A 57,671-nucleotide genomic window follows, 5' to 3' on the forward strand; every position below is an offset into this window, starting at 1 on the left:
GTGCTTTCCAGTTGTTTACCACCGCGTGTACATCATCATCTGACGCAAACGCACCGTGAACACGGATCGTATGGCTAGAACCTGGCGGTAAATAAAGCATATCACCCATACCAAGCAGCGATTCTGCGCCACCTTGGTCAAGAATGGTTCGAGAGTCGGTCTTAGTTGATACCGTAAAGGCAACACGTGTCGGAATGTTGGCTTTAATCAGGCCTGTAATAACGTCAACTGATGGACGCTGAGTTGCAAGAATCAAGTGAACACCAGCTGCACGCGCTTTTTGTGCCAAGCGTGCAATCAGTTCTTCAACCTTCTTACCTACCACCATGATTAAGTCGGCAAATTCATCGACGATAACCACAATGTATGGCAGCTTCTCTAGCAATGGCGCTTCTTGGTCCATGCTATCGCCCGGTTTCCACAATGGATCGTGGATTGGGTGACCTGCATCGGCAGCCATCTTAAGCTTGTCGTTGTAGCCTTTGATATTACGAACACCGAGTGCTGACATCAGCTTGTAACGACGTTCCATTTCGCCAACACACCAACGAAGTGCATTCGACGCATCTTTCATGTCGGTAACGACTTCAGATAGTAGATGAGGAATGCCCTCATATACTGAAAGCTCTAGCATTTTCGGGTCGATCATAATGAAACGAACGTCCTCAGGCGATGCTTTATACAGCATACTCAAGATCATTACGTTCACACCAACCGACTTACCAGAACCCGTAGTACCCGCAACGAGAACGTGTGGCATCTTAGCTAGGTCAGCAATCACAGCTTCACCTGCAATATCTTGTCCTAACACCACCGTTGTTGGTGATTTCGCTTCTTGGAACTGCTCGCTGCCCACTACGTCTGAGAAGAATACGGTTTGACGGCTCATGTTTGGCAACTCCAAACCAACATAAGGTTTGCCCGGAATTACTTCAACAACACGTACCGCCAACGCAGACAATGAGCGAGCCAAGTCCATAGATAGGCCAGAAATACGGCTTACTTTCACACCAGGTGCCAAATCCAACTCAAATCGAGTGATAACTGGACCAGGGAAAATATCAACAACGTCCGCTTTAATCTTGTAGTCCGCTAGCTTGGATTCAACCAGACGAGCGATCGCTTCTAGTGCATCACGGTCGATAAATGTTTCACGTTTCTCAGGGTGGAACAAAAGCTCAAGTGTCGGTAGTGGCTCCGCCGGTTTCGGCAAATTAACTTCCTGCTGAACCAAGAATGGGTTTTGTGCAGCTGCCATATTCGCTTGAGCTTCAGAAACAATATTCTGGAAGGCCGCAACGTCTTTATCCTGATTCAGGTCTTCATCTTCCGAAACCTCTTCCCAAGGCAGATCAATCGCAGGCTCTTCATCCACAACGGCAGGTTGTGCAGCTTGCTCTTGCTGATATGAGAATGGTTCGGGTTGTTCTTCGATATCACTCTCTACTGTTTCAGAATCAAACTCAGAAGGCTGCTCGTAGCCTTGCTCTTCAGGCGCATCAAATGGTGCACTGTGCGCTGAGAAATCATCTTGAGTATCTGCATCTAGCTCGCCCATAGGTGAGGCATACAAAGATTCAGGCTGAACGTCATCAGCATCAAACTCTGTAGACTCGTGAGCTTCACTATCAACCTCTGGTTGTGCATATTGAGCATCAAGAGCTGTTTCTGTAGTCGCATCCACAATAGGTTCAGTAGGACGAACTGGCTCCTGTTCTTGCTGCATGTATTGCTGATAAGCAGCTTGAGATTCATGTGCATCTGTCTGATCTTGCTCAGCAAGATCATCTTCATACATTGCAGCACTTTCTAGCTGCTCTATCGTCGCATTCAACTGCTTAGAACGCTCAATGCCCTCTTCCAATGGCTCTTGTGGCGCTTGATAAACCGGAGCGACAGCAATTGGCTGCTCTGGTTGAGGAGCAACAGGCGGTTGAGTCACTCGAGAAACTGGATCTTGAGAAGCAGGCGCTTGCTGCTTAACCGGCGCTTCTGTTGGCATATGAATATTGTAATGACGCTTCTCTGCAACACCCTTAGATGTGTTTGTTGCAATACCAGAAGGCTCATTGGTCGCTGAGAAGCTCATTGCAGGATCGAGAGCTTCTTCTTGCTCAGCATATTGCTCTTTCACTTCGTCATCGCGGTATGTTGGCTGTTGACGTAGCTCTTGCTGTGGATCTCGGTCTGCTGACTCTTTCAGTTCTGGCTCAAGCAATTCTTGGTCTTGACCACGAGCTTTGTTAACCGTTGAAGTAAAGAGTTTGATTGCGCCTTCACCCAACCATTCAACAATTCTTAACCAAGAAATACCAGTGAGAAGCGTAAAACCTGCCCCCCAAAGGAAAAGAAGCACAAGCGTACTGCCCAAAATATTCAACGTTGGAAGTGCAAGGCTCGTTAACACGTCACCAACCACACCACCTGACGAGAAGTACCAAATATCATCAAAGTTAATGTCTGCCAAACCACAGCTGGTCAGAATGAGCACCGTCAAACCAAGTAAACGGGTACCCCACAACATAAAGTCGATCTGCTCATCTTCATTACGCTTGCGGAATAAGACCCATGCGGCAACGGTCACTAAGATCGGCAGTGGATAAGCCAGAGAGCCAAACACAAAGAAAAGCGTATCTGCTAGCCATGCTCCTAGATAGCCACCCGCGTTTTGAATGTCACCACCCCACGCCGTTTGCGACCATGATGGATCGGCTGGGCTAAAGGTTAATAACGCAACGGCAAGTAGAATAGAGAAAAGAACACCCAGTATCAGGCTGCACTCTTTAAGGCGTTGAGAACCATTTAAACGAGAAGACTGGGGCTCTTCACTCGTTTTAATGATTGTTTCTACTTTATTACTGCTCTGCTTGAACATAAACCAACTTAATAATTAAACGAGATAAAAACATAGCGAGCGGCACAGGCCGCCCGTTTCAATGAAACTACTGTTGATTTAACCATATCAAACCAAAAAACCCAATTCCAGAAAGCAAGAAAGCGGAACAAATGTCCGCTTTCTTTCATTTCACCAATTATGACTAACGAGTTTTAATCACAAGTTGGTTGGTTTGTTTCACTTCTTCCATTACCACGTAAGTTCGAGTGTCGTTTACGCCCGGTAGACGCAGTAACGTATCACCCAGTAGCTTACGGTAAGCACCCATATCAGATACACGTGTTTTTAGAAGATAGTCAAAGTCACCCGACACTAAATGACACTCTTGGATGTCATCCAGTTTCTGCACAGCGGTGTTGAATTGTTCGAACACATCTGGCGCACCACGGTTCAACGTAATTTCAACAAACACCAAAAGTGAAGCATCAAGGTACTGTGGGTTCAGCAGCGCTGTGTACCCAGTAATGTAACCTTGACGTTCTAAACGACGAACACGCTCAAGACACGGAGTCGGAGAAAGTCCTACTCGTTTTGAGAGTTCAACGTTCGAGATACGACCGTCTTTTTGCAACTCATTAAGAATGTTGCGGTCAATACGATCTAGTTCCTTGGACGGCTTCTTATAATTGTCTGCCATTTTTTATTCCACCTTATTACTTCCTTGCAAAAAAATATACTACAACTTTTTAATATTCAGTATCAAATTTTATCTGAACATATCTATACTAGATATTAATTCGACAGAATTACCCTACACATAGATAAAACAACCAAAATAAAATGAGGAGTCAGGATGATCATTGGCGTACCTAAGGAAATCAAAAACCACGAATACCGCGTTGGTATGACCCCAGCTAGCGTGAGAGAACTAATCTCACACGGCCACCAAGTTTTTGTTGAAACCAATGCCGGTACTGGTATCGGTTTTTCAGACGATGATTACATCGCTGTAGGCGCATCCATTCTTCCTACTGCTGCTGACGTTTTCGCGAAAGCAGAGATGATTGTAAAGGTTAAAGAACCTCAAGCTGTCGAGCGAGCTATGCTTCGCGAAGGGCAAATATTATTTACTTATTTACACCTTGCACCAGATTTTCCACAAACTGAAGAGCTTATCAAGAGCAAAGCTGTCTGCGTAGCCTATGAGACTGTAACAGATAATATGGGTCGCTTGCCACTATTAGCACCAATGTCTGAAGTAGCTGGTCGCATGTCTATTCAAGCAGGTGCACAAACATTAGAGAAATCTAACGGTGGTTGTGGTCTTCTTCTAGGCGGCGTTCCTGGTGTTGAACCAGCGAAAGTTGTTGTTGTTGGCGGCGGTGTTGTAGGTGCTAACGCAGCACGTATGGCTGTTGGCCTTCGCGCTGATGTAACGATTCTTGACCGTAACGTGGACACGCTTCGTCGCCTTGATGAAGAGTTCCAAGGTCGCGCAAAAGTGGTTTATTCTACTGAAGACGCTATCGAGAAGCATGTTCTAGAAGCAGACCTAGTGATTGGTGCAGTACTGATCCCTGGTGCAGCAGCACCTAAACTGGTTACAAAAGAGCACATCGCTAAGATGAAACCAGGTTCAGCGGTTGTTGACGTTGCTATCGACCAAGGCGGTTGTTTCGAAACTTCGCACGCGACGACACACGCAGATCCAACTTACATCGTTGACGACGTAGTTCACTACTGTGTTGCAAACATGCCTGGTGCTGTTGCTCGCACTTCAACTTACGCACTAAACAATGCAACACTTCCTTACATTGTTAAGCTAGCGAACAAAGGTTACCGCGAAGCACTTCTATCAGACAAAGGCTTCCTAGAAGGTCTTAACGTGATTCACGGTAAAGTAACTTGTAAAGAAGTTGCAGAGAGCTTTGACCTAGAATACGTAGATCCAGCTGAAGCTATCGCGATGTTCAACTAATGATGTAATGAGTCACTGAGCGTCAAATTTTCTCGTTGAGGTGCTCAGTTGAATCATACGCATGAAAAAAGCCAGTCCGATTATGTCGAACTGGCTTTTTTGTCTCTGTAACACTAACGTTCGAAAGCTGTAAGGAGCATGCTTTCTACTAGACTCATCGTCTATCGGTCGTTCTTAACACCATGAATCAACAGGTTTCTGGGTGTGATACTACGTCCACAAAACTCTTCGATGCTCGCCTCATAGCCTTGCTCTTGTAGGTAAATCGCTTTATCTAAAGCTAGCCATATCTCCAATGGTCGTCTGAAAACTTGTTGAACCAAACTCAGCTTCTCCATTTCCCAGAAAAGTTTCTCGCCTTGAGCAAAATAGGATTCAAAATCGATATCCGAACCAAGTGTTATCTCTTTCACTTCAGAAGCCCACTGACAAAACGATTCAAACCCTTCAGATAATTCTGACTTTTTGATGCTCGGTACTGGGATGTATTCATCAATCCCCATTTCAGTCTTAAGTAACCGGCTGAAGCCTAGGCGATAACTCATCTCCAATTGACGATGACGTTTAACCCTCTCGCCACCGGTGACGGTTTCTTGCAGTGGGATTCGTAAATCACTCTTGCTCAATGTTAAAGCAGAGGCTTTTGCCACTGATGACATTGTCTGGTAGTTGTCGTCTCGAATAAGGTGGTAACAACAAGGGGATATAGTCACCGCAGGAAGCCCATGCGATACGGACTTTTTAACTAACTCAACATGTAGATCGCCACAAGCATGCAGTGCTACCGCATGTTGATTTGGATTAAATACCTCATCTGCCCTTTCAGAAAACGCATCACCTTGCACAAAGGTCATTTCTAGACGTTGTGCATCCGCAATTTTTTGGCCACTTTCACACAATGATTGTTGCCATTCAAAACTGGTCACCTTTTGGCTCGATTGCTGAGACAAAATTCGTCCTAGGAATCCTTTACCAGAACACCACTCCAACCACTCTTCACCGTGATGATGTTCAAGCGCGGCCTCCCCCATAGATACGATTTGCTGTAGCTTTCTTCCTGGGATACCGTCTTCAGTTCCTCTAGGAAGCTGCAAGCCTTTGAGATTTGTATTCGTAAATTGAGTGCTTTGGTGAGCGTCCGCAAGCTGAGGCATAAAATAGCTGAGTTCAGTAAGCAGCAGATCAGGCAGTTCTTTCAGCGTCTGAATATTTTCAATCGTTAAGCTATTTAACCAGTCCACAAGGGGTGGGTTAACTTCTTTCCATGGCTGCTGTTGTGTTTGGCATAGGTGAAAAGGCTCAGAGCGCCAATAAACTTGGTGCTCAAGCAAAAATGAGTCGAGTGTTTTAAATCGTGAATGCATGCTTCCCCCTATGGTGCGTGGATTGTAGGGGTAACCGGCTTAAATGAAAAGGTTCGAGGTAAAGGGAACAAAGGTGAACGCTAAACGCCAAAAAGGAAACCGGCCTGTAGATACAGGCCGAAGTAAGAATCTAGCTTTGTATGTTATGATTAACGAACAGGCAGTTCGATATCTTTAAACATCTCTTCAATCTCTTCATTCGATTTCAAAGAGATAGCTTGCTCTACCACTGGGCGAGTTAAGTGAGGTGCAAAACGTTCCATGAAATCAAACATGTAAGAACGCAGGAACGTACCTTTTCTAAAGCCAATGCTGGTTGTGCTCGCACCAAATAGATGGCTCGCATCAATAGCAACCAAGTCGGTATCTTGTTCATGGTCAATCGCCATACTCGCAATCACACCAACACCGATGCCCATACGAACGTAAGTTTTGATTACATCGGCATCCGTAGCAGTAAACACAACACGTGGTGTTAGGCCCACTTTGTTAAATGCGGTATCCAGCTCAGATCGACCAGTAAAGCCAAAGACGTAAGTCACCAGAGAATAAGCAGCCAGATCTTCGATGGTGATATTTTGCTTTTGAGCCAGCGGGTGATCTTTTGTTACCACGATAGAACGGTTCCAGTGGTAACAAGGCAGCATTATCGCATCTTGGTAAAGGTGAAGTGCTTCTGTCGCAATCGCGAAGTTTGCTGTGCCCTTAGCTACTGCCTCAGACATTTGGCTCGGTGTACCTTGGTGCATGTGAAGCGACACTTTAGGGTAACGCGCGGTAAAGCCTTTGATGACATCTGGCAATGCGTAACGAGCTTGCGTGTGAGTCGTTGAAATATTCAATGTACCCATCTCAGGGTGAGTATGTTCGCCAGCGACCGCTTTAATGCTTTCAACACGAGCAAGGATCTCTTGAGAGATACGAATAATGTCTTCACCAGCTTGAGTAACTTGAGTCAAATGCTTGCCGCTTCGCTCAAAGATCTGAATACCCAATTCATCTTCAAGCAGTCTAACCTGTTTACTGATGCCTGGCTGAGATGTGTATAAACTCTCTGCTGTTGCAGAAACATTTAGGTTATGGTTTACAACCTCAACAATGTACTTCAGTTGCTGTAACTTCATATCTAACCTCGTAATCCTTTACTCATTTCTGTGCTAACTTATTTGCAAAGAGAGCATTCTAGTCTCGTGTAATATAATTATTAGTTATAACGCTTCAAGCGCTAAAAAGACAGAAAAATTGAGTTTTTCTCGATGAACAAATAAAAATGCCACGATGGCTTTGCAAGCTAGCCCTCATTCCCATAAATTAGTTGATAGTTTTGATTGCTGATTACGCTCAACAAGAGATAATCAGAAATTGCATTTTACGAGTGCCGATACACAATGGAATCGTGTATCCTCTCTAGTTAGCTCAAGAAAACATAAGCAGACATAAATATATGAATAACCCTGGTTTAATTATTGCCTTAGTTGCGATTCTTTTGGTGTTGGTATTAGGTTACAACATCATGCTTCAGTACAAAGTTAAGGTAGAAACAGCGAAGAAACAGGAAGCTTCTCGTTATTTGACCATTATTGATGGAACCGAAGAGCTTATTGGCAACGCGCACCACATGCCGTTTAGCCAAGATCTTCTTGTATGCTTAAATAATCGAATTCTTGATGCATTAGAAAACATGTATCAGCTCGACCCCAAAAATAAGCAACTTGCCCAGCGCATTGAAAGCGTAAAACAGCAAATCACCCAGCTTAAAGAGAACTACCAAGGTGGCGAAAGCACGGCCTTTAGAGTTCCAAGCAGCGATAAACAAGCAATCATGATGCTCAAACTGGTTAAGCGCCTACGCGATACGGTACGTAACGAACACAATAAAGGCCGTTTTGAAACCCAAGCTTATGTGGTAGAAAACGCACGTTTAGAGACTATTCAGATTCGAATCAACATTGAGAACGTGATTAAACGTGCTAACGATTCAATTTCACGCGGCCAACCAGGTACCGCTATTCAATTGCTTCGTAAAGGTATTGATGCACTGGCAACCAAGAATGACGCATACTCAATGAGAGCAAAAGAAAAGCTTCAACAGATGCTGAACGAGCTTGACCAAAAACGCCAAGACAAAAACGCGCAAGATTTACAGCAAATGGAATCTAAAGAACGCGATGACGATATGGATGCCCTATTCGGTCAGAAAAAGAAGTGGTAACCACTTAATCAAGTCATCGAGAAGGCCACCTCAGTTCGCTAAAGTGGCCTTTTTTGTCACTAATGAATTTCCTTCCTCCGTATAGGGAGATCTCATTAGCTGTGATAAAATCCCGCATTATCAACAAACCTGCTCCGACCATGTATCAAGAATTACTCGCTCCAATCCACTCTTTTCTTAAAGCTGAAACGCCAGATTCATGGATCGATGAAGCCAAAAAGCCAGAAAACCTCCACATCATTTTGCGCGACCACATGTTGTGTGAACTCAAGGCTGCTCAAAGTGCTTTATTCCTTATCCGTAAATACGCGGTAGATAAAGAAAGTGCCAAGCAATTAAACGAATGGATCTTGCCATACGAGCAATTTGCTTACCGTCGCATTGGTGATTTAGAGTCACTTCGTGGCAAGAGCAACGTTTCAAAACAGATCACAGCAAAAGAAGGCTGTAATTACGGCGCTGACCTTATCGATAAGATGGTGCTGTTGATTAAAGAGGAACTCCACCACTTCTATCAAGTAATGGAATTAATGGAGAAGAAAGGCGTGACTTACCAACCGATCGAAGCCGGTCGTTACGCGAAAGGATTGATCAAACAAGTAAAGACATACGAGCCTGATGCTCTGGTCGACAAACTGATCATCGGCGCCTTTATTGAAGCACGCTCTTGTGAACGTTTTGCGAAACTGGCCCCTTTCTTAGAAGAAGACATGGAGAAGTTTTACGTATCCCTACTTCGTTCAGAAGCTCGTCACTACCAAGATTACCTCGAATTAGCAGAGCAAATCGCAGGTAAAGATATCTCGGAACGTATCGCCCACTTCGCTCAAGTAGAAGCAGATCTGATCACCTCAGACGACAGCGACTTTAAATTCCATAGTGGCGCACCAGTATAATCCCGCTAAGAAAGCACGCTCCAATCCAAACAAAGAAGGCCAGCTAACTGCTGGCCTTCTTATTTGTTTCACGCTAGCTATAAGAGAAAGTTAAGCTAGTGTGCCGTTGATTTCAGCAAGCACAGCTGCAGGGTCTACAGCCTGAGTAATTGGACGACCAATAACCAAGTAGTCAGAACCAGATTCAATCGCTTTAGAAGGCGTCATGATACGCTTTTGGTCACCAACATCGGCACCTACAGGACGAATACCCGGAGTCACCAGTTTGAACTCTTGGCCAAGCGCACCTTTCAATAAAGAAGCTTCTTGCGCTGAACACACCACACCATCAAGACCAGAGTTTTTTGTAAGAGAAGCTAAACGCATCACTTGTTGCTGTGGTTCTAGATCCAACCCGATACCCGCTAGATCCGATTGCTCCATGCTCGTCAGTACTGTTACGCCAATCAGCAATGGACGATCTTTACCATAAGGCTCCAATATTTCGCGAGAAGCCGTCATCATGCGCTCACCGCCACTTGCGTGTACGTTTACCATCCATACGCCTAGTTCAGCGGCTGCACGAACGGCTTTTGAACATGTGTTCGGGATATCGTGGAACTTAAGGTCCAAGAATACTGAAAAACCACGCTTGTGTAATTCACGAACAAACTCAGGACCAAATAGGGTGAACATCTCTTTACCCACCTTAAGGCGGCAAGATGCTGGGTCAATACGGTCAACAAAGGCTAACGCATCCGCTTGGTTGTCATAATCCAAAGCTACAATGATTTTTTGGTCGTTCATTTCATCTCCTAACGCAGTTAACTTTCTTAAAAAATATCTATCTACCCTTGCAGGCGATATATAACAGTCATAAAAATGCAGCCCGAAAGCTGCAATTAATAATTTGGTCTTGTAATGACCACAAATCTATTCACCATCCAACCCACGAATAGGCTTGATCGTTCCCCACCCCTTACATGAAGGGCAGTGCCAATACATTGAATGTGTTGAGAATCCACACTGACGGCAACGGTAATGAGGCTTAACCTTAAGCTGTTCACCAACCATAGATTGAAGCGTGGTTAAGCTTTCTTTTGCTCGGCCTTCTTCAGCTTCTGCTAGGTGATAATCGATCAGTCGATAAAAACCTTTCATGGTTGGGTTTTTAACAAGTTGCTTGGTCAGGAGCTCTTGCGCAGAGCCAACATCTTCATGGTGAGCAACCAGCTGAGCCAGCATCAATTCTGCAGACACACCAGCCTTCTTCTGGATACATGCTTTAAGGAACTCAACCAACTGTGCTTCGTGCCCGAGCTTGTGATAACACTCAGCAAGAGTTGGTAACACTTCACTGATAAAATCGATATCTTGCTCAAGAACACCCTCAAGGCAGTCGATCGTCTTCTGGTAATCTTCGTTCGCTAAGTGGAATTTACCCAAAGCGATACTGGCACGCACACATTTAGGGTCTTCAGATAACGCTTTCTTAAAATGCGCTAATGCTTTTGAACGATTACCATCAGCTTGTTCTTGCATAGCGAGCTCACACCAAAAATGCGCGACCGTAGCACGCATCTTCATCTTCTTCTTGCCAAGCTTTACTAGAATATTGCCGTAATGAATCGCCTTGTTCCATTCTCGAGTCTGCTGATAAATTGCAACTAACTGCTGCAGAGCACCCTCTTTGTGGTCAGGTTCATCAACCAGCTGTTCAAAGATTTTTTCAGCGCGATCAAGAAAGCCAGAGACCATATAGTCTTTCGCTAGTTGTTGCAGTGCGAGGTTTTTCTGATCGAGAGTCAGCCCAGAACGGGAGATAAGATTTTGGTGAATGCGAATAGCGCGGTCGACTTCGCCTCTTGAGCGGAATAGGTTACCCAAGGCCAAGTGAGTATCGATGGTTTCATTGTCTACTTGAAGCAGCTCAATGAAGTGATCAACCGCTTTGTCAGATTGGTCTGACAGTAATAGGTTCAAACCCGTCACGTATTGACGGGAGATCTGGTGTGATTGCTTTTGTTTTTCTTGCTGAGCATTACGATTACCCATATACCAACCATAAGCGGCTGCAATCGGCAAAAGTAAGAACAGTAACTCTAACATCAAATATAGCCTTTAAGCTTTAGTATCAGCAGCTACCTGCTTTGATTGCTTATTGAGTTGCTTCTTCAAGCGATGAATTTTCAGCTGAGATCGCATATGCATGTTACCAAAGACTAACCAAGCAAGAGCAAAGCCTGAAATGAAGACAATACCTAATAGGCTTGAAAGGTGGAAATCACCTTGTGCTAGCAGGTAATTAAAATTCACGATAGTTTGGTTTTGAGAGCCTAAAGCCAGTGCAATTAGGAAAAGTGCGATAACGGCGACTATTTTTATAATTTTCATAGTTCATCACTCATTGGTTGGTTAGCTGTACGATTATGCAGGAAAATTACTAATCAGACCACCATATTATGGTCATAAAAAAGCGGCATACATTATAGTATGCCGCTTTTCATAATTCCGATAAGTAGACTACATTCCTGTATTTACTCGTTCACGTAGCTCTTTACCTGGTTTGAAGTGAGGAACGTATTTACCTTCTAACTCTACCTTGTCACCAGTCTTTGGGTTACGTCCAACACGAGGCTCACGATAATGCAGAGAAAAGCTGCCAAAACCGCGAATTTCGATTCGATCACCACTTTCTAGTGTTGAAGCCATATGCTCTAAAATGTCTTTTACAGCGTCTTCAATTTCTTTTGCAGAAAGATGCGTTTGCTCAGCGCACAGTCTTTCAATCAATTCAGACTTAGTCATAGTTACCCTCGTTGGTTTTCTTTTTAGAAATTATAGACCTATCGGAAAAATAAGCAAAAAAAAAGGAGCCTTACGGCTCCTTTCTTGGCTATATAGCTATATTTCTCTTAATGAGAAGCTATTATTCGCCTTTAGCAGCTTTGAATGCGTCTGCCATTGCGTTACCGAACGCGCCTTCTTCAGACTTGTTCAGTGAAGCCATTGCTTCTTGCTCATCAGCTTCATCTTTAGCTTTGATAGATAGGTTGATTACGCGGTTCTTACGGTCTACACCTGTGAACTTAGCTTCAACGCTGTCACCAACGCTTAGGATTAGAGATGCATCTTCGATACGATCGCGAGATACTTCAGAAGCGCGGATGTAACCTTCAACGCCTTCGATTAGCTCGATAGTAGCGCCTTTCGCGTCAACTGCAGTAACAGTACCGTTTACAAGAACACCTTTCTTGTTGTCAGCAACGTATGCGTTGAACGGGTCGTTTTCCATTTGCTTAACGCCAAGAGAAATACGCTCACGCTCTGCATCTACTGCTAGAACAACTGCTGAGATTTCGTCGCCTTTCTTGTACTCACGTACAGCGTCTTCGCCAGCAACATTCCAAGAAATGTCAGATAGGTGTACTAGACCGTCGATACCGCCTTCTAGACCGATGAAGATACCAAAGTCAGTGATAGACTTGATCTTACCAGTAACTTTGTCGCCCTTAGCTTGCATTTCTGCAAATGACTGCCATGGGTTAGCTTTACACTGTTTCAGACCTAGAGAGATACGACGACGTTCTTCGTCGATATCAAGAACCATAACCTCAACTTCGTCGCCAACATTAACAACTTTAGAAGGGTGGATGTTCTTGTTAGTCCAATCCATTTCAGAAACGTGTACTAGACCTTCAACGCCTTCTTCGATTTCAACGAAGCAGCCGTAGTCAGTTAGGTTAGTAACACGACCAGAAAGCTTGTGACCTTCTGGGTAACGCTTAGCGATTGCTACCCATGGATCTTCGCCTAGTTGCTTAAGACCTAGTGAAACACGAGTGCGCTCACGGTCGAACTTAAGAACTTTAACTAGGATTTCGTCACCAACGTTAACGATCTCTGATGGGTGCTTAACGCGCTTCCAAGCCATATCTGTGATATGTAGAAGACCGTCAACACCGCCAAGGTCAACGAATGCACCGTAGTCAGTAAGGTTCTTAACGATACCTTTAACTTCAGTACCTTCTTGTAGAGTTTCAAGAAGTTCGTCACGCTCAACACTGTTTTCAGATTCGATAACAGCACGACGAGAAACAACAACGTTGTTACGCTTCTGGTCTAGCTTGATTACTTTGAACTCTAGCTCTTTGTTTTCTAGGTGAGCAGTGTCACGGATAGGACGTACGTCTACTAGAGAACCTGGAAGGAAAGCACGGATACCGTTTAGTTCAACAGTGAAACCGCCTTTAACTTTACCGTTGATGATACCAACAACAGTTTCAGCTTCTTCGCAAGCTTTCTCAAGAACGATCCAAGCTTCGTGACGCTTAGCTTTCTCACGAGAAAGTTGAGTCTCACCGAAACCATCTTCAACAGCGTCTAGAGCTACGTCTACTTCAGCGCCAACTTCAACTTCAAGTTCGCCAGCAGCGTTCTTGAACTGTTCAGCAGGGATAGCAGATTCAGACTTAAGACCAGCGTCAACAAGAACGAAACCGTTCTCGATAGCTACTACAGTACCTTTAACGATGCTGCCTTGTTGGAATTCTGTTTCGTTTAGAAACTCTTCAAAGAGTTGAGCAAAAGATTCAGTCATTATTTAATCTTCAATAATTAAACGTCCATGGGTATCCTACCGCATGGGGTTGATAAATTCGCCGGTCATCATCCTTGCGACCAACGTTCTTGCCAGCCGGGCAGAATTACCCAGCTAGTTTCGATTCAATATAGTGTAGTGCTTTTTCTACTACCTGCTCAATATTCATTGAGGTGGAATCAAGCACTAGAGCATCCTCTGCAGGGCGAAGTGGCGCCACTGGGCGATTACGATCTCGGTCGTCTCGCTCTTGGATCTCGCTCAAAAGGTCGTCAAATTTAACATCTAACCCCTTCTGTTGCAACTGTTTAAGGCGGCGAGTCGCACGCTCTTCTGCACTTGCATCTAAAAATATTTTTGCTTCTGCTTCAGGGAAGACAACGGTTCCCATATCGCGGCCATCAGCCACCAAACCTGGCGCGGCGCTGAATGCGCGCTGACGACGAAGTAATGCTTCACGTACGCGAGGTAATGCAGCAACTTTTGAAGCCGCCATGCCGGTCTCTTCTTTACGAAGCTCACCCGACACATCTTCACCTTCTAGGATAACCTTAACTAGATCGCCCTCAGCAATAAACTGAACGTCTAAGTGAGTTGCAAGAGGAACTAAAGCGTCTTCCGATTCAGTATCTACACCGTGATGAATTGCTGCTAAAGCCAGTACGCGATAGATCGCACCTGAGTCTAGAAGATGAAAGCCTAGCTTATCTGCTAGTAACATACACAGGGTACCTTTACCTGCACCACTTGGTCCATCAACCGTAATCACTGGGCTTTGAGAAGGCATCTTTTACTCCACGTTTAGTCGTAAGTTTTATTCTGTACTAGCGAGTCGCCACTACTTTATAGGCGGCATATTATAGAGAAAAATTGGAAGTCGAGCGAGGTAAATCTCAGATAATTCAATCTTGATGATGCATTCGATAATGCAACAGGCCTAATATCAATCACCTGATGCTAATAAGGCTTTCTATTGGCAGTAAATCGGCATGAAAAAGCCCCGCATGAGCGAGGCTAAATATATTTGTTGCTTCAAGCAAGTCTAACCGATGATGGCGCGTACCGCTTCCAAGTCTTCTGGAGTATCAACACCCGCAGCCGGCGCTTCAACAGCAACATCTACATGAATCTTTTCACCATACCAAAGTACGCGAAGTTGCTCTAAGCACTCGATGCGCTCTAGGGTACTTGGTTCCCAGTTGATGTAGGTATTGATGAAACCAGCTCGGTAAGCGTAAATACCAATATGACGAAGCAACGGAGATTCTGCAGCAGTACCGTTATTAGCATAAGCATCACGATCCCAAGGAATCGTCGCACGGCTAAAATACAGCGCATAGCCGTCTTTATCCGTCACTACTTTTACAGCATTAGGGTTAAAAACTTCATCAACGTGAGAGATTTCAACACCAAGTGTTGCCATTGGCGCAGTGCTGTTTGCTAAGTTGTTCGCCACCTGATTAATAATCGCCGGTGGAATAAGTGGCTCATCCCCTTGTACGTTGACAATAATGTGGTCGTCAGGGATGTTCATGACATCAATCACTTCTGCTAGGCGTTCAGTACCTGACTCGTGATTCGGTGACGTCATACACACAGTCGCACCAAATGCTTTCGCAGCCTTCTCAACGCGAGCATCATCGGTAGCAATAATTACGTTATCAGCCCCTGCTTTCATTGACTGTTCGTATACCCATTGAATCATCGGCTTGCCGCCAATGTCAGCCAGAGGCTTACCTGGCAAACGGCTCGATTGGTATCTTGCTGGTATAACTACCGTGTAAGACATTACTTGCCCTCGTCCATTGAAAGAGTACGAGCTTCAGGTTCAAGAAGAACAGGAATACCCTCTTTAATTGGGTAAGCTAGGCGATCGATTTTACAAACAAGCTCTTGCTTATCCTTGTCAAAAGTTAGTTTACCTTTACATACAGGGCAAGCAACGATCTCAAGCAGACGGTGATCCATAGTATTCCATAACCTCTTTTATTCTTTTTAAAATTTGCTGTTGCGCTTCTTCTTCGAACTGCGCAGAAACTGGAAGATACCACCAGTTATCTTGAGCATATTCTTCGCATTTTACAGCGTCTTTTTCTGTCATAATCATATTCATACCTTTCTTTGCTAAGGCATGAAGTTCATCTTTATCAAAATCCTGATGATCGGCGAAGCCTTGTGTGTAAACCACATCACCATCAAGATCATCTAATGTTTTAAAAAAGCGTGGCGGGTGCCCTATTCCAGCAAAAGCCACCAGCTTTGGTAATTCTGCAACTGGCTTTTTCTGACCTGTCTTTAGGTTAACCGCTTCACTTGGTGCCAAAGACATTGAGAACTCTCGCCCTTGTGCCTCTCCACCATTGTTAATCAAGAAATCTACGTCAGCTAAACGCGATACAGGCTCTCGCAATGGGCCTAGTGGAATCAGACTCTCGTTACCAAAACGCCTTACACCGTCGATAACTGAAAACTCAATGTCGCGTTCAAGTGCATAATGCTGCAGGCCGTCATCAGTGATAATGACATCCACGCCTTGATTCAATAAAGCCTTTACCGCATTCGCTCTTACTGGGTCAACCGCTACCGGCGCGCCCGTTCGCTTTCGAATCAAGCGGGGTTCATCACCCGAGTGCTCAGCGGGCGTGCTCTCTTCTAAAACCAGTGGATAACTCGGCGCTTTCGCACCGTAACCACGAGAAACCACACCTGGTTTAAAGCCGTTGGCTTGAAGCATTTCAACCAACCAAATCACAACAGGGGTTTTACCGTTGCCACCAGCGGTAATGTTACCAACAACGATTACAGGCAGAGGTGGTCGATAGGTTTCTTTCTTTCCAGAGAGATAAGCATTACGACGTTGCCCACTGATCACTTTGAACAGCAGGCTCAATGGCCACAATAGTGGCCAAAGAAGATATTTTAACGGGTGATTGTTAAACCAAATCTTTTCGATCACAACAAAGACCTAATCTTATCCGCTGAACTGAATTCGATGCAGTTGAGCATAGGCACCATCATGAGCAATCAGCTCTGCGTGTGGGCCTCGCTCTACAATCTGACCATCATCAACAACCAAAATTTCATCAGCTTGTTCAATCGTCGATAGCCTGTGAGCAATCACCAACACAGTTTTATCTTTTTGTAACTCTTCTAGTGCTGATTGAATCGCTCTTTCTGACTCTGTATCTAGTGCAGACGTCGCCTCATCAAGAATCAGAACTGGCGCGTCTCTCAATAGTGCTCGTGCGATCGCAATACGTTGTCTTTGACCGCCAGACAAGCTCGCACCGTTTTCACCCACGACAGTATCAATACCATTTTCCATACCCTCAATAAACTCAGTCGCATGAGCAAGTTTAGCGGCATGTTCGATCTGTTCGCGTGAATACTGTTCTTCTGCTGCGTAAGCGATGTTGTTAGCCACCGTATCGTTAAACAGATGCACATTTTGAGAAACCAGAGCAAAGTGCTCACGCAGATTTCTCAATTCGTAATCACGAATATCGTGACCATCCAGTTCAATAGAGCCAGAGTCTACGTCATAGAAACGAGTAAATAGGTTGGCAATGGTACTCTTACCTGAGCCCGATCGCCCAACAAGCGCAACCGTCTTACCTTTCGGTATATTAAAACTCACATTATCCAATGCTGGCTTCTCGGCACCTTCGTAAGTAAAGGTCACATCTTTTACCGCAACATCACCACTTACCGTTTCAGGTTTCAAGGTACCTGTGTTCTGCTCTGTGTCTAAGTCCATCAAGCCGAACAGTGTCGTACTTGCAGCCATACCACGCTGGAATTCAGAGGTTACGTTAGTTAATGCTTTTAGTGGACGCATTAGGCCAAACATTGCTGAGAACACTACCGTAAACGTACCCGGAGTTAGCTCAGCCTTAATTGAATCAACGCTCGCCAATACCAGTACAACCACAATAGCAACCGATGCAATCATCTGAATGATTGGGTTAGCGGCCGCTTGTGCTGTTACTAGCTTCATGCTCTGTTGACGCATCTGGTTACTTACTTTATCAAAGCGATGTTTTTCTAAATCCTGACCGCCATAAGTAAGCACCACTTTGTGCCCTTTCAGCATTTGTTCTGCTGACGAAGCAACGTGACCCATGCTGGTTTGCATGTTTTTAGAAATCTTTCTGAATCGCTTCGATACTATGCTGATTGCCCAAGCTACCAGTGGAGCAACCGCGAATAGAACCAAAGACAACTGCCAGCTGTTCCAGAACATCAAGGTTAACAAGCCAATGATGCTTGCGCCTTCACGAACAATACTCACCAACGCTTTACTGGTTGCCGCAGAAACTTGCTCCGAATCGTAGGTAATACGAGACAGCAGCGCACCCGTCTGCTCTTTATCAAAGAAAGAGACTGGCATGTGCATAAAGTGACTGAATATTTTACGGCGGATTTCCATCACCACATTGCCAGAAACCCAGCTCAAACAATAGGTGGATACGAAACCACTGACGCCACGAATGAACATCATGGCAAAGATAATAAGAGGAAGTGTGCGTAGGAAATCTGATTCCGCACTACCAAAGCCTTCATCTAGCAACGGCTTTAGCAAAGAAATCATGTAAGTATCAGAGACGGCATTAATAATAAGCGCAATAACCGCAACACCAAGGCCAGCCTTATATAGTCGAATATAAGTCCAAAGTCGTTTAAATGTGACCCAGGTAGTTTCATCTGTTTGTGTTGACATAAAATCGCTTAATTTTCTCACAATAATCTATCTATTCTACTCCCTTACGAAGCATCTGCCTATACCACTGCCGACCTTGTTCCTCTCTAATCGTATGATAATGCCAACCTTCTTGGTTGGTGGTGATGGTTATTTGTCCACTTTCACCTGTATCAAGCCAGGCACTTCCACTTTGTAAGTAACGTTGAACGACTGATTCACTTGGCATCCCCCATTGATTTCCCTTTGCCAACGAAGCAATCGCTAACTTTGGTGAAACCGCTTCTATGAAAGGGGCGATAGATGAGCTGTCACTACCATGATGAGGTACTAGCATGGCGTCGCTTTGAAGCTGTTCAACTTCCCGAGCAAGTAACCACTCACTTACGAGTTCAATATCACCCGTGAGCAACATCGAAAAGCCCGATTCTGGTTCAATTATCCGTATGACACAAGAATGTGGGTTATACGCCCTATTCACTAGTTGTGGCGGCCACAACACCTCGAACTGCACATTCTGCCATTCCCACGCCTCACCTAACGTACATGCTTGAACAACTGAGCTCATTTGATGATTCAAACTTTGGCTAGCTCTTATCCATTCAGGCTGATAGTTCTCAAGCAATGCAGGGTAACCACCAGCGTGATCAGAATCGAAATGGCTAATGATCACTCCTTGAATTTCATCTATACCTCTTTGAGATAAAGTAGGAATCAATAGTGACTCGACCATCGACCCTCCCGGCCACGCGTTACCTAAATCGTACACCACCACGTGATTGTTCTTTTCAAAGATGAGAGACAAGCCATGCCCTACGTCCAAGACATCAATAGTTAACCTGTCCTGTTTCACTTTGCCAAATTCCCACCACAACAGGAATACAGAAATGATGACAGCGGCTACTCCATGTTTAAGGTATCGACCAATAAAACCGAAGAATAAGATAAGAAAAACGAGTAACACGGTCACGTGATTATCTACCTGAATCCAAAACTGTTCAGAGAAAGGCAAGCTAAACACCAACGGTTCAAGTGACAAATCAACCAATTTCCATAACTCAGCAGAAAAACGAGCCATTGAGTCACTTCCCCAAAATAAAGACTCAGTGACCAAACTTAGAAACATCGACAAAAACAGCAAAGGTATCGTCACCATTGCCACCCAAGGCAATAGCAACAAATTGTAGACGACCGAGATCAAGCTAACGCCTTTGAAAAACAACATCGAAAAGGGAGCAATTAACAAGGTCAGCATGACCTGTATTTTGATGAGCTTTAGTACTCGTTCAATAAAGGTAGAATTTGAAGAAGAAGCATCACTATTGAACGCAATGTAGAGAACCGCACCCAATGTACCAAAAGATAACCAGAAGCTACTGGATAACGCAGAAAAAGGCCAAATAACGAGAACGATACACAAGCTGACTAGAACATAGCGAACCACACCGATACTTTGTCCACGCCACAGAAAGTAACTCGCCACAACACACATCACTAGCGCTCTTAGGGTCGGTAGGGTGAACCCAGCAAACCAGCTATAGAAATAAGCGAAACCTAAACCAAATAGTGTCGGAAGCCATAACAACTGAGGAGACAACAAACGCGCCAACTTCCCCAGCTGATAACCGATACCAAAGGCAATACCAATGTGAAGCCCAGAAATAGCCATCAAATGAATCAAGCCACTGCTCTTTAGTAAATCCCAACGCAAAGAAGGAATGAGATCTCGATAACCGAAACTCAAAGCGACTATTAAATCGTTATTTTTTAGCTGGCTAAGATTATCAAGACTGCGCTCGAACCACCGAGCACGTAGACGGTTGCTAGAATGGATTCTATATTTAGTATTCGTTCGGTAATTCGCATTTGCCGTAACCCCAGTGCTAAACAGATGCTTTTCCAAATCAAAGCCTGCTTCATTAAGCTTCCCAAAAACAGGCTTGATACTGACCGACAAATGAACTTCATCACCCAAAGTGAGCTTGAAAGGCGTAAACAATCGCAATTTTATCAATTGAGGAAAGACTAATTTTTCACCGTCAATTGATCTAACTACTACTACGCTTTCAAAACCATGGCTATTTTCACTAAAAAGACTAACTACTGAGGCATTTATGGTAGTATTCTGCCCTGATTGAAATAAGCGACTTGTTTGGATTTCAATCGTATTCCCTAGGCATGCAACGAGTGTCAACGCAGTAGCTAGACCTCTTGTACGTCGGAAAACGCTATACTTTATTGATGCGATTAGTAATAACAGCATCAATGGTGCCAAGACCCAATGTGGCATCACAGGCCAGAAGCTGGCAGACACAACTGTCGCAGCAAATGAAATCAAGAACCAAGTGTTAAACAAGAGAGTAGCTTCCTCCTATGCCAAGAAAGTTTATCAAACGATTTATGCCTGACCATGAGCTCATCAAGCGTCAGAAAGCATTAAAAGTTTTTGGCAATGTTTTGTACAACCCCAACTTATGGTGCCTTAATCGTCGCTCCGCGGCCGGCGCGTTCGCTGTTGGGTTATTCATGGCGTTTGTCCCTCTACCAAGCCAAATGATTATGTCTGCAGGCCTAGCCGTTGTATGTGGTGTTAACTTACCGCTGGCTGTCGCTCTCGTTTGGATCAGTAACCCCGTAACCATGCCAGTCTTGTTCTACTTTGCCTATAAAGTAGGTGCATTCGTTATGCATGTTCCGCCGCAAGCCTTTCACTTCGAACTGTCTTGGGACTTTATCTTGGCGCAAATGAGCACCATCGGGCCTCCATTCCTGCTGGGCTGTATGATTTGTGGTGTGATTTCAGCAATGATTGGTTATTTCGGTATTCGTGGCTTATGGCGCTACTCAGTAGTAAGAAGCTGGAAAAAACGACAAGCAAGATAGTGAATCTATACTGACGCGCTCTCCACTTTTAAGAGATAGCGATCAAAATCAGACGAGTTATAAGCCATTAGATGATAGGCATGTAATGAAAGTCTTAGATAATACAGTTTGAATTCAATAAAAAAGGATCCCACATGGGATCCTTTTTTGTATCTGTCGAAACAGGAGATTTGTTATTTGGAGCTCAACACAGAAGCTGGATTTAACTTCGCAGCTCGAGATGCTGGGTACCATGTCGCCAGCAAACTTAAAGCGATTGCAGTACCTGATACCACAACGACATCCATCATATTCAGCTGTGATGGCAAGAAGTCGACAAAGTAGATATCACCTGACAGAAATTGGTGATCGATCAGCTTCTCAAGCCCTTTAATAAGAGTGGTCAGATTGAGTGCAACCAAAACACCTATCGCACTACCGACTAAGCTACCTAATACGCCAGAGAACACGCCCTGCCAAACAAAGATACGCTTCACTAAGCCATCTGAAGCACCCATGGTTCTTAGGATTGCGATCTCCGAAGCTCTGTCTTTTACCGCCATCATCAATGTCGAAACAATATTGAAACACGCAACACCAATCACCAGCACCATGACTAAATACATAATGGTGCGAACCAATTGAATATCTCGATATAGGAAGCCGAACTTCTGTTGCCAACTGCGCAGGTACACATACACATCAAGCTGATTGCCAACCTCACGTACAATCTCGTTCGCGTTCAGTACATCGGTCACTTTCAAAGAGACACCTGTCACAGCCTCCCCCAAGTTCGCATAAACCTGAGCATCACCAATCGGAATGAGCGCTAAGCTATGGTCAATTTGTCCATTAAGCGTCAGTAAGCCGGCAACTTTTACTCGTACCCGCTTTGGCGCCTGAACCTTAACCGAGCCGTTCACTGTTGGGATCATCAAAGTCAAGTAATCACCCACTTGCGCGCCAAGCACATTGGCGACACCAGAGCCTAAGATGATCTGCTGCTGCCCTGCTTTGAAATCGCTCCACACTTGCTTATCAATAAAGCTTGATAAACTCGATACCTGTTGCTCAAGCTGTGGGTCAACACCACGCACTTCAATCGCTTTAAGTTCTTTGCCCTTTTCAGCGAGCGCTGTGATTTTCACATAAGGCGCAGCGGCAACGACTTTGTCATTTTTTTCGGACTGCTCTACCACATGCTCCCATCGAGTTACAGGTTCATTGACCCCTTCAAACTCACCATGTGGAATCACAGACAGCACGCGAGATTCTAGCTCACGCTCAAAACCATTCATGGCTGACAGACCGATAATGATCACCGCCACACCAACCGCAATACCGATCGTCGAAGACAAGGAGATAAAAGACACCATCTTGTCTCGCTGCTTAGCACGGCTAAAGCGACCGCCTATCAATAGGGATAAAGAAGAAAACACTTAGCTCTCCTCTTTTTCTACGTTAACCAGCAAGCCATCTTGCATGTGCAGTTGACGATCCATTTTGCCAGCGAGTTCGCCATCATGGGTCACCACTAAAAAAGCGGTATCGTATTCGCGATTCAACTCTCGCATTAAGTCATAAATGGAAACTGCAGTATTATGGTCTAGGTTACCCGTCGGCTCATCCGCTAGCACAAGAGCAGGCTTGTTTACTAATGCACGAGCGATCGCCACACGTTGCCTTTCACCACCAGAAAGCTCAGAAGGACGGTGATCAACTCGATGACTTAGTCCCACTTTATCAAGTAACAACTGTGCTTCTTGTTTGGCTTTCGCAGGCTTTTCACCACCTATCAGCAGCGGCATAGCGACGTTTTCTAATGCTGAAAAGTCAGACAGTAGATGGTGGAATTGATAAACAAAACCAAGGTGCTGGTTGCGAAGCTTAGCCTGCTTGTTCGAGCTCAGTTTAGCTAAGTCTTGACCAAGAAAGCTCACGCTCCCCGCAGAAGCATCATCAAGCGCTCCTAAAATATGCAGTAACGTACTCTTACCTGAACCAGAAGTACCTATGATAGAAACCAATTCACCTTTTTCGATCTCAAAGCTCACCCCTTTAAGGACCTCAGTATCCAACGAGCCTTCACGGTACGTTTTACGGATATCATTACATTGAAGAAAATTACTCATAACGAAGGGCCTCAGCAGGTTTCACAGAAGATGCACGGTAAGAAGGGAAAATAGTAGCAATCAAGCTAAGTGCAATAGCAAGCACCACCACAACGGCGATTTGAATTGGGTTAATCAAAATAGGTAACTGACCACCAAACGAGAATAGAGCAACACCCATCGCTTCTAAAATCGGGTTAAGGTTCATTGCCAGAACAACGCCTAATGCGCCGCCGGATAGTGCGCCAATAACGCCACTACTTGCACCTTGAACCATAAAGATGCCCATCACTTGACCATCGGTCATGCCTTGGGTTTTAAGTATCGCGACCTCAGATTGCTTCTCCATCACCACCATAATCAGCGCAGAGATAATATTAAATGCGGCAACCCCGATGATCAGCCCAAGCATTAGGCCCATCATGTTTTTCTCCATACGAACTGCTTGGAACAGCTCGCCACGTTGGTCACGCCAATCGCTCCATAACCATCCATCTGGTAAGGGTTGACTCGATAGCTCTGCGACTTCAAATGGGTCTTCAAAAAACAGTCGCCAACCTGAAATAGTGTCCGACTTGTAGCGCATCAAACGCCCTGCATCTTGGATATCCGTCACCATAAGTTGAGCATCAATGTCCGAGCCCGTATTAAAGATACCGGCTACGGTGAAATTACGTTGGCTAGGAATACGGCCAAGTGGTGTGTATTGGCTTGCGCTAGTCACCATTAGACGAACCTTGTCGCCCATCGATACCTTTAGGTTTCTCGCCAGTGTATGACCAAGGAACAGCTGATATTGCCCAGCTTTTAGTGAAGACAGTCTACCCGCAATGAGGTGGTCTTGAAGTGGATCATCAGAATTGGGTTGGATGCCAATTAAAAGGCCAGCAGACAGCTGAGCTGGGCTCTGAATCACCGCCTCACTGCGAACAATCGGTTCAACATGACCATTAAGCGAAATTTGCTTAGCAAAATCCGGAGCCTGTTCAGAGAGTAGCGTCTTACCACCTTGCTCATAAACCACTGCCTGAGGAAGAACGCCGAGAATTCGGTCTTTTAATTGCGCTTCGAATCCATTCATTACCGACAAAACAGTAATCAAAGACAGCACACCAATGGTGATACCCGCTGTCGACATATAAGAAACAAAACGGCTAAAGCGATCACCTGAACGGCCTTTCAAATAACGCAGGCCAACAAACATTGAAATAGGATGAAACATACTTTGAACCATCAAAAAGGGATGCGGGTTAATGTAACGGGTATTGCTGTTACTTTGTAGGGGTTAATTGAAAATATAGAGTGAATTAACTCAATTAGTTAGGCCTGAAAAACAGAACCCTGTCAAAACACCAAATTTCAAACAACTATTTGATACTTTCAATTAACTGACCTTGATTACTGACGCCACATAGCGATAATCAATAGATCACTTCAAGGAACTAACGCATGACAGAACAAGAGTTTTTCACTGTTCACCACAGTCTTACCGCTAATATAGAACCGATGGAAAGTAACTTCACTTTACCCTCTCAAATTCAGTTCGAATCCGAGATCCCTGCCCCTTTTGTTGTGGCGAGTGAATTTAGTCAGTTGGACCTTTTAGCCGACAGTGCTCGCGCTGAACTGAAAAACAGCGACTTGAAGAATGTCACCAGTTTATTGGATGCACAGAACTCTAAATTAAACCTGCTGTTGAGCTTTATGTTATCGCAGCAAGATGATGAGAAGTTTCGAACTCACACTTACTCCTTCGGTGCGAGCCAATTTTCCTGCTTTTCGAAGACAGACATCGAACCGGGTCGCTTAGTAAAAGCTAAGCTATTCTTGGAACACCCTGCCGCAGCGATTTACTGCTACGCGGAAGTGTTTGCAAGCCAACCTAAAGATTCAGGTTTCGAAATTAACTTCAAATACGCTCATCTTCGCGATACTGACCAAGACCTGCTGATCAAAGCGGCACTTCATCAACAACAGAAACTTTTGCGTCAACGCTCTCTAGACCGAGATAACAAGTAAATTAACATGACCAAACAATCTATTTTTACCCTACCTACCCTCAAAGGAGCTGGTGACAAAAAGCACATTGGTAACCTAGTGGGTTCGTCTCTCGCTCTGGCCATTGCTAAACTCGCAGAGCAACACAGCAGTCATACTGTACTTGCTGTGCCAGATCCACAAATCGCACTCAAGCTGCAATCTGAAATTGAACAGTTTACGGCGAGCGAAGTAGCGCTATTCCCAGACTGGGAAACCCTGCCTTACGACAGTTTCTCACCACACCAAGAGATCATATCAGATCGTATCGCGCGTCTTTATGCCTTGCCGACATTAAAAGACGGCATCACGATCGTACCGATTAGCACCCTACTTCAGCGCCAATCACCGCGTGACTTCTTGCTACAGCACACTCTAATGGTGAAAACTGGTGATCTTTACTCACTAGAGAAACTGCGTTTGCAGCTTGAAAAGTCTGGCTATCGTTACGTTGATCAAGTATTTGGCCCAGGTGAGTACGCGAGCCGTGGCTCTATTCTTGACCTGTTCCCGATGGGCAGCAAAGACCCTTACCGTATCGACTTCTTCGATGATGAGATCGACACCATCCGAACCTTCGATCCAGAGAACCAACGTTCTATTGAAGACATCTCTGAAATTCGACTCTTACCAGCTCACGAGTTTCCAACCTCGGAAACAGCGATCGAAGATTTCCGTATTCGTTGGCGCCAACAGTTTGATGCCCGCCGTGAACCAGAATCGGTTTACATGCAGGTATCTAAAGGGACATGGCCCGCTGGTATTGAGTACTGGCAACCTCTATTCTTCGATCATACAGAAACACTGTTTGACTATGTTGCCGATGAAACGCAACTCTTGGTTCTTGGTGATGTAGAAACCGCTGTTGATTCTTTCCTTGCTGATGTCGCTCATCGATACGACCAACGTGGGGTCGATCCATTACGTCCTCTATTAGCGCCAGAACAGCTTTGGCTGAAAAAAGACGAACTGTTCGCACACTTCAAGCAAAAGTCACAAGTCAACCTGAGCTTAGAACCTATTGAAGAGAAAGCTGGACGCATCAACCTTCCGGTTACGTCACTGCCTGATCTCAGCGTTCAGCACCAAAACAAAGAGCCTTTGGCTAACCTGAGAAAATTCACTGAAGCCTTCGATGGCAAAGTTGTTTTTTCGGTTGAGTCAGAGGGTCGCCGTGAAGCATTGAGCGAACTACTTCGCGGTATAAAAGTACGACCAAACGAAGTTGAAAACCTCAATGCAGCCGTTAAGGCCAAAGACAAGTTCAGCCTGATCCTAGGTTCAGCTGAGCACGGTTTTGTTCACGAAGAGAAGAACATCGCGCTTATCTGTGAAAGCGACTTGCTTGGCGACCGCGTTGTTCAACGTCGTAAGAAAGATAAGAAAAGCGTTAATAGCGACACCGTTATCCGCCACCTTGCGGAGCTAAAACCAGGTCAACCTGTTGTGCACATTGACCACGGTATTGGTCGCTACATCGGCTTGCAAACCCTCGAAGCCGGTGGAATGAAAACCGAATACGTGACGCTTGAGTACCAAAACGACGCCAAGCTGTACGTACCCGTTGCGTCTTTGAACCTTATTGGACGTTACTCTGGCGGTGCTGAGGAGTCTGCACCGCTACACAAACTAGGTGGTGAGGCGTGGCAAAAAGCGCGTAAGCGTGCCGCTGAAAAAGTACGTGACGTTGCTGCAGAGCTGCTGGATGTTTACGCCAAGCGCGAACTTAAACCTGGCTATAAATTTGTTTTAGATCGCGGGCAATACGCAACCTTCAAATCTGGCTTCCCATTTGAAGAAACTGATGACCAAGCGATGGCAATCAATGCGGTGATGTCTGACATGTGCCAAGCAAAAGCCATGGACCGCTTAGTGTGTGGTGATGTTGGTTTTGGTAAAACAGAAGTCGCAATGCGCGCGGCATTCGTGTGTACGGATAACAGCAAACAAGTGGCGGTGTTAGTTCCTACTACCCTACTTGCTCAGCAACACTTCGAAAACTTTCGAGACCGTTTCGCGAATTTACCGATTCGTGTTGAAGTACTGTCTCGATTCAAGTCCGCGAAAGAGCAAAAAGCGATCATGCAAGATGTCGCGGACGGTAAGGTGGATATCCTAGTCGGTACTCACAAACTGCTCTCTAGTGATATCAAATTCAAAGACCTTGGCTTACTGATCGTCGATGAAGAACATCGCTTTGGTGTCCGCCAGAAAGAGAAAGTAAAAGCGATGCGTGCCGATGTCGACATCCTAACGCTGACTGCAACGCCAATCCCAAGAACGCTCAACATGGCGATGAGTGGGATGCGTGATCTATCGATCATTGCAACGCCACCAGCACGACGCTTGGCTATCAAAACCTTTGTTCGTCAAAGTGACGATGCCGTAGTGAGAGAAGCAGTACTTCGTGAAATCATGCGTGGTGGTCAGGTTTACTTCCTGCACAATCAAGTCGATACGATTGAGAAAACCGCAGAATCATTGCAAAAGCTGATTCCAGAAGCGCGTGTAACCGTCGCTCACGGTCAAATGCGAGAGCGCGAACTAGAACGCATCATGAACGACTTCTACCACCAACGCTTTAACTTATTGGTGTGTACAACCATCATCGAAACCGGTATCGATGTTCCGACAGCCAATACCATCTTGATGGACCGAGCCGACAACCTTGGTCTAGCGCAGCTTCACCAACTGCGTGGTCGTGTGGGTCGTTCTCACCACCAAGCTTATGCGTACCTGCTGACACCACATCCGAAGGCGATGACCAAAGACGCAATTAAACGCTTAGACGCGATTGCCTCTCTGGAAGACTTGGGCGCAGGCTTCACTCTCGCAACACATGATTTAGAGATTCGTGGTGCCGGTGAGCTATTGGGTGATGAACAGAGTGGTCAAATCCAATCTGTCGGCTTCACGCTATACATGGAGATGCTAGAGCAAGCGGTTGAGGCCTTGAAAGAAGGTCGAGAGCCGTCACTTGATGATCTGCTACGTGAGCAAACTGAGATTGAGATGCGCATCCCAGCACTATTACCAGATGACTACATTCCAGACATCAACACGCGCTTATCAACATACAAACGTATTGCGAGTGTGAGTGACACCGAGGAACTTGCGGAGCTGAAAGTAGAGCTTATCGACCGCTTCGGTATTCTTCCTGATGCAACCAAGAACTTATTATCGGTTTCCGATCTTAAGTTAGCAGCTGCATCTATCAAAGCGAAGAAAATTGAAGCGCACGATAAAGGCGGATTTATCGAATTCTACCCGGATGCTGACATAAACCCGAACTACCTTGTTAAACTGTTGCAATCTCAACCGCAAAAGTTTTCAATGGAAGGACCAACTAAGTTCAAGTTTACGATACCATTGGTCGACAGACGGAAACGAATTCAATTTGTTAGTGATTTATTGGGCGAATTCAGACAGAACTTGCTGCCTTCAGCTTAAAGCCCAACCCACTTGCACATATAATTTATCCCGCCGGTAGTGCGGCTGGAAAACGGAGTAAAAATGAAAAGACTGATCCCACTGCTACTATTGTTCGTCTCACTGCCAAGTTTGGCGCAGAGACAATTTGATATAGAAGTGATCATTTTCAAACGCGCAGTTGATGCAGAGAAGGTGAACGAGTCTTGGCCTAACACCCAGCCAAAGATTTCACTTGAGCGCGTTGGCTCATTTCAGGACACCCAATACCGAGCAAGCAAAGGTGTGAAAATGCTTCCTTACTCGGAATACAAATTAACACCTCAGAAAGATAAGCTACGTAAACATGCAGGCTTTGAAGTTCTGATGCACACGGCTTGGCGTCAAGGCGATCAAGGCAAGAGCTCAGCACCTGTTTTCCACATTCAAGCAGGTAAAGACTTCTCTAAACAGTTCAATGCTGACGGCTCTGAAAAAGGCGCGGTTACCGCAAGTGCTGATGGCTTCCAAGAAGAGACCATCGACAAACCGCTTTATGAACTAGACGGTAAGCTACAAATCTATGTTCAGCACTACCTATACGCTGAAACCACTCTAGATTTGAAAGCACCAAGCGTTCGTGAAGTCACGCTGCAAGAACAGCAAATTGAACTCGATTCTCCAGTAAGCGGTGCAGAGAGCAATGTTCAGGTCGGCAACCTAACCGAGATTTCACCGACCGTTCAAGTAGAAGAGTTCCTTAAGAGCTACCGTATGGACCAAAAACGTCGTATGCGTAGTACAGAAACTCACTACCTTGACCACCCGCTTCTTGGCATGGTGATTCAAGTCCGTCGTGTTGCTCAATAAGCGGTTCTAGTGATATAGCGACTAAGCTGGTTACTCTACTCGCGATCTCGCTATACTCATATTAATCACTCAAAACGCCCTCCATTGTGAGGGCGTTTTATTAAGTGCTGGCTACTTTCAGCAGGTACTTACAAATTTAATTGGTACGCCCTATGAGCCCCGACTTCCAGATCAATACTCAAAACCTTAGCCTAAGAATTATTGAGCCTTCTGACGCACAAGAGTTTTCTCAACTGATCAAGTCTTCCCCTAGCTTACTGCCTTGGGTCGATTGGTGTCACGATCAGTTCTCTATCGTAGAGGCAGAGAAATTCATTCTGGCAACTCGCCTAAACTGGGTGAAAGCCGATGCGTTTGGCTTTGGTATTTTTGAGCGAAAAAGCGATAAGCTGGTCGGCATGGTAGCCATCAATGAGCTTTACCACACCTTTAACATGGCGAGTTTAGGGTATTGGGTTGGCGACCAATTTCAGAGAAAAGGCATTGCAAAAGAAGCGATGTTGGCTCTGTTTGAATTTTGCTTTGCGCAGCTCAAACTAACGCGTTTAGAGATAGTCTGTGATACCGAAAACCTACCGAGCCAAAAGCTCATAGAGAAGTGCGACGCAGAGCGAGAAACCATTGCCAAAAATCGATTCATCTTCAACGGTAAACCAAAAGATGGGGTCGTTTACTCAGTACTGCCACCGGTGGCTTAACCATCATCAACAAGGCAGCCACTTAACTGACACGATCAAAAAAGAGCTCCGAAGAGCTCTTTTTTACTATCAGCGTTAAGCATTTTGAAAGCTTAACTCTTCTTCGAAAAGCTAGCTAATTAGTGAAGCTTTAGATTTGGACGTAGAACACGGTTGATACGGCCAACCAACATCATTAGTGACGTCTTGATGATTCCGTGAAGCGCCATCTGGTGCATGCGGTACAAAGAGATGTAAACCACGCGAGCAATACGACCTTCGACCATCATCGAACCTTTAGTCAGGTTACCCATCAAGCTACCTACCGTAGAGAAACGGCTTAGTGATACTAGTGAGCCTTTATCTTTGTAGATGTAATCTTTCAGGTCACGACCGTTCAGCTTAGCAATGATGTTGCTGAATGCGCAGCTTGCCATTTGGTGAGCCGCTTGAGCACGAGGTGGAACAAAAGAACCATCCGCTTGTGTACATTGCGCCAAGTCACCGATAGCAAAGATGTTGTCATCAAGCGTCGTTTGCAGCGTGTTTTTCACAACTAGTTGGTTGATACGGTTAGTTTCAAGACCACCAATATCTTTCATGAAGTCAGGCGCTTTAATACCTGCTGCCCATACCATGATTTGAGCAGGGATTTTGTCGCCATCTTTCGTTGTTAGGCCATCAGCATCGGCTTGCGTTACCATAGTATTGGTACGAACGTTCACACCAAGCTTAGTTAGCTCAGAGTGCGCAGCGCTTGAAATACGAGGAGGAAGAGCAGGAAGAATACGCTCGCCCGCTTCCACTAGGTTTACGTTTAGCTTGCTTGAATCTAGGTCACCAAAACCGTATGTACGAAGCTCTTTCACAGCGTTGTGAAGCTCAGCCGACAGCTCAACACCAGTAGCACCCGCACCAACAATCGCGATGTCTACCGTACCTTGACCATTCTTAGCGTGCAGCTTTAAGAACTGGTTGTTCATTTCAGTACGGAAACGGTGAGCTTGTTCTGGGCTATCAAGGAAAATACAGTTATCACGAACGCCTGGAGTGTTGAAATCATTAGACGTTGAACCTAGTGCCATAACCAGAATATCGTATTCAAGCTCGCGGCTTGGCATTAACAGCTCACCGTGCTCATCTTTCAGTTCGCTAAGTGCAATCACTTTACGCTCACGATCGATGTCGTTCAGGCTGCCCATTTGGAAATCGAAGTAATGGTTTTTTGCGTGTGCGCGGTAGCTTAATGCATCAACGCCTTCATCTAGAGAACCAGTTGCTACTTCATGAAGCAATGGCTTCCATAGGTGGCTTGCTTTACGGTCTACCAGAGTGATCTGGGCACGCTTTTTACGACCTAAAGTGCGGCCTAGCTTAGTTGCTAGTTCTAAACCACCAGCACCGCCGCCTACTACGATAATTTTTGTCACAATGACAATCCTCTACAAAATGAATAAATAGGGTTCGGCTCGATTACTCCAACCGATAAATTCTATGTATCTACTCGGCCTTTAAATAAGGCTGTGACATATTGGATAACCGCGAAAAAGAAAAACGACAGCTCACCGAGTAGTTAGAGGGGCTACAAGCAACAAACATCCGTTTATCGCCTTACTCACATGGATAAAAAAGGTGACAACCTTAGAGGTAGTACACAAATAATGGGCAAGTTTTATCACTCGCTCTCAATTTTTTTTGATATTTATCAAAATATTTTGCTTTGGAACATTATATATAGCAAAAAGATGACCGCAACTAAAATCCTTACCCACAATGAGGATTCGAAGCTAAATAGTTAACGTTTGCGTAAACTTGTCAACATAGCCGCTACGACAGCATCATCAATAGTAACCTTTGCTATCCAGATACAAAAAAGCAGCACTCAATGAGTACTGCTTTTATAAAAATAGTGGGATGATTAAGCGTTTTTAAAGGCTTTCATCACTTGGAGATGTTGAGAGATTTTTTTGAACTTGTGACTCTCTTTCTCATCCCAGATTACATCGTAGTAATCTTCAAGTGCTGCGGCTGTTTTGCTATTGTCGTGAATTTCATCTTCACGAGAAAGCACCACAAGACAACGACCTTTGTTTTTCATGCGGTACTGTTCAACACACTTAGTCGCAATATCTTCGTACTCTTCAGGACGATCAATTCGGCCTACCATGTTGTTCTCAGGTTGCAGGTTCGGGTTGAAAATTACCTGCTTAATACCACACAAGAAACCAATACGCTCAGACCAAAAACCACCTAAGCCAACACCACAAATAATTGGATGTGGATCATCTGATTGCTCTATCACTTTGTGCACCTCTTTTAGCAGGTGCTGCATATCGTGTTTTGGATGCAAAGTACTGTAGTTGATGAAACGAACGTCATCATCAATGAATTGCAACTGCAGTATCTTTTCGTGATTGCCCGGGCTTGTTGAGTCGAAGCCGTGAAGATAGATAATCATTGTACCTCCCCCATTGAATATTGGTACGTTTGGATCAATCTAACACGAAAAACAAGGTTTTAAAGGGAAGACCATCGAAATTATATTTTTCACTTCCTAAACGTGATCCTAGCTACAGAAAGTGTGACTCAGAGCCTCTGCTTCACGCAGATAACTTTCATCTCCCCACAGTTGATGAGCGAGCAAATACCACAACATTGCCATCATTCGACTTCGTGGTAACCACGCTTCTACACCATCCAGCCAAGGCTGAACATCGTGAATGCAGCGCAGCTGACAATACTTTTCAACCGTTTCTTGCACCGGGGCATCTGCGACTGAAATGGTTAAGGTTAGATCTAATCTAGGGTCAGCAATTGCCGCGTATTCCCAATCAATGATTTTAATCCCACCGCTGTTCTTCACTAGGTTGTAACCGCCCAGATCAAAGTGACATAAGGAAAGCTCAACACTCGGAATACTCGGTGTTGTCCGCCACTCTTTATAAATGGAGCTGTAGGCTTCGGTCTTATGAACCGCATCAAGCTGAAGCCAATAATGGTCTACTCGCGCTGTAAAGCTGAACGGCTTAAGTGGTAACCGTGCGGTGTTAACCAAATGCACAGAGATAAGCGTTTTCAATAGGTCATCAATATCTAAACCTTCATAGAGCGTATCCCCGGCAACCCATTCAACCAATAAGCCTTGTTCATTGACGACAATAGGGCTTGGTCCAATACCAAGACGCTCGATGGCAGACAACACTTGGTACTCTTCATGACGGGAAATAAAGAAGGCGTTAGTAATCGGTGTAATCGGACGCCACACGTATTCAGTGCCATCAGCAGAAACCAGCTTCCAACATCGGTTAGTTAGACCACCGGTAAGTGTCTGCGCCTTCACTGGCGGCTGCGAAAAATAGCCATCAAGCGAAATCAAACTGGTATCAAGAAGCTTCGCCTCAGACCAAGAAAAAATTGCCATTGCTCATTCCCTATAAACGTCTTCGTTTCCCTACAAAAAAGACACTGACCAAAAGCCAGTGTCTTCAAATATCAGCACATCATGTACTGAATTGGCGTGTGACCAAGCTATTCACTTTCAATAGTAAGTGTCATAGTTGGCAGTTAAGCGAAATTAAAGACCTAGTAGGCTCTTAGATTGCTGCTTACGGATTTCAGTCTCGTCAGCCCACTCGATCAAGCCAGACTCAAGGTCCATCAGACGCATGGTCATTTTGTAGTACACGTCTTCGTCGCTACCCGCTTTCTTAACGATGCTTGATAGGTTGCCGTACAGCATGTACTGAGCACCAACCATCTTACCGAACTGAATCGCAGAGCTTTGGTTCACTAGCTCATCGTTGTTTTGGAAGTTTAGTTGGTCACGAACAGACTCTACACGGTCCATATCAACGAAACGGAACTTACCAGAGTTCAGCATCTTAGTACTGATTGTGTCAGTGATTGACTCAGTATCGATGTGTTCACTTGTTTTGTTCTTGATTCGCTCTACGAACACGATTGGACGCTGATCACGAGTAATGTAAGACACTGAACCAGAAGCCATCATGCTATCAACCATCTCACCAGCAATAGTTTGAAGGTCAGTTGAACCGAAATCGATTGTCGTGGTTTCTACTGCTTGTGCATCACCGTAGCTTACCTTGTTCGAACAACCGCCTAAAATAACCGCTAAGCCTAGTAGCGCAATGACACTCTTTTTCATGATGTTTCCTCAACTTATCATTGAGCGGGGTTACCCACACTCTTAAATTTTATCTGTGCGAATCAATTCGCTTTTCAGCGCTAGTCGATATTAACCGCGCCAGTTCTAACGGAATCTGTTACTACTGCTCTCGGAACTGCACTCGGAATTGAGTTGCTTTCGGGTTTACCGATACTTCCGACAACGAAATGCTTTCAAAGCCACGTACAATCGCTTGCTTCCAAGGTCCTTGTTTCAAGTTGACCTCAAGTCCAGCATCGTCGTACCAATAGAAACGATAAAGGATGTGTTGGTCACCTTTATAGTTACTGTTTAAGCGGACAATACCTCGAGTGTGGCCATCAATCTGATCGGTACGGATATCTTCAACTTGTAAACGGCTGCCCAATACATTGTCGCCAAAGAATACGTTCTGAGTCAGACTATCAACCCTTACGCCAGCTGTATTATCAGCACAACCAGCCAGAGCCATAACCGCTGCTAAGCTCACTAACCACTTTTTCATTACAGCCTCCCTAGCTGTTTATGCCACATTGTTGCGTTGTTTCCTTGTCGAGAAATCCATACCAAAGTGGTCTGCCCTTCTCGAATATCAAAATCGTAGGTTTTAGCACCCGCTTCCAAGGTATATTGGCCGCTGTTTGCTACAAACGTACTGCTCTTAATCTCAGCTGGTAATGATTGCCAACTGCGAGTGTCTGGTTGCTCTGTCAGCGTGTTCCACACATTGAACAAAATGTTGCCAACGTCATCACCCTTGGTTGCCTCTTTACGAATGCGGTCTTTTGCGACCACACGCAGTGCTTGGCGAATAACAATGCTCGTCATACGCTCAGAGAGATCGTTTTGAGCCATAGCGTTTACGTCGGTAATCAAATGCTCCTGCAGCGGCTGCCCACTGATTCGTAACGGAGAAAAACGCTCTACGTTCTGACTTGGGTAATATGGCAGCGCAAGAGAGTATATTGCTCCCTGATCGCGACTGTCATAAACAGGTAAATCTAGTCGCCAACTGTCCATTGCTTGAACAGCACTCTGCTCTTGAAGAACAATCACGCGCCCTTGACCGCTACTTAGCTTAGACGACTGCTTGTAACGCTTCTCAAGTGTGACCAAATCCTGTCGCATACCTAAGCGTGCGGCCGTTGCCATGGTTCTGTCGATAATCTCTTGGTTATCAGGCATCACCGCCAATGCGCGTCGATAATCAACATAAGCACTGTTAAGGTCGTTTGAAGCTTCATAAAGCAGACCCGATAAAAACATCAGATAAGCGTTTTGCACTGACTGCAGCTTTTTACCCGCATCTGGGTAATTCGCGAGAATACTGCCGACATTGGCAGACAGCCCCTGCTTCTTCGCATCGTTGGCGGCTCTTTCTAGCTCGGCCTCACGCTGCTTTTTCGCTTGCTCTTGAACTTGATTGGCGCGACGCATTTCGATCACCGCACCTTCTAAATCGTTTTTCTTTAAATAGTTTAAGCCGAGATAAAGGTGAAGAAAGCCTAACTCGTAATCCGGCGGCACATACTCGGTAATGTTGTCATTCACAGCCAATGCTCCCACACTGGTTGCACTGTCTGAAATTGAGATGACGGCTTTTCTCTGCTGCTCGGTAACAGCCTGATCCGCCGCTTCAAACGAAGACTTACTCTCTGGGTACTTTTGATCCAACAGATTGATTCTGCCTCTCTCAAAATTATCGAGAATATCGCCTGCTGCGTAATCTGGTAACTCTTGTTGAGCCTCTGAATAATCTCCAGATTTAACAGCTTGGTAGATACTTTTATTTTGTGCGCTGTAATGACTGAACAGGTTACCTGCAGACATACTCGCGCATCCCGCGGTCAGCGCCGATAGTAGGGCAATGGAAGCGAATCTAAACTGTTGCTTCACTTATCGTCTCCGTGCATGTTTAAAATGCCAACTTTATTATGGTCTGCTAACCTTTCGTGGTTAAATCAGCTCGAAAGCTCAACAGGCTCTAGTCTCATTTATCAAAACGAAACGTGCTGTAAAAAGGATCTCAAGCAAGTAAATGCTTGCTTCATCGGGCTCTGTCTAAGCAAAGCCGATATTCAGACAACAGATAACAATTAAAGTTGGCATACAAACAACAAATTTTCCAACTTGTTGTTTGTGTTAATTAACTCATTAACTTTCCAGTTCGTTCATTGACTATTTTGTTAATTCGTTAACTTATTTTGATTAGCTCATCAGTAAAGGGCCAAGCGGACGGCCACCAACTAAGTGCATGTGGATGTGGTAAACCTCTTGGCCACCATGAGAGTTACAGTTCACGATAAGACGGTAACCATCCTCTGCGATACCCTCTTCTTTTGCTAGCTTACGAGCAACTGTAAACATGCGCCCCATCATTGCTTCGTCTTCCACTTCAACATCGTTGGTCGTTGGAATAAGCTTATTAGGGATAATTAGGATGTGGCTAGGCGCACGTGGGTTGATGTCACGAAACGCTGTCACTAAATCGTCTTGGTATAGCAGATCTGCTGGAATTTCTTTGTTAATAATCTTACTAAAGATGGTTTCTTCAGCCATGTTTTTCTCCGATAAAACATTTACTTTTTAGTGCTTTGAGTATGCGCTATGCCGCTACAAACCACAATAAACCTGCTTTAAAGCTTAATAAAAAACACCGTTCAAATCAAAGAAAACTAGCCTAAGCTCTCAAGAATGGCATGTTGATTATAACTGAGGGTTATTTTTGCTGTGTGCGTCATAAAATGCGTAAGCGGAGCTCAATAGAATGCTGACAATTTTGTTAGTTTTACTTTGACCTGACATTAGGTCTGCATTTTATTTAGGGAGAAAGCCATGAAGGGATCTGTGATCAAGCGTATGTACGCTGGTTTCGCACTGATCATCATCATGTTCGCAGTCACGATAACCATCATGATGAACAGCATGAATCAGATACACAGCAATTTTGAGAGTGTCTCAGAAACCTCTTTACCGCTTGTTGCGCTTTCCAATCAAACAAGTGTCCAATTGCTTTCGGCAGATAAGTCATTCAAAGATTTCTTAACCACACAAAACACTGAACGCATGTCTGCAATGCGCACAGAGTTTGCTGCATCACAAAACGCTTTTTCAGAAGTCCTTGGTAATCTAGAAGCGGCAAGCCAAAACAACACCTCACTCATCGAACGCATTACTCAGCTAAGAGCCATGGAAGAACGCTACTTTGCTGAAGCAGATGAAGCGATGAACAACTACGTCGCGATGTTTGAAGCGCAAGAGCAAGTACAAAAAGCATCACGTGATTTCCAACGCCTACACTCAGAATTGACCGTTGGCATGAAAGAGTACGTTGCCGATCAGAAGAGCATCTCTGTGAAAGTCATGGCGAAAAGCTACTTCATCAAACTGCAAGATGCAGAAGTGATCACATCAGACGCACTCGCGAGCTCAGATGTGGCATTCGTACAAAAAGCCGTAAACCAAAACAAGAAAGCCGTTACTCACCTAAACTACGCCTACCGTGGTTTGGCAACACAGCTACCTGCTCTTAAGAATGTATTCGATGAATCGGTTCAGAAATTCACCAAAGACGTAGGCCAAAAAGGCGGTGTTCTTGATAAGCACAACAACTACCTACAAGCGAAGCAAGCCCTGTATGTAAACATCGCCAATCTAGCGGTTGAAGTAGACCAAGCGATGGCCGTGTTAGACTCATTCAACGTGACAGCCGAAGAACAACTCAACTCTTCATTGGCAGACGCGAGCAGCATTTACGACAAAGGCCTATTCAATGCGATTGCCATCGGTGTGGTTGTAACACTATTTGCGGCAGCGATTGGCTACCACATTGCTCACAGTGTAAGAGAGCCACTAACGCGCATCCTTAAAACACTAGAAGGCCTGACAGAAGGTGACATGACACAGCGCATCGACATTCGTTACAACAACGAATTCAGCCGCGTGAGTGGTCACATCAACACCTTAGCCGATAACCTACACAATATTCTTGTAAAGCTTAACGATGCGTCAGATGACCTAACCAAAACAGCAAGCGTCAACCAGAAGACCTCTTCAGAAACTCAGGCTCAACTCAACAACCAACGTGAGCAAACTGCGACTGTTGCAACAGCGATGACAGAGATGTCACACTCTGTACAAGAAGTGGCGAATAGTGCACAAAGCTCTTTGACTATGGTTCAACAAGTCGAGACGGCTTCTGAATCGGGTCGTCAGATCATGAACACCAACATCAGCACCATCAACCAACTGGAAACTCGCCTAACCGAGTCGGTAAGTGCGGTGGGTGAACTGCAACAGATGAGTAGCCAAATTGGCTCAATCCTAGACGTAATTCGCGGCATTGCAGAACAGACGAACCTACTCGCACTGAATGCAGCAATTGAAGCAGCGCGTGCCGGTGAGCAAGGTCGTGGTTTTGCAGTCGTTGCCGATGAGGTTCGTGTGTTAGCGCAGAAAACAACGCAATCTACAGCTGAAATCGAAACCATGATCAGCAACCTACAATCCAGCTCGAAAACTGCAAGTAACGTTATCGAAAGCTGTATGAGTGATATGGACATGTCGGTACAACAAGCATCGAATGCCAATAGTGCAATGGAAGAGATTCAAGCCTTGATTCTAGAAATCAGCCATATGAGTACTCACATCTCTCAAGCTGCTGCTGAACAGAGTGAAACCTCGGGTGATATTGCGCGTAATATTGAAGACATTAACCACATCGCTGACGCCAGTTACCAAGCGATGTCATCAATAGCTGAAGCGAGCCAAAACCTAACGATTCTCGCAAATCAACAAGGGGATTTGGTTCATCAATTTAAGCTATAGATAAATGATGAAACCATAGATATTTGGTGAGATTGTTGGGACTTCTTACCCAATAGTGGTAACTATTTGAACAAGGGCAACTTTTATCAAGAGTTGCCCTTGTTTTTTATGAGCTTTGTCATTATATGGTTATTAAGGCTTGCTGCTTCCCGTTTTTTCTTTCACCTTTATGAGCGAGCCGCTATTAAGGAATTTATATGGCTGTTCATGTTGGCATTATCGATCAAGACCCCATTCGCTTGCTTACCCCACTGCTTGATAACCGTACGGTCAGCACGCACATCGTGTTCATCGGCGACAAAAATCAAGTCGATATGTATCAACGCTTAGACAGCGTTTTGCAAAAGCGCGACATTACCAGCGAGTTTTTTGAAATTCCTACGATCGTAAACACGTCCGTGATTAAAGAATCCATTCAAAACCTCGCTGAAGATTTAAAAGCACGTGGACAAGAAGTGAAACTCAACGCAAGTTGTGGTCTACGTCACCGTCTACTTTCAGTCTACGAAGTGTTCCGAACTTACCACTGGCCTATTTTCGTTGTAGAACCAAATAGTGACAAACTATGCTGGCTGTACCCGAATGGCAAAGAAGACGCCCAAGTTCAAGACCGCATCACTATCGACGACTACCTGACGGTATTTGGCGCTCGTGGTGAATTCAGCGACGTGCAATTGCCTCCGCAACTAGACCAAAAGCTTTATGAGCTAGGTGAACGTTGGGCAAGTAACGCACTTGAATTAGGTCCTGGCCTAGCGACACTGAACTACCTTGCAACCACTTGTCGTAAAGAGCAGAAGCTGGATGTTGAGTTATCCGAAAAACAGCAAGGCTATCGTGAACTAAACATGCTATTGAGTGATTTAGTTGAAGCTAAGATCGCCACTTACGACAATGGTATTTTAACTTTCGCTAATGAAGACGCACGACGCTTCTCAAATGGTGAATGGCTTGAAACTCTGGTTCACAGCACCGTCAAACAGATCCAAGACGACATGCCAACCATTCAAGACCGCTCTTTGAATGTTCAGGTATACCGCCAGCTCGGCGAGCGTGAAGTTCGAAATGAGCTAGATGTGGCATCTGTGGTGAACAATAAACTGCACATCATCGAATGTAAGACAAAAGGCATGCGTGATGACGGTGATGACACGTTATACAAACTGGAGTCACTAAGAGACCTTCTGGGTGGCCTACAAGCTCGTGCAATGCTAGTGAGCTTCCGCCCTCTTCGTCATAACGACATAACACGCGCAGAAGATCTTGGCCTTGCTCTGATCGGCCCAGATGAATTGAAAGATCTTAAAACGCACCTAACTGCTTGGTTTACGGCTGCTGGCGGTAACGAAGACCAAGAGTGCTAAAAAGAAACATTTAAGAGCAAGCTTCTCTTAAACAGATATAACAAAGGCGAGTCGCTATTTAGTGACTCGCCTTTTTCTTATCTGTTTTCTCTCTGTCACTTAACGAGTAAATAAAAAATGGCCGCATCAATCGATGCGGCCATTTACAAAATTTGCTGTCAGATTAAGACTTAAAGCACTTTTGCTACTTAAAGCATTTTACGAGCAGCTTCTACAACCACTTTGATTGAGCGTGCTTCTGTTACTTTTAGTGTATCGTGATCAGGCGTCTCTTTTTGAGTACGGTTGATGATTACACCAGCAACACAACCCGCTTTCAGACCAGAACTTGCACACATAGTTAGCAGCGTTGCAGATTCCATTTCGAAGTTTAGAACGCCCATGTCTTGCCACTCTTGCATAGAACCTTGGAAACGCTTAACTACGCGACCTGAGAACGTGTCGTAACGCTCTTGACCTGGGTAGAACGTATCACTTGAAGCGGTTACGCCCATGTGAACGGCTGCACCTGATTCTTCAACTGCCGCTTTCATTGCTGTTGCCACTTCGAAGTCAGCAACTGCTGGGAACTCCATTGGAGCAAAGTGTAGGCTAGCGCCGTCTAGACGAACAGAACCAGTAGAAACAATCATGTCACCCACATTTACGTGAGGTTGGATAGCACCAGTAGTACCAACACGTAGGAAAGTGCGAACACCCAATTGAGCTAGCTCTTCTACAGCGATAGAGGTAGATGGACCACCGATACCTGTTGAACATACAACCACTGGCTTACCGTCTAGTTCTGCGCGGTAAAGTGTGTATTCACGATGGCTAGCAAGAAATACTGGGTTCTCCATCTCTTCTGCAATTTTTTGTACACGAGCAGGATCACCTGGAATGATCGCAAGAGTAGCACCGTTAAGATCTGCTTCAGTAACACCTAAATGGAAAACAGCTTGAGACATAGTTCGCTCCTTTTGGCTTATTGGGCTTTTTACCCTTATTTAAGCTCATAGTAAATTCGTGGGGTACGAACACACTCTAACCAAGCTCACCATAAAATGAAGTGACAGCCGTCACATGAATGATCGCAACAAGATTTCAAGTTTCACGAAAAACCGATTGGCATCACAAAAACAAGCAATATAAGCACCTGTGTTGCATACTAATGAGACAAAAAACGCCTTTAACGTATTACCGTTAAAGGCGTTTATATAGTAGGCAATTTTGTATAAGAGCGTTAGATTTAATCAGATTTAGACTTGAATCGTAGTAGGCGCAATGCGTTCAATGTCACCAGTGCTGTTGCACCGCTGTCCGCCAGAACTGCTACCCATAACCCCGTAATACCAAACAAACTCGTCACTAAGAACACACCTTTCAAGCCAAGAGCCAGAGCGACGTTTTGACGGATATTATTGATGGTCGCTTGCGACAGCTCAATCATTGCTGGTAATTCAGTTAGACGGTTATGAGTCAGTGCTGAATCAGCGGTTTCCAGAGCAACGTCTGTGCCCCCACCCATTGCGATACCCACATGCGCGGTTTTCATCGCGGGCGCGTCGTTAATGCCATCTCCAACCATGGCTACATGCGATTGTTGAGACAACTCTTGTACATAAGACACCTTATCACTTGGAAGCAGGCTCGCTTTGTACTGCATGCCAACTTTGCCACTGATCGCTGCAGCACTGCGCGGGTTGTCCCCTGTCAGCATAATGGATTGAATTCCGAGACCATTAAGGCGCTCAATCGCTAACTTCGCATCACTGCGTAATGTGTCTTGCCATGCAATCAAGCCAATCGCATTGGCAGCTTGCTCAGAATCTTTAACCTCTAATGCAACTACAACGGTTTTACCCTCATCTTCTAGCGATTCGATTTGCTTAGATACCTGTGCATCCAAAGCGAAATCAAGTTTAGATGGCGCAAGCACTCGATATTTCACACCATCGACGTCACCTTCCACGCCACTACCAATCAGCGCTTTCTTGTTGTGAGACTCTGGAATATCAATGCCTAATTCTTCAACTTTCGCCACCAGCGATTTTGCTAATGGGTGAGTAGAGCCAACTTCAATAGCGCCAACCACACGAAGCATCGCATCTTTCTGCCAACCTGCTAGTGGCTCAATATCAGTCACCTGAGGCTTACCTTCAGTCAGTGTGCCTGTTTTATCGAAAGCAATGGTTTCGATCTTACCAAGCTGCTCAAGAGCTGCACCGCCTTTAATTAGCGCGCCGCGTTTTGCTGCTGCAGCCAAACCAGAAGTGATCGCCGCAGGTGTTGAAATAACAAGGGCACAAGGGCACGCAATTAACAGTAGTGCTAGACCACGGTACACCCATGTTTCCCACGGTTGAGCAAATAATAATGGTGGCGTGATGATGACAAGCAAAGCGACCACCATCATCAATGGTGTGTACCAACGACTGAACTTATCAAGGAAACGTTCCAATGGCGCTTTACGCGATTCCGCCTCTTCAATCAGGTGAAGAATACGGTCAATGGCGTTCTCACCTTGTTTCGAGGTAATCGTAATGCGTACCACTTTATCGACCACCACAGCACCAGCCATGATGCTATTACCTTGAGTGTGCTCCACAGGCACAGACTCGCCAGTCAACGCACTTTCGTCAAAACTCGCAGCATCGGTAATCAACTGACCATCTGCTGGCAAACGAGAACCCGCAGCCACTTCAATCACATCGCCAGGTACCAATTCGCTTACTGCTACTTCAACACGTTCACCGTTAATAATCTTGGTCGCATTCTCAGGCACTAACGCCATTAGCGCTTGAACGCCGCTTCTTGCTCTTGAAGAAGCAAAAGCCTCTAAGCGTTCACCAATTAAGAAAAGAAGTAATACCATTGCCGCTTCTGCGGTCTCGCCAAGGTATAGCGCACCCAGTGCAGCCACACTCATTAAGGTTTCTATCGCGAAAGGAGTTCCCGAGCGAGCGAGCAGAACGGCTTTCTTAGCGACCGGATACAGTCCAAGTAGACAGGTCGCGATGAATAAACCTTCACTTAATTGAGGCGCTGAGCTTTTCAGTAACGCCGCGAACAGCATCGCAGCGGCTATGGCTATGATCTGTAAATTAGGTTGGATATGCGCTTGCCAAAATGTCTCTGGTTGTTGCTTTTCTTTCTTAGAACCCACTTCCGTTAACGGGAAGCCAGTGTTGATAGAGACTTGTTCGATGGTGTCAGCAAGACTTTCATTGTTATATTTCACAACCAGTTTTTCGGTAGCAAAGAGCACCTTCGCTTGAATTACATCGTCGATATTACTGATCGCTTTTTCTATCTTTCTGGCACAAGCTGGACAGTCCATTCCGGAAACCAACCAACTTTTAGAAAATTGGGCATCGTTCGTTATCGTTGAGGACTGACTGTCTTCTTCTCCACTGTCTGAACTACAACAGCCATCACCCGATGACGCGACTGTCGTTGAAGAAGAGCTGCAACATGCTGATGATGTACCAGCTGCAGTAATGCTTGAAATTTTAGGGCTAGAGCAGCTTGTTGCGGCTGCTTGTGGTTGAACGTCCACTTTTACTGAGCGGCACGCTGCGTGTTTTGCGCACATAATGTATCTCCTTAATATTCCAATACCCTTGGAGTGGCTACTCAGTCATTAAAGTAACCAACCCCAAGTTCATCGAAAGTATAAACCTTGGAGTTAGCTCCAAGGTCAAGAAGAAGTTTTCGGTTAATACAATTTATTTAACAGGCTCGACCAAGTAAGTCACTATTATTGAGGCTTCAGTTCGGCACACTCTTCTCTGTTCGCTGAAACATCATCAATCAGCACTGCATCATGAGAACAGAAAGGCTGTGTATTCAAACTTACGATAGACACGTCATCTTCAACTGGCTCGACATTCGATCCCTGCATCAATTCAGAGATGTGGTAACGAAGTACTAAAACACCCAACAAGCCAAACAGAATATTACCCAGCGCTTGTCCGTAAAGAACGCCTAACGCGCCATACCATTGAGAGCCTAAATATACGAAAGGCAAGGTACCAAGTGTCGCTTTACCTAAGTTCAGAGCGGTGGAATACAGCGGCTTACCTAGGTTATTGAACGAAGTGTTCGCGACAAACAGTGCACCGTTAAAGATGAAAGTAATGGCCACATAGGTACAGAAAGCAGCAACAATGATCGCCGCATCCCCTTGCAGACTAAAGCCATGAATCACGAGATCTTGGAGGAAGTACAACAGGACACAAACCACAATGGTGTACACAGTGGTTACAAATAGAGAGTTATTGAGCGTCTCTTTTACTCTGTCCATTCTCTCGGCACCAAAGTTCTGACCAATAATTGGCCCTACCGCGCCAGACAAGGCAAAAATTACCGCAAAACACACCGGCGTTAAACGACCAATCACCGCAAAACCCGCAACGAAGTCTTCACCATATTGTGCAATACCTGTCGTGACAATGGCATTGCCGATAGGTGTCGCGGTGTTAGTAATGATCGCAGGGATTGCGATTGCTAAGATTGGACGGATATTGATGCGCCACTGCACAAATGATGGTGGAGCCACCAGCTCGTGACTGCGAATCAAAGGATAAAGTGAGAAGAACAGAACCGAAAAACGCGCCACCACAGAGGCGATAGCCGCCCCTTCAATGTTCCAACCAAAGCCAAAAATAAACAGAGGATCTAAGATCGCATTTACGATCCCTCCCGATAATGTCGCCCACATAGAGCGTTTGGCATCACCCGCAGCTCTTAGGCCAGCACCGGCCGCCATCGCAAGCGCTAAAAACGGGCCACTCGGTAACAAAATCTGCAAATACGCTTGTGCGCGCTCAGCGGCTAAGCCTTTCGCACCAATGGCTGCCAATAACTCTGGGATATAAGCGTACATAACAGCAGTGACGGTTGAGCTAATGACAAACGCGGTTAGCATAATGCTAGTGCTGAGGTTTCTAGCTTGGTCTCTATTTTTTGAGCCTATCGCTTTTGAAACCAACGCCCCCATAGCAATGGAAGTACCAATCGACACAGAAGTAGAAAAGAAAGTGAGTGTGCCAGCAAAACCAACCGCAGCAGCCAGTTCAACCTGACCTAGCATACTGATAAACAGCATATCGAGCAGGTCGACCACAAACAATGCCATCAAGCCGACTGAGCCTGCTCCCGACATCACCAAGATGTGGCGCATCGTTGAACCTTCTACAAACTTTGCAGTTTGGTTTGACATGAAACCTCCAAAAACTGAAACACCACAGGCTAAACCTATAGACCGACAAACAGGTCTAATTAGAAAAACTCCACGAAGAAAAAGGCGCTAGTGCGCCTTTTTAATTTCAGGGTGTTGAGAAAAATAATCGTTCTTAACACGCTACTATACAGGATGTTGGAAACATTCATCTAAGTTCTTGCCGATTGCTCTTAAAACATCGGTTCGAGTGATAATGCCGACCAGTTTCTGATTGTCGATGACAGGGTAAGCTTTCGGTTTGCCTACTTGCATCATATCTGCCAATTCGATAATGGATAAGTCTGGTGCGACTGATAGCACCTCTTGGTACATACAATCACCAACAATATGTGTGTCTTGGCAGAAATAGCTAACCTTAACTAGCTTCTCTAATAAATCTTGCTCAGAAAGGAAACCAATCACTTGTTCATTGTCATCAATAACTGGTCCACCCATGTGATGACTGCTCATCACTTTGTCTAACGCTAGACTTAACGGCATATCAGGAGTGAATGTCACAACCTGCTGCGTCATGTAATCTTTCACTTTAATTGAATGCATAGCGTTCTCCCTAAATACTTTGCGTCATGTTTTTATCTGCTTCTTTCATTTAATTGTTGTCTAAAATCTTGATTTTACTAAATGGATTTCAGCAATTTTATTGATAGGCAAAACCTAACAAGACAAAAAAGCAAGGCAGATAAAGGGTTGAGCGCACTTTCAAACATCCAAAAAAAGTAAAAAAAGAGCCCTTACAAAGTCTTACTTTCTCTTGCTAAACCTTACTCAGCCATAGTGGCTTGAATAGATAAACCCTGTAACCTTCATCACACTAATAATTAAAAAAGCCCGATTTAGGACGTTTATGCAACACGACAACACCATGTACGCGTATGTTTATACTCATCACGACGGTACAGAAACCACACTGATTGCAACGGTTGATAACCAACAGAAGCCACTCATTTCTCGCTGTGTACAAGAGATAAAAAGCATGTCGAGCTTAGCGATTGATATGGCGGCGCAACACAACTTGAGAGTGAAGCTCGTCAAATACCAGAAAGAGCAAGAAATCGATTTCGGCATGTTCCTCAAGTAACAACTCACACACTACCCCTTCGCGATACGGCAGCCATGTTCGAGTGGTTGCCGAATTCAGACTGACAAGCTTTAGCAACAAACGGTATACTTGATAAACAACACGTTCCCCTCTTTATTCGGTCTCGTATGTCTTTATCCACCGCCATCTCCAAGATCAAAACTTACTTCAGCACATTGCTGGATTTTCAGTCCCGTATTTGGGTGGTTCATATCTTTGAAGATTCAATTACTGACCAATCATTTGTCATCAATGAGGATGGCTTTAAAGAGCCACTAGAGTGGATGAAAAAACGCGACTATCAAACCAAGATGCTCGATCGTGTTGATAAAATGAAGATATCGCAAGTTATCGAGATTCAATTCGAAGACAAAATGCACCGGCTGATGCGAGTTAAGTAGTCGTTCTGTCCTGAGCATTTAACCGAAACACCCGATACAAAAAAAGGCCAGCAATCGCTGACCTTCTCTTACAAGCTCTATAGTATTTCAACTAACGCGCACAGTACTCATGCCATAGGCGTACGGCTTTTTGGTAGGCCTCAGTTTTGTCATGCGTTTCCGCAAACAAAATTGCTGTCATACTATCGACCACTGTGTTCGCCATCAAAGTCATCTCTTCAGCCGGCGTCCCGAGTACACATTCACTCGGCAGTGGCAAATCTGAGTTCATCATCTCTTCCCAATAGAAAGACTCAACTTTATCAGGAGAGCTCATCCATACCGTTTGACTCACTTTAGGATTGTATTCCGACTCACCGTTCATTCCTTTGAAAGAGATAACCGAATGAGATTTGTTGCCAATCACATGCTCAACTTCAGCATGAAGCTGTGGGAAGCCAGGGTGGAAGCTACCACGTAAGCCTAAACGGCCACCACCAGGGTTCAGTGCTCGAACCACCGTATTGATCGGCGTTCTCAATCCATAACGATGCTTCCAACCAATCATGGTTTGCGCTTCAGGAGCAAAATTAGCCAACGGCAAATAAGCAATGCCATCTTGCTCAAGGATCGACTTAGCATGTTCAGGGTTATCAGCACATTGCACACCGACATCTTGCAAATGGCTTTCTACGTGCGTTCTACCGCTCGGCTTGTCCATGTAACCGTGCATTAATACCTTGTAGCCGTTATCCGCCAAGATCTTAGCCGCCAGCAAGTTCCAAGGCTTACCACTAGCGCTTTCATTGCGCTTACCGGCATAACACGGCCAATCAATATCTGCCCCTAAATCGGGCACTCGAGATTGAAACGCTTTAACAAAGCCAGCAATTTCTTCATTGGTTTCGTTCTGCACACGAATTAACATCAGTAGCATAGCCATCTGGTCGTCACCGACCTGTCCGCTTAAATACTCATCCATGATGCGGTAGGCTTGTTCGAACGATAAAGGCTTGCGCCCTCTTTCCCCTCGTCCAACTGTACGAATACACTCTAAAATACTACTCATTGATTGTTTATTCTCTTCCGTTGATATCAATAAAATTCGAATACGTCTTGATTCTATGACACCCACGTTACATTGCATAGCGATTCAGTTGCTAACACTCCAATTACCAAAACCATAGTGGGAGTTCTAAAAGTAAACTTCGTGGTGTAAAATTAACGTATGCAATGCTAACCGCGACATATTGAGTAGTACCCAAATGACTGTAAAGAAAACACTGAGCCAAAGAAAACGAGAATCGATCGTAGCCGCTGCTATCGCAGAATTTACTGAGCACGGTTATAAGGCCACCAGCATGGACAAAATATCGAGCCGAGCTGAAGTGTCTAAACGCACCGTCTACAATCACTTTGCCAGTAAAGAACTACTTCTCGAGGAGATACTAGACAGTATTTGGAGTAAAACGCTCGCCGCCACGCACTTCCCTTATCAAGCTGAACTGCCTCTTGAACAACAGCTCGCATCAATCGCGAATCAAGAACTAGAGCTGTTAGAGTCTGAAGGTTTTATCGATTTATCACGCGTGCTTTTCTCTGAGTACTTCCATAATGCGGAACTTGCGAGCCAAGCAATGGAGAAATACTCTCAAGCAGAGAGTGGGCTGATGACTTGGATAAAAGCTGCGCAGGCCGATGGTCGCTTAGTCGAGCTCGACCCTCTGTTTGCTTCAACTCAATTCATCGCACTCATTAAGTCGTTCGCTTTTTGGCCGCAGATCATTGGTCATGCCCCTTCTCCCGACACACAGCACAAACACATCATCGTGAACTCAACGGTTGAGATGTTTCTCAAACAGTACCAGGCCAAATAAAAGTTGAGCCCTGCTAAGTTTTGCTGCGTTTTAATTAGAGATAGATAAACGAGTGAGGTATGATTTGCTCGTTTTGTGGCTGAGCGGTTTGCCAGTTGCAAAATCTGATTTATTTCAGCCGTTGTTCAGATACAAAGACCACTATTTCATGCCAAAGTTGATAAGCAAAATTTGGGTACACGTTTTTATGCTGCTTGCGATGTTAATGGCCACCATCAGTGTGGATAGCATTGCGGGTAACAATATCGTGGCATCTCAACATCTATCAACGCCGTCAAACAGTATCTCGCATTCACAGCCAATCGGCCAAGCTAACATTGAACATCATTGTTGTGGCTCAGTCTGCTTGTTGAAAATGCCACCATTGATTGTGTCTGAGTCCTTCGATACTCAAATTGCCTCTTTGGCTCTCATTGAAACAGAGCCTTCACACAAAGCGATTATTGCGCCTCAAGCACCTTATCGCCCCCCTATTTCTTAATCGTTTGTCCCAAATTGGCAATCCATGCCACCCAAAAACAGCAGTTTTGCTGTGCTTAACGACATCCAAATTTAGGAAATAAACACATGAAAAAACTATTTAGCCTTTTTGCTGCTCTAATTATGAGCGCTTCAATCAACGCCGCTCAGTTTGAAGAAGGCACTCACTACAAGATCCTTGATGTAGCAAAAGCAGAAAAGCCAGTTGTGACTGAATTTTTCTCTTTCTACTGCCCACACTGTTACAAATTCGAAGGGGTAATTAAGTACCTAAAAGAAGACCTACCGGAAACAGCAAACTTCCAAAAAGTTCACGTCGCTTTTATGGGTAACAATATGGCTGTGCCGATGGCCAAAGCTTACGCAACAATGATTGCGCTGGATGCTGAAGAGAGCATGGTTCCTGCTATGTTCGCTCAGATCCATGAGAAACAAAAGACACCACGCGACGAGGCTGAACTACGCCAAGTCTTCATTGATAACGGTGTCGATGCTAAGAAGTTTGACGCGGCATACAACAGCTTTGCGGTTAACTCGATGCAGAAACGCTTTGATCAGCAATTTGATGCGAGCACGCTAACCGGCGTTCCTGGTGTACTGGTCAATAACAAGTACATCGTAAAGCCGGACCAAATCAAAAGCTACGAAGAGTACAACCAGCTCGTTAACTATCTGCTAACGCTCTAAGTCACGTTTCATCTCCAAGCCAGTTAACTCATCACTGGCTTTTTTGTCTCTATCGGCTCTCAGAGCGCATGTAAATTAAAGACTCGCGCTATTGTTCACTGGCATCCGCAGCAATTTTTCATATACTGCACTTTATTAAGTCATCGACTATGTTGTTGTACTGAAAATACTCGTACTCCAAACCCTTAGCACTCAAATATTGGGACCTTTATGATCACTCTGACTACCAACTTTGGCGACATTGAAATTGAACTGAACCTTGAAAAAGCACCAGTAACGTCGAAAAACTTCCTTAAATACTGCCAAGACGGTTTCTACGAAGGCACGACATTTCACCGTGTTATTGAAGGTTTCATGATTCAAGGTGGTGGTCACACTATCGACATGACAGAAAAACCAACACGTGCGCCTATCGTAAATGAAGCAAACCGTGGCCTAAAGAACGTGATTGGTTCTGTGGCGATGGCACGTACTGATGCACCACATTCTGCTACGGCACAGTTCTTTATCAACCTTGATGACAACGACTTCCTGGATCACACCTCGACTACGAACGCAGGTTGGGGTTACGCAGTATTCGGTAAAGTATCGGCAGGTATGGATGTAGTAAATAAGATTGCAGCTGAACCAACGACAATTCGCTGGGGTCACGAAGATGTACCTTGTGAAGATATTGTGATTACAAAAGTCACGATCAACGAATAAATCGCACCGAAAATTGCAGCAAATGGTGAGACTCAGTCTCGCCATTTATAACTATCAATATTATCAACTGTACTTATTAGTATACGGTATATTTATATAACCAACCCTATCCTCGCTATTCATCAGTCTCAATGACGTGTTATGCTCCTGATCTGCAAGCTTCTCCAGCATTGCGATCAACTTACATTGGACGTAACTCTAACCATGACTCAACTCTCTTTGTGGACAACAGCGCTCTTATCTTCTGTTGCCAGTTTCTCAAGTTCAGCTTTCGAGGTTGATACTCGAGAATCACAAGAACCTGAACTGGATGACCAATTTCGTGTCATTGCTATTCCCTTTTACGATCCAAGTGTAGATACAGGCATTTCCGTCGTTCCTATCTATAACTTCTACGCTGACGGCGAATCAAAGAACGCATCAACGTTCTCTGCGACGCTGACTTATACGCAGAATGATAGCTATTACATCAAAGGCAATGCTGAACTCTTATTGCAAGGGGATTCAATTCGATTTAGCGGTGAAATGGGCTTCTCTAGTACCAACATTACCTTGGTCGATTTGGTCGATACTAACCACCAAGAGTACACGTTCGATGGTGATTTCTATTTCAAAGTCTACGACAGCATCTATCTTGGGATGGGTTTAGACTACTCCACCGCCCGCTATCTTGCCGATACACCGCGTGACAAACTTTTACTCAAACTCACCGGGTTTAGTGAAGAGTACCAAGCCGACACAGGAGCAAAGTTCTCTTTCTTGTGGGATGAGCGAGAGCACTACTACTACCCTTATCATGGCTTTCTATTCGAGCTGACCTATGAAGACCATGGCGAGTGGCTTGGTAATGACAAAGATGCGGCCTACTCTTCGCTCTTTTCTGATTACCGACTGTTCTACAGCTTAACGCACGATGACAATCACATCATCGCAAGCCGCTGGGTAACTCGCTATCTACTGGATGCTGAAAATGCTCCAAGCAGTGCATACAGCACCTATGGCCGACAAGGGCGAAATGTTCAACGTGGTTTCGTCGCGGGTGATCACATTGCTTCGCACATGACCAACCTTGAAATGGAATATCGCTACTCGATTTCCGGCTCGTCCATAAACTTCTTGAACAACGTTGCGGTAGTCGGTCTAACGGGTGTAGGCAAGGTATTTGGTGAAAGGCTGAATCCAACCGACCCTTATCATAGCTTTGACGATGGTGACCTTCTGACTATGGTTGGTCTCGGGTTACGCTATCGTTTAATGCGCCAAGAGCGTATCAATGTGCGAATGGATTTCACCTATAACAACGAAAATGAAGTACTGGCCTACTTTAGCTTAGGTGAAAATATCTAGCCCAAGCTGTGGCCTTTTTAAAGCCATTATATCTAACCAATTATTTCCCCAAGCCTGTCACGACTCGATCCGTACAGGCTTTCTGTTTGTAAAACCTCAAATAAAACCTACCAACGAGAGCGATAAGTACGGTGACAAGCTCGGCATGTATTATTGGCCGAGTCTAAACCCCGCTCAGCGTTGCTTTTGTCCTGTTCAAGGCTGGCTTGCTGTAACTCAATAAAACCTTGATTCATCTGTAACATCAGTTGGTTAAATTTCTCAGGCTTGCTCCATACCGCGTCTTTCGCTTTACCGCCCTTATCACTCACAGCAAAACTGTTGGTGAGTATGAGTCCATGCTCTAGCAAGTTGTCACTTAATCCCTCAACCTTTTGCCAATCTATATTTCGATTCCCTAATTCTGAAGACACTTGCTTATTAAGTTTTTCTATTGAGCTAAAAGCTTGTTGGCGATTGTCGACCGCTTCAGTGGCGGCAAAAGTGCTCATTGGCACTGCGATAAGTAAAGCGATAGTCAGTTTTTTCATAGTGTCACTCCTGTTTATTGGTTGATTGATTGGCTGATCTTTCAATTCGAATCGATGAGATACATTTAATTTACACAACAATAGTTGCGCACGCAACTATTGTTGTGTAAATTAATCTCACTTCGTAAATCACAACTGGGAAATGAACTATGAAAATTTGGGATCTACCAACTCGACTGTATCACTGGTTACAAGCACTACTATTCATTGGCTTAGCGGCATCAGGTTTTAGTGGCAATGGCCCACATGTTTATCTTGGGCTCGCACTGTTTAGCCTAATTTTATGGCGATTGGTTTGGGGATCCATTGGAAGTGACACTAGCCGATTCTCACAATTTGTTAGCTCTCCTCGCTCTGCTTTCCAATATTTACGAGGGAAAATCCAGCCAAAGCCAGGGCATAATCCATTAGGTGCTTGGATGGTCATCGGTATGATCACCACCTTGTTCATCCAATGTATTACAGGCCTTGTTATTGCAGGTTTCTTTGATGCGATCCCGGGCTCGGAACTCGTTCTTACCGATGGCGTATTTGAGGTTTCAGGTGTGGTGCACAGTATTGCAGCGCGTATGTTAGTGGTCTGCGTCGTTCTGCACCTATTGGCAATCATGACTTACAAGCTACGTTCAAAACCACTGGTGTTAGCCATGATCACAGGCAAACAGAACCACAGCCCGTCAGTGGAAAGTTTCGAAAGTGGCACTCAATTAGCTTTTTCATCAAATAGCAAAGCATTGTTGGTGCTAATTGCATCGGTATTAGTTACGATGACAATAGTTGTTATGTCATAAAGAGTTAGGTAACAAGCAATGCCAGAAGAATTTGACAGACCAAATAGCTTTGGTTGGTTAGTAAATGTCGTCGCTAATAAGGCGAGCAAAGATTTCGATGTAGAATTGAAAAAGTATGGACTGACCATCGCATTATGGCCGACCTTGATGTGCCTTTGGGAAGAAGAAGGACTGACACAACGTGATATCGCCGCGAAGTCAAAAGTAGAAAATTCAACAACAACACGCACATTAGATAAATTGGAAAAGCTTGATCTTGTCGAACGAAGAGCGGATCCAAACAGCCGTCGCTCTTTCCGAATTTATCTTACAGAAAAGGGCAAGGAGCTAGAAAAAGATATCATTCCAGTACCCGCTCGCGTAAACAAAGAGTTGATGAGCGCATTAGATGCTGATGAGCAGCAACAGATGATCGGCTTGCTTAAGAAAATGGTCGCGGCTATTTAGCTTGGAGCTAACTCAGCAACGACCACTCAGTACCCTAGTTCAATAGACCCTCGCCACAGGCGAGGGTTTTCTTATTTTCGTGACCACTTAATGTAGCAAAACAGGGACGCAATGATCACCGCTCCACCCAATAGCTTTTGCATCTCAACGGTTTCACCCAACATACTCACGCTGAGTAATAGTGTCCAAACCGGCTCTAGAATCATGATCAGCGCCGCCACTTCCATATTCACAGAGTGCTGCCCTACCGTTTGCAATAAGTAACGAATAGAAGTCGCCACAACCGCTGAAACAATAAACCAGAAAACCAAGGTTTTAGTAATCTCGAACTCAGGTTGAACCGTCATTGAAGCGAACGCTAAACCGCTCACACCCACAATAAATAGCTGCACACAGATTGACGCGATGGGCTTAATGTTGGTGATCACACGCTTATTCATTACAAAGTGAATGGACAGCAACATAGAAGCCAATAAGAAGTAGAGCTGACTTTGTTCGACGTGCCAACCGTTGGTCAAAGTGAGCAACAACATACCAATTATCGCAATCGGAAATGACATCCAAAAGGCGCGATTAGGTTTGACTCGAAACAGCACCCAAGAGACAAATGGCGCAATGATCATCGCGAGGCTCATGATAAATGCCCCTTCAGATAAAGTCTCTGTCACCGAAACCGCAAATACCCACACCTGTAATGAAGCCGATAGCAGTAAACCCACTCCGCAAAGAGATAGAATCTGCTTAAAAGAGAGCTTGCGAATATGGTGAATACAAAACGGAAGTAGAATCAGGCTTGCCACAACAAACCGCACACCAATGAACACTGGTCCTGGCATTTCTAATACCACCAGCTTAGATGCAATCCATCCGACCCCGGCTAACAGGGTGGCAAATAGGAGATACAATTCCCCACGCATCGCTTTCACGTTCATCATTTTATTCGGTCCAATAACGAAAAAAGCAACCCGACTCTGCCAGGTTGCTTTTTATAAACATTCAACAGGATCAAGATACTATCTCAATACTCTGCTTCAAGCAGCTGTTTTTAGCCTGCGTATGCTGGGTAGTCTGTTAAGCCTTTTTCAGCACCACCAAACAGTGTATTTGGATCGTGCGCCGCTAGCGGGTAACCATTTTGAATACGAGCTGGTAAATCAGGGTTAGCAACGAATGGACGACCAAAACCAACCATGTCCGTTACACCTTCAGCCACCGCTTTTTCACCGCGCTCGCTGTCATATTTACCTGCGTAAATCAGTACACCATCATAAGCTTCACGAACAGCTGCTTTAAACGCTTTTGGCGTTTCTGGTGCATCGTCCCAGTCAACTTCTGCGATGTGTAGGTAAACAATCTTGTATAGGTTAAGTAACGCTGCTGCCGCTGTGTACGTTTCAACTGGCGTTGCATCAACGGTACCATTCAATGAGGTAAACGGTGCAAGACGAACACCAACACGGTCAGCACCAATCGCTTCAACCATAGCTTCGACCACTTCACCTAAGAAGCGTAGGCGGTTCTCGATAGAGCCACCGTATTCGTCAGTACGGTTGTTTGCTTCTGAGTCGATGAACTGGTTAATCAGGTAGCCATTTGCCGCGTGAAGTTCAATGCCATCAAAGCCAGCTTCGATCGCATTAAGTGCTGCTTGACGATACTGTTCAACCACTTCTTTGATGTCTTCTTTGGTCATCTCTCGAGGTTCAACAACGTCTACAAAACCCGGTTCATCAGTACCGTTGTCGATGAATACTTTTACATTTTCTGCTTTCAATGCAGAAGATGAAATAGGTTGCTCACCGCCAATGTTATCTGGATGCGTCACGCGGCCTACATGCCAAAGCTGAGCGAAGATTACACCGTCTTTTTCATGTACTGCGTCCGTTACCTTTTTCCAGCCAGCGATCTGCTCGTCAGAATAGATACCAGGTGTCCAAGCATAACCCTGACCCATTGGTGAGATTTGTGTACCTTCAGCAATAATCAGACCTGCCGTAGCGCGTTGAGCGTAGTAAGTCGCCATCATATCGTTTGCTGAGTTACCAGGTTGCGTTGCACGAGAGCGTGTCATCGGAGGCATAACAATACGGTTTTTAAGCTCGATATTACCAAGTTGAATTGGTTGAAATAGTGCATTTGTCATTGTCATTTCCTCGATTAACCTAGTTGAATCAGTTCGATTTGGTAGCCATCTGGGTCAGTAATAAATGCGATGTGCGTAGAACCACCTTTTACTGGGCCCGCTTCGCGAGTTACGTTGCCACCTAGCGACTTAATCTGGTCACATGCTGCGTAAATATCTTCTACACCCAATGCTAAATGGCCAAATGCGTTGCCCATTTCATACTCATTGGTATCCCAGTTATGCGTTAACTCAATAGTTGTTCCACCTTGCTCGTAACCAACAAAAACCAAGGTGTAGCGGTAATCGTTATTTACGTGGCGCTCAAGTTCTTTCATACCCAAAACTTTGGTGTAGAACTCAATAGACTTATCTAAATCAGCAACTCGGATCATTGTGTGTAGGAATTTCATATTTCACCCTTTTTAGCCCAGTGACGCAGGCCGATATAATTGAAGTGGAGACCATCCACTTACCTGATGGGGTCAATATACGAGTTGGCTACAAATAAAGGAAATTATCATAAATTCTCAATGTGATAATTTTTTGTTATGAATGGTTAAGCTTGAAGAGAATGTAAAAGTAGCAGGTAACGCTAGTATGAAGCCTTCCAGCTGTTTAACACCTTTGACATCTCTTCTACCGTATTAATAACCTGCTCTCGGAGCCACTTATGCGCGGGATCATTATTCTGTTTTTTTAGCCAGATCAGGTGATGAGGAATAGGCTCACAATCAAAAGGAGGCTTGAAAATTTGTAAATCGAGGCGCTCTTTGAACTGAATCGCCATAGAAAGGGGGGCTACTGTAATGCAATCGGATTGACTGCACAGTAATAAATTGCTGAACAGAGAACTGCCATGGATCATGATCTTCCGCTGAGACAAATCCAGTGATGTGTAGTGATTGAGGCTTCTCACTTGTCGGCGCGTTCGATCAAGCACGGCATGCTTCTCACTCAAGTATTGATCAAGCGTGAGCTCACCTTTGATTCTAGGGTGACCGTTTCGGCAGATGATCACTACCTCACTCTCGTATAGCTTCTCACTCACCGTGCTCGGGTGTTCTGGCAATACGATATCGATCATCGCATCAAACTTTTGCGTCAGCAGATCTTCA

54 protein-coding genes (2 of these 54 cut by a window edge) are annotated in these 57,671 nt (G+C 44.9%); 19 read left to right on the forward strand and 35 right to left on the reverse strand.

What is annotated here, in order from left to right:
* On the reverse strand, positions 1-2,875 hold the 5' portion of the coding sequence (locus F0228_RS13245; RefSeq protein WP_171730149.1) for a DNA translocase FtsK 4TM domain-containing protein. 293 nt of this gene lie to the left of the window's left edge; the window shows 2,875 of its 3,168 coding nt (coding positions 1-2,875); it begins with the start codon at positions 2,873-2,875; its stop codon lies off the left edge, out of view.
* Positions 2,876-3,038: 163 nt separating this feature from the next.
* Positions 3,039-3,533, reverse strand: coding sequence for a leucine-responsive transcriptional regulator Lrp (lrp, locus tag F0228_RS13250; protein WP_004734558.1), 495 nt, complete (start codon positions 3,531-3,533; stop codon positions 3,039-3,041).
* Between the two features lie 156 nt (positions 3,534-3,689).
* On the opposite strand from lrp, the gene ald reads away from it, so the two are divergent.
* Positions 3,690-4,814 carry an alanine dehydrogenase gene (gene ald, locus F0228_RS13255; protein WP_008224299.1) on the forward strand — a complete coding sequence of 375 codons (1,125 nt, stop codon included), beginning with the start codon at positions 3,690-3,692 and terminating at the stop codon, positions 4,812-4,814.
* 161 nt (positions 4,815-4,975) lie between these two features.
* On the opposite strand, the gene F0228_RS13260 is transcribed toward ald, so the two are convergent.
* Together F0228_RS13260 and cysB are read right to left on the reverse strand one after the other, a co-directional pair.
* The gene (locus F0228_RS13260) at positions 4,976-6,178 is read right to left on the reverse strand and encodes a methyltransferase (protein WP_116870284.1); all 1,203 of its coding nucleotides are present in this window, start codon (positions 6,176-6,178) and stop codon (positions 4,976-4,978) included.
* A gap of 149 nt (positions 6,179-6,327) precedes the next feature.
* Positions 6,328-7,302 carry an HTH-type transcriptional regulator CysB gene (cysB, locus tag F0228_RS13265; protein ID WP_004741986.1) on the reverse strand — a complete coding sequence of 325 codons (975 nt, stop codon included), beginning with the start codon at positions 7,300-7,302 and terminating at the stop codon, positions 6,328-6,330.
* 320 nt (positions 7,303-7,622) lie between these two features.
* On the opposite strand from cysB, the gene F0228_RS13270 reads away from it, so the two are divergent.
* Both F0228_RS13270 and miaE read left to right on the forward strand, forming a co-directional pair.
* Positions 7,623-8,390 carry a hypothetical protein gene (locus F0228_RS13270; RefSeq protein WP_008224295.1) on the forward strand — a complete coding sequence of 256 codons (768 nt, stop codon included), beginning with the start codon at positions 7,623-7,625 and terminating at the stop codon, positions 8,388-8,390.
* 101 nt (positions 8,391-8,491) lie between these two features.
* On the forward strand, positions 8,492-9,286 hold the full coding sequence (gene miaE / locus F0228_RS13275; protein ID WP_275245645.1) for a tRNA isopentenyl-2-thiomethyl-A-37 hydroxylase MiaE: 795 nt from the start codon (positions 8,492-8,494) through the stop codon (positions 9,284-9,286).
* A 90-nt stretch (positions 9,287-9,376) separates the two neighbouring features.
* Here miaE and pyrF read toward each other — a convergent pair whose 3' ends face one another.
* The 11 genes from pyrF to F0228_RS13330 all read right to left on the reverse strand — a co-directional run bounded on the left by pyrF (position 9,377) and on the right by F0228_RS13330 (position 20,920).
* Positions 9,377-10,072 carry an orotidine-5'-phosphate decarboxylase gene (pyrF, locus tag F0228_RS13280; protein ID WP_061031782.1) on the reverse strand — a complete coding sequence of 232 codons (696 nt, stop codon included), beginning with the start codon at positions 10,070-10,072 and terminating at the stop codon, positions 9,377-9,379.
* Between the two features lie 126 nt (positions 10,073-10,198).
* The gene (gene lapB / locus F0228_RS13285) at positions 10,199-11,374 is read right to left on the reverse strand and encodes a lipopolysaccharide assembly protein LapB (protein ID WP_102425557.1); all 1,176 of its coding nucleotides are present in this window, start codon (positions 11,372-11,374) and stop codon (positions 10,199-10,201) included.
* 12 nt (positions 11,375-11,386) lie between these two features.
* The gene (locus F0228_RS13290; protein ID WP_004741981.1) at positions 11,387-11,659 is read right to left on the reverse strand and encodes a lipopolysaccharide assembly protein LapA domain-containing protein; all 273 of its coding nucleotides are present in this window, start codon (positions 11,657-11,659) and stop codon (positions 11,387-11,389) included.
* Between the two features lie 129 nt (positions 11,660-11,788).
* Positions 11,789-12,073 (reverse strand): integration host factor subunit beta, encoded by a 285-nt coding sequence (ihfB, locus tag F0228_RS13295; RefSeq protein WP_004741980.1) that lies wholly within the window; start codon positions 12,071-12,073, stop codon positions 11,789-11,791.
* Positions 12,074-12,194: 121 nt separating this feature from the next.
* Positions 12,195-13,865 carry a 30S ribosomal protein S1 gene (gene rpsA, locus F0228_RS13300; RefSeq protein ID WP_061031784.1) on the reverse strand — a complete coding sequence of 557 codons (1,671 nt, stop codon included), beginning with the start codon at positions 13,863-13,865 and terminating at the stop codon, positions 12,195-12,197.
* Positions 13,866-13,971: 106 nt separating this feature from the next.
* The gene (cmk, locus tag F0228_RS13305) at positions 13,972-14,652 is read right to left on the reverse strand and encodes a (d)CMP kinase (RefSeq protein ID WP_004741977.1); all 681 of its coding nucleotides are present in this window, start codon (positions 14,650-14,652) and stop codon (positions 13,972-13,974) included.
* Positions 14,653-14,907: 255 nt separating this feature from the next.
* Positions 14,908-15,654: a 3-deoxy-manno-octulosonate cytidylyltransferase gene (gene kdsB / locus F0228_RS13310; RefSeq protein WP_008224749.1), complete on the reverse strand. Its 747-nt coding sequence runs from the start codon at positions 15,652-15,654 to the stop codon at positions 14,908-14,910.
* Positions 15,654-15,833: a Trm112 family protein gene (locus F0228_RS13315; RefSeq protein ID WP_004741973.1), complete on the reverse strand. Its 180-nt coding sequence runs from the start codon at positions 15,831-15,833 to the stop codon at positions 15,654-15,656. The genes kdsB and F0228_RS13315 overlap by 1 nt, the downstream gene beginning before the upstream one ends.
* Complete coding sequence (lpxK, locus tag F0228_RS13320; RefSeq protein ID WP_171730148.1) at positions 15,814-16,821, reverse strand: tetraacyldisaccharide 4'-kinase; 1,008 nt, start codon at positions 16,819-16,821, stop codon at positions 15,814-15,816. The genes F0228_RS13315 and lpxK overlap by 20 nt, the downstream gene beginning before the upstream one ends.
* 15 nt (positions 16,822-16,836) lie before the next feature.
* Positions 16,837-18,585 carry a lipid A ABC transporter ATP-binding protein/permease MsbA gene (gene msbA / locus F0228_RS13325; protein ID WP_061031786.1) on the reverse strand — a complete coding sequence of 583 codons (1,749 nt, stop codon included), beginning with the start codon at positions 18,583-18,585 and terminating at the stop codon, positions 16,837-16,839.
* A 31-nt stretch (positions 18,586-18,616) separates the two neighbouring features.
* Positions 18,617-20,920 carry a DNA internalization-related competence protein ComEC/Rec2 gene (locus F0228_RS13330; RefSeq protein WP_171730147.1) on the reverse strand — a complete coding sequence of 768 codons (2,304 nt, stop codon included), beginning with the start codon at positions 20,918-20,920 and terminating at the stop codon, positions 18,617-18,619.
* Positions 20,921-20,937: 17 nt separating this feature from the next.
* Here F0228_RS13330 and F0228_RS13335 point away from each other — a divergent pair, with 17 nt between their 5' ends.
* A complete protein-coding gene (locus tag F0228_RS13335) occupies positions 20,938-21,447 on the forward strand; it encodes a DUF2062 domain-containing protein (protein ID WP_008223866.1) in 510 nt (169 codons plus the stop codon).
* A gap of 173 nt (positions 21,448-21,620) precedes the next feature.
* Here the strand turns inward: F0228_RS13335 and lolE are convergent, their stop codons facing one another.
* The 3 genes from lolE to lolC are packed head-to-tail and all read right to left on the reverse strand — an operon-like array spanning position 21,621 to position 24,759.
* Complete coding sequence (lolE, locus tag F0228_RS13340; RefSeq protein WP_061031788.1) at positions 21,621-22,865, reverse strand: lipoprotein-releasing ABC transporter permease subunit LolE; 1,245 nt, start codon at positions 22,863-22,865, stop codon at positions 21,621-21,623.
* Positions 22,866-23,558 (reverse strand): lipoprotein-releasing ABC transporter ATP-binding protein LolD, encoded by a 693-nt coding sequence (gene lolD, locus F0228_RS13345; RefSeq protein WP_116870281.1) that lies wholly within the window; start codon positions 23,556-23,558, stop codon positions 22,866-22,868.
* Complete coding sequence (gene lolC / locus F0228_RS13350; protein ID WP_162884287.1) at positions 23,551-24,759, reverse strand: lipoprotein-releasing ABC transporter permease subunit LolC; 1,209 nt, start codon at positions 24,757-24,759, stop codon at positions 23,551-23,553. Before lolC ends, lolD begins: the two co-directional genes overlap by 8 nt.
* A gap of 227 nt (positions 24,760-24,986) precedes the next feature.
* On the opposite strand from lolC, the gene F0228_RS13355 reads away from it, so the two are divergent.
* The 4 genes from F0228_RS13355 to F0228_RS13370 all read left to right on the forward strand — a co-directional run bounded on the left by F0228_RS13355 (position 24,987) and on the right by F0228_RS13370 (position 30,550).
* A complete protein-coding gene (locus F0228_RS13355; RefSeq protein WP_008223874.1) occupies positions 24,987-25,556 on the forward strand; it encodes a hypothetical protein in 570 nt (189 codons plus the stop codon).
* Positions 25,557-25,562: 6 nt separating this feature from the next.
* Positions 25,563-29,024: a transcription-repair coupling factor gene (mfd, locus tag F0228_RS13360; protein WP_171730146.1), complete on the forward strand. Its 3,462-nt coding sequence runs from the start codon at positions 25,563-25,565 to the stop codon at positions 29,022-29,024.
* 63 nt (positions 29,025-29,087) lie between these two features.
* Positions 29,088-29,852, forward strand: a complete 765-nt coding sequence (locus tag F0228_RS13365) for a peptidoglycan binding protein CsiV (protein ID WP_105059253.1) — start codon at positions 29,088-29,090, stop codon at positions 29,850-29,852.
* A 152-nt stretch (positions 29,853-30,004) separates the two neighbouring features.
* The gene (locus F0228_RS13370) at positions 30,005-30,550 is read left to right on the forward strand and encodes a GNAT family protein (RefSeq protein ID WP_105059252.1); all 546 of its coding nucleotides are present in this window, start codon (positions 30,005-30,007) and stop codon (positions 30,548-30,550) included.
* Between the two features lie 119 nt (positions 30,551-30,669).
* Here F0228_RS13370 and F0228_RS13375 read toward each other — a convergent pair whose 3' ends face one another.
* From F0228_RS13375 to hinT, 7 genes are all read right to left on the reverse strand, one after another.
* Positions 30,670-31,959 (reverse strand): NAD(P)/FAD-dependent oxidoreductase, encoded by a 1,290-nt coding sequence (locus F0228_RS13375; RefSeq protein ID WP_061031794.1) that lies wholly within the window; start codon positions 31,957-31,959, stop codon positions 30,670-30,672.
* Between the two features lie 488 nt (positions 31,960-32,447).
* Positions 32,448-32,987, reverse strand: a complete 540-nt coding sequence (gene ycfP / locus F0228_RS13380) for an alpha/beta hydrolase YcfP (RefSeq protein WP_171762299.1) — start codon at positions 32,985-32,987, stop codon at positions 32,448-32,450.
* Positions 32,988-33,095: 108 nt separating this feature from the next.
* Positions 33,096-33,950: a phosphotransferase gene (locus tag F0228_RS13385; protein ID WP_061031795.1), complete on the reverse strand. Its 855-nt coding sequence runs from the start codon at positions 33,948-33,950 to the stop codon at positions 33,096-33,098.
* A gap of 153 nt (positions 33,951-34,103) precedes the next feature.
* A complete protein-coding gene (gene lpoB / locus F0228_RS13390; protein WP_004741952.1) occupies positions 34,104-34,694 on the reverse strand; it encodes a penicillin-binding protein activator LpoB in 591 nt (196 codons plus the stop codon).
* A 121-nt stretch (positions 34,695-34,815) separates the two neighbouring features.
* Entirely contained in the window at positions 34,816-35,199 is a 384-nt protein-coding gene (locus F0228_RS13395) for a YcfL family protein (protein ID WP_004741950.1), read from the reverse strand.
* Positions 35,199-36,590 carry a hypothetical protein gene (locus tag F0228_RS13400; RefSeq protein WP_171762300.1) on the reverse strand — a complete coding sequence of 464 codons (1,392 nt, stop codon included), beginning with the start codon at positions 36,588-36,590 and terminating at the stop codon, positions 35,199-35,201. The genes F0228_RS13395 and F0228_RS13400 overlap by 1 nt, the downstream gene beginning before the upstream one ends.
* 312 nt (positions 36,591-36,902) lie before the next feature.
* Positions 36,903-37,253, reverse strand: a complete 351-nt coding sequence (gene hinT / locus F0228_RS13405) for a purine nucleoside phosphoramidase (protein ID WP_004736268.1) — start codon at positions 37,251-37,253, stop codon at positions 36,903-36,905.
* Between the two features lie 276 nt (positions 37,254-37,529).
* Here hinT and F0228_RS13410 point away from each other — a divergent pair, with 276 nt between their 5' ends.
* Positions 37,530-39,521 carry a methyl-accepting chemotaxis protein gene (locus F0228_RS13410; protein ID WP_171762301.1) on the forward strand — a complete coding sequence of 664 codons (1,992 nt, stop codon included), beginning with the start codon at positions 37,530-37,532 and terminating at the stop codon, positions 39,519-39,521.
* 197 nt (positions 39,522-39,718) lie between these two features.
* Positions 39,719-40,885: a DUF1887 family protein gene (locus tag F0228_RS13415; RefSeq protein ID WP_061031798.1), complete on the forward strand. Its 1,167-nt coding sequence runs from the start codon at positions 39,719-39,721 to the stop codon at positions 40,883-40,885.
* Positions 40,886-41,073: 188 nt separating this feature from the next.
* Here F0228_RS13415 and udp read toward each other — a convergent pair whose 3' ends face one another.
* From udp to F0228_RS13435, 4 genes are all read right to left on the reverse strand, one after another.
* Positions 41,074-41,832: a uridine phosphorylase gene (gene udp / locus F0228_RS13420; RefSeq protein ID WP_017632176.1), complete on the reverse strand. Its 759-nt coding sequence runs from the start codon at positions 41,830-41,832 to the stop codon at positions 41,074-41,076.
* A 281-nt stretch (positions 41,833-42,113) separates the two neighbouring features.
* A complete protein-coding gene (locus tag F0228_RS13425) occupies positions 42,114-44,459 on the reverse strand; it encodes a zinc/cadmium/mercury/lead-transporting ATPase (protein ID WP_171762302.1) in 2,346 nt (781 codons plus the stop codon).
* 165 nt (positions 44,460-44,624) lie between these two features.
* A complete protein-coding gene (locus F0228_RS13430; protein WP_008221673.1) occupies positions 44,625-46,088 on the reverse strand; it encodes an MATE family efflux transporter in 1,464 nt (487 codons plus the stop codon).
* Between the two features lie 144 nt (positions 46,089-46,232).
* Positions 46,233-46,649, reverse strand: coding sequence for a CBS domain-containing protein (locus tag F0228_RS13435; protein WP_008221675.1), 417 nt, complete (start codon positions 46,647-46,649; stop codon positions 46,233-46,235).
* Positions 46,650-46,953: 304 nt separating this feature from the next.
* On the opposite strand from F0228_RS13435, the gene F0228_RS13440 reads away from it, so the two are divergent.
* Positions 46,954-47,187, forward strand: coding sequence for a hypothetical protein (locus F0228_RS13440; RefSeq protein WP_061031800.1), 234 nt, complete (start codon positions 46,954-46,956; stop codon positions 47,185-47,187).
* 128 nt (positions 47,188-47,315) lie between these two features.
* A complete protein-coding gene (locus tag F0228_RS13445; RefSeq protein WP_171762303.1) occupies positions 47,316-47,588 on the forward strand; it encodes a hypothetical protein in 273 nt (90 codons plus the stop codon).
* Positions 47,589-47,679: 91 nt separating this feature from the next.
* On the opposite strand, the gene F0228_RS13450 is transcribed toward F0228_RS13445, so the two are convergent.
* Positions 47,680-48,666 (reverse strand): glycosyl transferase family protein, encoded by a 987-nt coding sequence (locus F0228_RS13450; protein WP_171762311.1) that lies wholly within the window; start codon positions 48,664-48,666, stop codon positions 47,680-47,682.
* Between the two features lie 166 nt (positions 48,667-48,832).
* On the opposite strand from F0228_RS13450, the gene F0228_RS13455 reads away from it, so the two are divergent.
* The 5 genes from F0228_RS13455 to F0228_RS13475 all read left to right on the forward strand — a co-directional run bounded on the left by F0228_RS13455 (position 48,833) and on the right by F0228_RS13475 (position 52,663).
* Positions 48,833-49,444: a TetR/AcrR family transcriptional regulator gene (locus F0228_RS13455; RefSeq protein WP_008221681.1), complete on the forward strand. Its 612-nt coding sequence runs from the start codon at positions 48,833-48,835 to the stop codon at positions 49,442-49,444.
* 148 nt (positions 49,445-49,592) lie between these two features.
* Positions 49,593-49,925: a hypothetical protein gene (locus F0228_RS13460; protein WP_171762304.1), complete on the forward strand. Its 333-nt coding sequence runs from the start codon at positions 49,593-49,595 to the stop codon at positions 49,923-49,925.
* A gap of 86 nt (positions 49,926-50,011) precedes the next feature.
* Positions 50,012-50,611 (forward strand): thiol:disulfide interchange protein DsbA/DsbL, encoded by a 600-nt coding sequence (locus F0228_RS13465; protein WP_061031804.1) that lies wholly within the window; start codon positions 50,012-50,014, stop codon positions 50,609-50,611.
* Between the two features lie 210 nt (positions 50,612-50,821).
* On the forward strand, positions 50,822-51,316 hold the full coding sequence (locus F0228_RS13470) for a peptidylprolyl isomerase (RefSeq protein ID WP_061031805.1): 495 nt from the start codon (positions 50,822-50,824) through the stop codon (positions 51,314-51,316).
* A gap of 204 nt (positions 51,317-51,520) precedes the next feature.
* Positions 51,521-52,663: a BamA/TamA family outer membrane protein gene (locus F0228_RS13475; protein WP_171762305.1), complete on the forward strand. Its 1,143-nt coding sequence runs from the start codon at positions 51,521-51,523 to the stop codon at positions 52,661-52,663.
* A 107-nt stretch (positions 52,664-52,770) separates the two neighbouring features.
* Here the strand turns inward: F0228_RS13475 and F0228_RS13480 are convergent, their stop codons facing one another.
* Complete coding sequence (locus F0228_RS13480) at positions 52,771-53,193, reverse strand: cytochrome c (protein WP_116870271.1); 423 nt, start codon at positions 53,191-53,193, stop codon at positions 52,771-52,773.
* 149 nt (positions 53,194-53,342) lie between these two features.
* On the opposite strand from F0228_RS13480, the gene F0228_RS13485 reads away from it, so the two are divergent.
* A complete protein-coding gene (locus F0228_RS13485; protein WP_171762306.1) occupies positions 53,343-53,984 on the forward strand; it encodes a cytochrome b/b6 domain-containing protein in 642 nt (213 codons plus the stop codon).
* An 18-nt stretch (positions 53,985-54,002) separates the two neighbouring features.
* Positions 54,003-54,431, forward strand: a complete 429-nt coding sequence (locus F0228_RS13490) for a MarR family transcriptional regulator (RefSeq protein WP_004741927.1) — start codon at positions 54,003-54,005, stop codon at positions 54,429-54,431.
* A gap of 71 nt (positions 54,432-54,502) precedes the next feature.
* Here the strand turns inward: F0228_RS13490 and F0228_RS13495 are convergent, their stop codons facing one another.
* The 4 genes from F0228_RS13495 to F0228_RS13510 form a co-directional block, all read right to left on the reverse strand.
* The gene (locus tag F0228_RS13495) at positions 54,503-55,366 is read right to left on the reverse strand and encodes a DMT family transporter (RefSeq protein ID WP_008221696.1); all 864 of its coding nucleotides are present in this window, start codon (positions 55,364-55,366) and stop codon (positions 54,503-54,505) included.
* A 110-nt stretch (positions 55,367-55,476) separates the two neighbouring features.
* Positions 55,477-56,574: an alkene reductase gene (locus F0228_RS13500; RefSeq protein WP_061031809.1), complete on the reverse strand. Its 1,098-nt coding sequence runs from the start codon at positions 56,572-56,574 to the stop codon at positions 55,477-55,479.
* Between the two features lie 14 nt (positions 56,575-56,588).
* Complete coding sequence (gene gloA / locus F0228_RS13505) at positions 56,589-56,966, reverse strand: lactoylglutathione lyase (RefSeq protein WP_116870269.1); 378 nt, start codon at positions 56,964-56,966, stop codon at positions 56,589-56,591.
* Positions 56,967-57,148: 182 nt separating this feature from the next.
* On the reverse strand, positions 57,149-57,671 hold the 3' portion of the coding sequence (locus tag F0228_RS13510; RefSeq protein WP_116870268.1) for a LysR family transcriptional regulator. 413 nt of this gene lie beyond the right edge of the window; only the last 523 of its 936 coding nucleotides appear in the window; its start codon lies off the right edge, out of view — the gene reads right to left on this strand; it ends in the stop codon at positions 57,149-57,151.

Source organism: Vibrio sp. 99K-1 (assembly GCF_013114585.1).
GTDB classification, from domain to species: Bacteria; Pseudomonadota; Gammaproteobacteria; order Enterobacterales; family Vibrionaceae; genus Vibrio; species Vibrio chagasii_B.

What these genes read in the sequence shown, in the direction of transcription:
- F0228_RS13355 (WP_008223874.1), top strand. Translation starts at nt 24,987, where the DNA reads ATGACAGAACAAGAGTTTTTCACTGTTCACCACAGTCTTACCGCTAAT.
- F0228_RS13475 (WP_171762305.1), top strand. Translation starts at nt 51,521, where the DNA reads ATGACTCAACTCTCTTTGTGGACAACAGCGCTCTTATCTTCTGTTGCC.
- F0228_RS13290 (WP_004741981.1), bottom strand. Translation starts at nt 11,659, where the DNA reads ATGAAAATTATAAAAATAGTCGCCGTTATCGCACTTTTCCTAATTGCA.
- F0228_RS13445 (WP_171762303.1), top strand. Translation starts at nt 47,316, where the DNA reads ATGTCTTTATCCACCGCCATCTCCAAGATCAAAACTTACTTCAGCACA.
- lolC (WP_162884287.1), bottom strand. Translation starts at nt 24,759, where the DNA reads ATGTTTCATCCTATTTCAATGTTTGTTGGCCTGCGTTATTTGAAAGGC.
- F0228_RS13495 (WP_008221696.1), bottom strand. Translation starts at nt 55,366, where the DNA reads ATGATGAACGTGAAAGCGATGCGTGGGGAATTGTATCTCCTATTTGCC.
- F0228_RS13270 (WP_008224295.1), top strand. Translation starts at nt 7,623, where the DNA reads ATGAATAACCCTGGTTTAATTATTGCCTTAGTTGCGATTCTTTTGGTG.
- ihfB (WP_004741980.1), bottom strand. Translation starts at nt 12,073, where the DNA reads ATGACTAAGTCTGAATTGATTGAAAGACTGTGCGCTGAGCAAACGCAT.
- lrp (WP_004734558.1), bottom strand. Translation starts at nt 3,533, where the DNA reads ATGGCAGACAATTATAAGAAGCCGTCCAAGGAACTAGATCGTATTGAC.
- msbA (WP_061031786.1), bottom strand. Translation starts at nt 18,585, where the DNA reads ATGTCAACACAAACAGATGAAACTACCTGGGTCACATTTAAACGACTT.
- cmk (WP_004741977.1), bottom strand. Translation starts at nt 14,652, where the DNA reads ATGCCTTCTCAAAGCCCAGTGATTACGGTTGATGGACCAAGTGGTGCA.
- ald (WP_008224299.1), top strand. Translation starts at nt 3,690, where the DNA reads ATGATCATTGGCGTACCTAAGGAAATCAAAAACCACGAATACCGCGTT.
- F0228_RS13470 (WP_061031805.1), top strand. Translation starts at nt 50,822, where the DNA reads ATGATCACTCTGACTACCAACTTTGGCGACATTGAAATTGAACTGAAC.
- F0228_RS13410 (WP_171762301.1), top strand. Translation starts at nt 37,530, where the DNA reads ATGAAGGGATCTGTGATCAAGCGTATGTACGCTGGTTTCGCACTGATC.
- F0228_RS13395 (WP_004741950.1), bottom strand. Translation starts at nt 35,199, where the DNA reads ATGAAAAAGTGGTTAGTGAGCTTAGCAGCGGTTATGGCTCTGGCTGGT.
- F0228_RS13385 (WP_061031795.1), bottom strand. Translation starts at nt 33,950, where the DNA reads ATGGCAATTTTTTCTTGGTCTGAGGCGAAGCTTCTTGATACCAGTTTG.
- F0228_RS13490 (WP_004741927.1), top strand. Translation starts at nt 54,003, where the DNA reads ATGCCAGAAGAATTTGACAGACCAAATAGCTTTGGTTGGTTAGTAAAT.
- lapB (WP_102425557.1), bottom strand. Translation starts at nt 11,374, where the DNA reads ATGTTAGAGTTACTGTTCTTACTTTTGCCGATTGCAGCCGCTTATGGT.
- F0228_RS13435 (WP_008221675.1), bottom strand. Translation starts at nt 46,649, where the DNA reads ATGCATTCAATTAAAGTGAAAGATTACATGACGCAGCAGGTTGTGACA.
- F0228_RS13370 (WP_105059252.1), top strand. Translation starts at nt 30,005, where the DNA reads ATGAGCCCCGACTTCCAGATCAATACTCAAAACCTTAGCCTAAGAATT.
- F0228_RS13335 (WP_008223866.1), top strand. Translation starts at nt 20,938, where the DNA reads ATGCCAAGAAAGTTTATCAAACGATTTATGCCTGACCATGAGCTCATC.
- mfd (WP_171730146.1), top strand. Translation starts at nt 25,563, where the DNA reads ATGACCAAACAATCTATTTTTACCCTACCTACCCTCAAAGGAGCTGGT.
- pyrF (WP_061031782.1), bottom strand. Translation starts at nt 10,072, where the DNA reads ATGAACGACCAAAAAATCATTGTAGCTTTGGATTATGACAACCAAGCG.
- lpoB (WP_004741952.1), bottom strand. Translation starts at nt 34,694, where the DNA reads ATGAAAAAGAGTGTCATTGCGCTACTAGGCTTAGCGGTTATTTTAGGC.
- F0228_RS13485 (WP_171762306.1), top strand. Translation starts at nt 53,343, where the DNA reads ATGAAAATTTGGGATCTACCAACTCGACTGTATCACTGGTTACAAGCA.
- ycfP (WP_171762299.1), bottom strand. Translation starts at nt 32,987, where the DNA reads ATGATTATCTATCTTCACGGCTTCGACTCAACAAGCCCGGGCAATCAC.
- F0228_RS13480 (WP_116870271.1), bottom strand. Translation starts at nt 53,193, where the DNA reads ATGAAAAAACTGACTATCGCTTTACTTATCGCAGTGCCAATGAGCACT.
- F0228_RS13440 (WP_061031800.1), top strand. Translation starts at nt 46,954, where the DNA reads ATGCAACACGACAACACCATGTACGCGTATGTTTATACTCATCACGAC.
- F0228_RS13365 (WP_105059253.1), top strand. Translation starts at nt 29,088, where the DNA reads ATGAAAAGACTGATCCCACTGCTACTATTGTTCGTCTCACTGCCAAGT.
- F0228_RS13430 (WP_008221673.1), bottom strand. Translation starts at nt 46,088, where the DNA reads ATGTCAAACCAAACTGCAAAGTTTGTAGAAGGTTCAACGATGCGCCAC.
- F0228_RS13465 (WP_061031804.1), top strand. Translation starts at nt 50,012, where the DNA reads ATGAAAAAACTATTTAGCCTTTTTGCTGCTCTAATTATGAGCGCTTCA.
- gloA (WP_116870269.1), bottom strand. Translation starts at nt 56,966, where the DNA reads ATGAAATTCCTACACACAATGATCCGAGTTGCTGATTTAGATAAGTCT.
- F0228_RS13260 (WP_116870284.1), bottom strand. Translation starts at nt 6,178, where the DNA reads ATGCATTCACGATTTAAAACACTCGACTCATTTTTGCTTGAGCACCAA.
- udp (WP_017632176.1), bottom strand. Translation starts at nt 41,832, where the DNA reads ATGTCTCAAGCTGTTTTCCATTTAGGTGTTACTGAAGCAGATCTTAAC.
- cysB (WP_004741986.1), bottom strand. Translation starts at nt 7,302, where the DNA reads ATGAAGTTACAGCAACTGAAGTACATTGTTGAGGTTGTAAACCATAAC.
- hinT (WP_004736268.1), bottom strand. Translation starts at nt 37,253, where the DNA reads ATGGCTGAAGAAACCATCTTTAGTAAGATTATTAACAAAGAAATTCCA.
- rpsA (WP_061031784.1), bottom strand. Translation starts at nt 13,865, where the DNA reads ATGACTGAATCTTTTGCTCAACTCTTTGAAGAGTTTCTAAACGAAACA.
- F0228_RS13460 (WP_171762304.1), top strand. Translation starts at nt 49,593, where the DNA reads ATGCCAAAGTTGATAAGCAAAATTTGGGTACACGTTTTTATGCTGCTT.
- F0228_RS13455 (WP_008221681.1), top strand. Translation starts at nt 48,833, where the DNA reads ATGACTGTAAAGAAAACACTGAGCCAAAGAAAACGAGAATCGATCGTA.
- F0228_RS13425 (WP_171762302.1), bottom strand. Translation starts at nt 44,459, where the DNA reads ATGTGCGCAAAACACGCAGCGTGCCGCTCAGTAAAAGTGGACGTTCAA.
- F0228_RS13500 (WP_061031809.1), bottom strand. Translation starts at nt 56,574, where the DNA reads ATGACAAATGCACTATTTCAACCAATTCAACTTGGTAATATCGAGCTT.
- F0228_RS13415 (WP_061031798.1), top strand. Translation starts at nt 39,719, where the DNA reads ATGGCTGTTCATGTTGGCATTATCGATCAAGACCCCATTCGCTTGCTT.
- lolD (WP_116870281.1), bottom strand. Translation starts at nt 23,558, where the DNA reads ATGAGTAATTTTCTTCAATGTAATGATATCCGTAAAACGTACCGTGAA.
- F0228_RS13315 (WP_004741973.1), bottom strand. Translation starts at nt 15,833, where the DNA reads ATGGATCACCGTCTGCTTGAGATCGTTGCTTGCCCTGTATGTAAAGGT.
- kdsB (WP_008224749.1), bottom strand. Translation starts at nt 15,654, where the DNA reads ATGTCTTACACGGTAGTTATACCAGCAAGATACCAATCGAGCCGTTTG.